The 46943-nt window shown below is 70.8% G+C and carries 42 protein-coding genes and 1 tRNA gene; 23 read left to right on the forward strand and 20 right to left on the reverse strand.

All coding sequences use genetic code 11. The features are described 5' to 3' along the window. The 5 genes from DI269_RS23750 to DI269_RS23770 all read left to right on the forward strand — a co-directional run. Nucleotides 1-577: histidine phosphatase family protein (locus DI269_RS23750; RefSeq protein ID WP_112140585.1), on the forward strand; the 577-nt coding region annotated here is incomplete at its 5' end. A gap of 3 nt (nucleotides 578-580) precedes the next feature. Then, nucleotides 581-2854 (forward strand): glycoside hydrolase domain-containing protein, encoded by a 2274-nt coding sequence (locus DI269_RS23755; protein WP_112140587.1) that lies wholly within the window; start codon nucleotides 581-583, stop codon nucleotides 2852-2854. Further along, nucleotides 2851-4137 (forward strand): glycosyltransferase, encoded by a 1287-nt coding sequence (locus DI269_RS23760; protein WP_112140589.1) that lies wholly within the window; start codon nucleotides 2851-2853, stop codon nucleotides 4135-4137. The genes DI269_RS23755 and DI269_RS23760 overlap by 4 nt, the downstream gene beginning before the upstream one ends. A 352-nt stretch (nucleotides 4138-4489) precedes the next feature. After that, on the forward strand, nucleotides 4490-5035 hold the full coding sequence (locus tag DI269_RS23765; protein ID WP_232822882.1) for a SigE family RNA polymerase sigma factor: 546 nt from the start codon (nucleotides 4490-4492) through the stop codon (nucleotides 5033-5035). Next, nucleotides 5032-5814 carry a hypothetical protein gene (locus tag DI269_RS23770; protein WP_112140593.1) on the forward strand — a complete coding sequence of 261 codons (783 nt, stop codon included), beginning with the start codon at nucleotides 5032-5034 and terminating at the stop codon, nucleotides 5812-5814. The genes DI269_RS23765 and DI269_RS23770 overlap by 4 nt, the downstream gene beginning before the upstream one ends. A gap of 74 nt (nucleotides 5815-5888) precedes the next feature. Here the strand turns inward: DI269_RS23770 and DI269_RS23775 are convergent, their stop codons facing one another. Further along, nucleotides 5889-6356 carry a rhodanese-like domain-containing protein gene (locus DI269_RS23775; RefSeq protein WP_112140595.1) on the reverse strand — a complete coding sequence of 156 codons (468 nt, stop codon included), beginning with the start codon at nucleotides 6354-6356 and terminating at the stop codon, nucleotides 5889-5891. Between the two features lie 117 nt (nucleotides 6357-6473). Between DI269_RS23775 and DI269_RS23780 the strand changes: the two genes are divergently transcribed. Then, entirely contained in the window at nucleotides 6474-7310 is an 837-nt protein-coding gene (locus DI269_RS23780; RefSeq protein WP_112140597.1) for an aldo/keto reductase, read from the forward strand. 69 nt (nucleotides 7311-7379) lie between these two features. Here DI269_RS23780 and DI269_RS23785 read toward each other — a convergent pair whose 3' ends face one another. The 5 genes from DI269_RS23785 to DI269_RS23805 form a co-directional block, all read right to left on the reverse strand. Further along, a complete protein-coding gene (locus DI269_RS23785) occupies nucleotides 7380-7589 on the reverse strand; it encodes a helix-turn-helix domain-containing protein (protein WP_112140599.1) in 210 nt (69 codons plus the stop codon). Next, on the reverse strand, nucleotides 7589-8077 hold the full coding sequence (locus tag DI269_RS23790) for a DUF2975 domain-containing protein (protein WP_112140601.1): 489 nt from the start codon (nucleotides 8075-8077) through the stop codon (nucleotides 7589-7591). Before DI269_RS23790 ends, DI269_RS23785 begins: the two co-directional genes overlap by 1 nt. A 90-nt stretch (nucleotides 8078-8167) precedes the next feature. Further along, nucleotides 8168-9049, reverse strand: a complete 882-nt coding sequence (locus tag DI269_RS23795; protein ID WP_112140603.1) for a sigma-70 family RNA polymerase sigma factor — start codon at nucleotides 9047-9049, stop codon at nucleotides 8168-8170. 714 nt (nucleotides 9050-9763) lie between these two features. Further along, the gene (locus DI269_RS23800; RefSeq protein ID WP_112140605.1) at nucleotides 9764-11005 is read right to left on the reverse strand and encodes an arginine deiminase; all 1242 of its coding nucleotides are present in this window, start codon (nucleotides 11003-11005) and stop codon (nucleotides 9764-9766) included. 20 nt (nucleotides 11006-11025) lie between these two features. Beyond that, nucleotides 11026-12465: a basic amino acid/polyamine antiporter gene (locus DI269_RS23805; protein ID WP_112140607.1), complete on the reverse strand. Its 1440-nt coding sequence runs from the start codon at nucleotides 12463-12465 to the stop codon at nucleotides 11026-11028. A gap of 227 nt (nucleotides 12466-12692) precedes the next feature. Here DI269_RS23805 and DI269_RS23810 point away from each other — a divergent pair, with 227 nt between their 5' ends. Beyond that, a complete protein-coding gene (locus DI269_RS23810; RefSeq protein WP_112140609.1) occupies nucleotides 12693-13148 on the forward strand; it encodes a universal stress protein in 456 nt (151 codons plus the stop codon). Between the two features lie 25 nt (nucleotides 13149-13173). On the opposite strand, the gene DI269_RS23815 is transcribed toward DI269_RS23810, so the two are convergent. Further along, the gene (locus DI269_RS23815; protein WP_198667697.1) at nucleotides 13174-14709 is read right to left on the reverse strand and encodes a glycoside hydrolase family 43 protein; all 1536 of its coding nucleotides are present in this window, start codon (nucleotides 14707-14709) and stop codon (nucleotides 13174-13176) included. Nucleotides 14710-14777: 68 nt separating this feature from the next. Next, nucleotides 14778-16532, reverse strand: a complete 1755-nt coding sequence (locus tag DI269_RS23820) for an ABC transporter ATP-binding protein (RefSeq protein WP_112140613.1) — start codon at nucleotides 16530-16532, stop codon at nucleotides 14778-14780. Between the two features lie 353 nt (nucleotides 16533-16885). On the opposite strand from DI269_RS23820, the gene DI269_RS23825 reads away from it, so the two are divergent. The 3 genes from DI269_RS23825 (at nucleotide 16886) to DI269_RS23835 (ending at nucleotide 21073) form a co-directional block, all read left to right on the forward strand. Next, the gene (locus DI269_RS23825) at nucleotides 16886-18850 is read left to right on the forward strand and encodes a potassium transporter Kup (protein WP_112140615.1); all 1965 of its coding nucleotides are present in this window, start codon (nucleotides 16886-16888) and stop codon (nucleotides 18848-18850) included. 103 nt (nucleotides 18851-18953) lie between these two features. Continuing rightward, entirely contained in the window at nucleotides 18954-19535 is a 582-nt protein-coding gene (locus DI269_RS23830; RefSeq protein ID WP_112140617.1) for a TetR-like C-terminal domain-containing protein, read from the forward strand. After that, nucleotides 19532-21073 (forward strand): MDR family MFS transporter, encoded by a 1542-nt coding sequence (locus DI269_RS23835; protein WP_112140620.1) that lies wholly within the window; start codon nucleotides 19532-19534, stop codon nucleotides 21071-21073. Before DI269_RS23830 ends, DI269_RS23835 begins: the two co-directional genes overlap by 4 nt. A 15-nt stretch (nucleotides 21074-21088) precedes the next feature. On the opposite strand, the gene DI269_RS23840 is transcribed toward DI269_RS23835, so the two are convergent. Then, complete coding sequence (locus DI269_RS23840; protein WP_112140663.1) at nucleotides 21089-22492, reverse strand: short-chain fatty acyl-CoA regulator family protein; 1404 nt, start codon at nucleotides 22490-22492, stop codon at nucleotides 21089-21091. A gap of 143 nt (nucleotides 22493-22635) precedes the next feature. Between DI269_RS23840 and DI269_RS23845 the strand changes: the two genes are divergently transcribed. The 3 genes from DI269_RS23845 to DI269_RS23855 are packed head-to-tail and all read left to right on the forward strand — an operon-like array spanning nucleotide 22636 to nucleotide 26149. Next, a complete protein-coding gene (locus DI269_RS23845; protein WP_112140622.1) occupies nucleotides 22636-24138 on the forward strand; it encodes an MmgE/PrpD family protein in 1503 nt (500 codons plus the stop codon). Continuing rightward, nucleotides 24138-25034, forward strand: coding sequence for a methylisocitrate lyase (gene prpB, locus DI269_RS23850; protein ID WP_112140624.1), 897 nt, complete (start codon nucleotides 24138-24140; stop codon nucleotides 25032-25034). The genes DI269_RS23845 and prpB overlap by 1 nt, the downstream gene beginning before the upstream one ends. Continuing rightward, a complete protein-coding gene (locus tag DI269_RS23855; RefSeq protein ID WP_112140626.1) occupies nucleotides 25031-26149 on the forward strand; it encodes a bifunctional 2-methylcitrate synthase/citrate synthase in 1119 nt (372 codons plus the stop codon). The genes prpB and DI269_RS23855 overlap by 4 nt, the downstream gene beginning before the upstream one ends. A gap of 121 nt (nucleotides 26150-26270) precedes the next feature. Here the strand turns inward: DI269_RS23855 and DI269_RS23860 are convergent, their stop codons facing one another. The 4 genes from DI269_RS23860 to DI269_RS23875 are packed head-to-tail and all read right to left on the reverse strand — an operon-like array spanning nucleotide 26271 to nucleotide 31361. Beyond that, on the reverse strand, nucleotides 26271-28178 hold the full coding sequence (locus DI269_RS23860) for a glycogen debranching N-terminal domain-containing protein (RefSeq protein ID WP_112140628.1): 1908 nt from the start codon (nucleotides 28176-28178) through the stop codon (nucleotides 26271-26273). Then, on the reverse strand, nucleotides 28175-29044 hold the full coding sequence (locus DI269_RS23865; protein ID WP_112140629.1) for a carbohydrate ABC transporter permease: 870 nt from the start codon (nucleotides 29042-29044) through the stop codon (nucleotides 28175-28177). The genes DI269_RS23860 and DI269_RS23865 overlap by 4 nt, the downstream gene beginning before the upstream one ends. Next, nucleotides 29041-30111 (reverse strand): carbohydrate ABC transporter permease, encoded by a 1071-nt coding sequence (locus DI269_RS23870; RefSeq protein ID WP_112140631.1) that lies wholly within the window; start codon nucleotides 30109-30111, stop codon nucleotides 29041-29043. The genes DI269_RS23865 and DI269_RS23870 overlap by 4 nt, the downstream gene beginning before the upstream one ends. Before the next feature lie 2 nt (nucleotides 30112-30113). After that, complete coding sequence (locus DI269_RS23875; RefSeq protein WP_198667699.1) at nucleotides 30114-31361, reverse strand: sugar ABC transporter substrate-binding protein; 1248 nt, start codon at nucleotides 31359-31361, stop codon at nucleotides 30114-30116. 143 nt (nucleotides 31362-31504) lie between these two features. On the opposite strand from DI269_RS23875, the gene DI269_RS23880 reads away from it, so the two are divergent. The 4 genes from DI269_RS23880 (at nucleotide 31505) to DI269_RS23895 (ending at nucleotide 35083) form a co-directional block, all read left to right on the forward strand. Beyond that, nucleotides 31505-32491 carry a LacI family DNA-binding transcriptional regulator gene (locus DI269_RS23880; RefSeq protein ID WP_112140635.1) on the forward strand — a complete coding sequence of 329 codons (987 nt, stop codon included), beginning with the start codon at nucleotides 31505-31507 and terminating at the stop codon, nucleotides 32489-32491. 51 nt (nucleotides 32492-32542) lie between these two features. Next, the gene (locus DI269_RS23885; RefSeq protein ID WP_112140637.1) at nucleotides 32543-32896 is read left to right on the forward strand and encodes an ArsR/SmtB family transcription factor; all 354 of its coding nucleotides are present in this window, start codon (nucleotides 32543-32545) and stop codon (nucleotides 32894-32896) included. After that, nucleotides 32893-33369, forward strand: a complete 477-nt coding sequence (locus DI269_RS23890) for an SRPBCC domain-containing protein (RefSeq protein WP_112140639.1) — start codon at nucleotides 32893-32895, stop codon at nucleotides 33367-33369. The genes DI269_RS23885 and DI269_RS23890 overlap by 4 nt, the downstream gene beginning before the upstream one ends. Before the next feature lie 166 nt (nucleotides 33370-33535). Next, nucleotides 33536-35083 (forward strand): pectate lyase family protein, encoded by a 1548-nt coding sequence (locus tag DI269_RS23895; RefSeq protein ID WP_112140641.1) that lies wholly within the window; start codon nucleotides 33536-33538, stop codon nucleotides 35081-35083. Between the two features lie 63 nt (nucleotides 35084-35146). Here the strand turns inward: DI269_RS23895 and DI269_RS23900 are convergent, their stop codons facing one another. Then, on the reverse strand, nucleotides 35147-36004 hold the full coding sequence (locus DI269_RS23900; RefSeq protein ID WP_112140643.1) for an alpha/beta hydrolase: 858 nt from the start codon (nucleotides 36002-36004) through the stop codon (nucleotides 35147-35149). Nucleotides 36005-36013: 9 nt separating this feature from the next. Beyond that, on the reverse strand, nucleotides 36014-36604 hold the full coding sequence (locus DI269_RS23905; RefSeq protein ID WP_112140645.1) for a GNAT family N-acetyltransferase: 591 nt from the start codon (nucleotides 36602-36604) through the stop codon (nucleotides 36014-36016). A 154-nt stretch (nucleotides 36605-36758) separates the two neighbouring features. Between DI269_RS23905 and DI269_RS23910 the strand changes: the two genes are divergently transcribed. Next, complete coding sequence (locus DI269_RS23910) at nucleotides 36759-37760, forward strand: TetR/AcrR family transcriptional regulator C-terminal domain-containing protein (protein WP_112140665.1); 1002 nt, start codon at nucleotides 36759-36761, stop codon at nucleotides 37758-37760. Between the two features lie 187 nt (nucleotides 37761-37947). On the opposite strand, the gene DI269_RS23915 is transcribed toward DI269_RS23910, so the two are convergent. Next, on the reverse strand, nucleotides 37948-39303 hold the full coding sequence (locus DI269_RS23915; protein WP_112140647.1) for a UDP-N-acetylmuramoyl-tripeptide--D-alanyl-D-alanine ligase: 1356 nt from the start codon (nucleotides 39301-39303) through the stop codon (nucleotides 37948-37950). Between the two features lie 174 nt (nucleotides 39304-39477). Here DI269_RS23915 and DI269_RS23920 point away from each other — a divergent pair, with 174 nt between their 5' ends. The 3 genes from DI269_RS23920 to vanX are packed head-to-tail and all read left to right on the forward strand — an operon-like array spanning nucleotide 39478 to nucleotide 42126. Further along, the gene (locus tag DI269_RS23920) at nucleotides 39478-40467 is read left to right on the forward strand and encodes a D-isomer specific 2-hydroxyacid dehydrogenase family protein (RefSeq protein WP_112140649.1); all 990 of its coding nucleotides are present in this window, start codon (nucleotides 39478-39480) and stop codon (nucleotides 40465-40467) included. Further along, on the forward strand, nucleotides 40460-41521 hold the full coding sequence (vanA, locus tag DI269_RS23925) for a D-alanine--(R)-lactate ligase (RefSeq protein ID WP_112140651.1): 1062 nt from the start codon (nucleotides 40460-40462) through the stop codon (nucleotides 41519-41521). Before DI269_RS23920 ends, vanA begins: the two co-directional genes overlap by 8 nt. Beyond that, nucleotides 41518-42126, forward strand: coding sequence for a D-Ala-D-Ala dipeptidase VanX (gene vanX / locus DI269_RS23930; RefSeq protein WP_112140652.1), 609 nt, complete (start codon nucleotides 41518-41520; stop codon nucleotides 42124-42126). The genes vanA and vanX overlap by 4 nt, the downstream gene beginning before the upstream one ends. A 37-nt stretch (nucleotides 42127-42163) precedes the next feature. On the opposite strand, the gene DI269_RS23935 is transcribed toward vanX, so the two are convergent. Beyond that, nucleotides 42164-43273, reverse strand: coding sequence for a sensor histidine kinase (locus tag DI269_RS23935; RefSeq protein ID WP_112140654.1), 1110 nt, complete (start codon nucleotides 43271-43273; stop codon nucleotides 42164-42166). Further along, nucleotides 43266-43943 carry a response regulator transcription factor gene (locus DI269_RS23940; protein WP_112140656.1) on the reverse strand — a complete coding sequence of 226 codons (678 nt, stop codon included), beginning with the start codon at nucleotides 43941-43943 and terminating at the stop codon, nucleotides 43266-43268. Before DI269_RS23940 ends, DI269_RS23935 begins: the two co-directional genes overlap by 8 nt. Before the next feature lie 87 nt (nucleotides 43944-44030). Here DI269_RS23940 and DI269_RS23945 point away from each other — a divergent pair, with 87 nt between their 5' ends. Continuing rightward, nucleotides 44031-44591 carry a D-alanyl-D-alanine carboxypeptidase family protein gene (locus DI269_RS23945; protein WP_112140657.1) on the forward strand — a complete coding sequence of 187 codons (561 nt, stop codon included), beginning with the start codon at nucleotides 44031-44033 and terminating at the stop codon, nucleotides 44589-44591. A gap of 91 nt (nucleotides 44592-44682) precedes the next feature. Then, complete coding sequence (locus DI269_RS23950; RefSeq protein WP_112140659.1) at nucleotides 44683-45318, forward strand: ADP-ribosyltransferase; 636 nt, start codon at nucleotides 44683-44685, stop codon at nucleotides 45316-45318. A 109-nt stretch (nucleotides 45319-45427) separates the two neighbouring features. Here the strand turns inward: DI269_RS23950 and DI269_RS23955 are convergent. Together DI269_RS23955 and DI269_RS23960 are read right to left on the reverse strand one after the other, a co-directional pair. Continuing rightward, nucleotides 45428-45503 (reverse strand) — tRNA-Ala (locus DI269_RS23955). 114 nt (nucleotides 45504-45617) lie between these two features. Next, nucleotides 45618-46943, reverse strand: a 1326-nt coding sequence (locus DI269_RS23960) for an aldehyde dehydrogenase family protein (RefSeq protein ID WP_112140661.1), incomplete at its 5' end; no start/stop codon positions are given.

Raw genomic sequence — 46943 nt, forward strand, 5'->3', positions numbered from 1 at the left:
GCGGCTGCGCGGGGAGGGCCTGCGGGCGGTGTTCGCGAGTCCGCTGCTGCGGGCGCGCCAGACCGCGGCGGCGGTCGCCGGGGCGGCCGGGCTCGCGGTGCGGGTCGATGCGCGGGTGACCGAGCGGATCAACTGGGACGGCCGGGTGCCGTTCGAGCGCTTCGCAGACGATTGGGCGCGCACGACCGGGGACCGGGACTTCGCGCCGGAGTCCGGGGATTCGTCGCGGGCGGCCGGGGCGCGGTTCCGGGCGTTCCTCGAAGAGAGAGGAGGAGAGGAGGGGCCGGTGGCGGTGGCGTGCCACGGCGGGGTCACGGTCGACCTGCTGCGGACCCTCCTCGGGGACGCGGCGGTCCCGGAGGCGTTGTTGCGCGACGGGGTCCCCTCGGGCGCGATCACGGTGATCGCGGGGCTGGAGGTCGTGTCGATCGCGATGGTCGACCACTTGGTCGGGTTACGGGGCGGACGGGCGTCGGGGAAGGCGTCTAAAGCTTGCATTTCGGGTGGCTCAGGGCGGGATTCTAGACGAAGTGCGCGTGAACGCTTGCGCGTTCATTCGCCCGTAACGAGGATGTGACGAATGAGCTCTAATCTCAGTCGCATCTTGGACAGCGTGGACCCGTTCATCGGTACGGCCGCTACCGATCTGCCCGCGGCGCAGGGGCTGGCCGCCGCTTGGTGGTGGCCGAAGGCCCAGGTGGGGAACACCCACCCCGGCGCGTGCTACCCGCTGGGCATGGTCTCGGCGTGCGCGTGCTCGGGCGCCTACCCGACCGGCTACGGCCTGTACGGGATGTCCACCGAGGGCGCCCCGCAGCAGATGTACGACGACTACATGGCCAGCGGCTTCACCCACTTCCAGCAGTCCGGCACCGGCGCGATCCGCAAGTACTACAACTACTTCCGCGTCACGCCCATGATCGAGCCCCTCGACTCCCTCGGCAACCGCTGGAAGCTGGAGGAAGAGGAGGCCTCGCCCGGCTACTACGCGGCGACCCTGGAGAACGGGATCCGCTGCGAGCTCACCGTCGGCGCGAAGACCGCCGTGCACCGGTACACGTTCCCCGAGTCGTCGTCCTCGCGCGTGGTCCTCGACTTCTCGTACGGCGGGCTCGCGATCGAGCACGGCACCACCGTCCCGCTGCGCGCCGGCATCGAGTCCCTCGGGCAGGGCAGCGCGCAGGGCACCGTCGTCATGGAGGGCATCCCGCTGTCGGTGTACATCGACACCGACGCGCCCGGGTGGCGCCAGCTCGTCTGGTACGACCGGCGGCGCGTCGACGGCGGCACCCGCCTGGACTTCGACTACATCCGGCGCACCACGCTGCGCCCGTTCGGCCTCATGTTCATGGGCCCGACCAGGGCCGGGCAGGTCGTGGAGATCCGCATGGGGTTCTCCATGCGCGGCACCGACCAGGCCCGCAAGAACCTGGAGCAGGTCCTGCCCGGCGGGGCCGGGTTCGACCAGGCCCTGGAGGACACGCGGGACGCGTGGTCGGACTACTTCTCCCAGGTCGAGGTCCAGGGCGGGACGCCCGAACGCCGCCAGGTGTTCGCCACGAGCCTGTACCACTCGCTGATCAAGCCGTGCTTCGCGCAGGACGAGAGCCCGTTCTGGCCGTCCAAGGGCCCGTTCGTGTTCGACATCGCGACCATGTGGGACATGTACAAGACCCAGTTCCCGCTGCTCACGGCCCTGAACCCGGCCAAGGGCGCCGACATGCTGGAGGCGATCGTCCGCATCGCCGAGGAGGAGGGGAACCTCCCGATCGGGTACCGGATGGCGCGCGGCTCCGACCGGTTCTTCCGGCAGGCGTCGGCGCTCGCGCACACCGTCCTCGCCGACGGGTTCCAGCTGGGCCTCGAAGGGCCCGAATGGGACTGGGCGCTCGTCCACATGCAGGACGACCTGCGGCGCGGCTACGGCGAGGACTACACCGAGCGCGGCGTCGTCCACCCCATCAGCCACACCCTCGACCTCGCCACCGGCTACTGGTGCACCGCGATCATCGCCCGCGGCCTCGGCGACCTGAAGCTCGCCGACGAGCTGGAGGCGAAGGCCCGCCACTGGATCAACGCGTTCGGCCCCGACGGGCTGCTGCGCGACTCCTCCTTCTACGAGGGCGGGCGCTGGAACTACTCGTTCCGGCTGCTCCACGACATGGCCTCGCGCATCGACCTCGCCGGCGGCGACAAGGAGTTCGCGTCGGTCCTCGACCGGTTCTTCGGGTACGGCGCCGACCCGGTCGTGCAGCTGGGCGTCCCGCCGTTCGGGCCCGAGTTCCCGATCGGCATGGACCTCAACCGGTTCGAGGGCCTCAACAACGAACCGGACATGGAGGCCCCCTGGGCCTACCACTACGCCGGGAGGCCCGACCGGACCGCCGAGATCGTGCACGCCGCGCTCGCCTACCAGTTCGGGACCGGCCGCGGCGGCCTCCCCGGCAACGACGACTCCGGGGCCCTGTCCTCGTGGTACGTGTGGGCGTCGCTGGGGCTGTTCCCCGTCGCCGGCCAGAACCTGTTCCTCGTCAACGCGCCCGCGTTCGCCGAAGCGCAGCTGCGCTTCGGCGGCAACGACTTCGAGGTGGTCACGACCGGCCACACCGAGCAGGGCATCGGCGAGGACGCCCGCGGGTCCGCCCCGCAGTACGTCCAGTCGGCCCGCTTCAACGGCAGGCCCCTGGACCAGAGCTTCATCACCGGCAACCAGCTGCACGGCGGCGGGAGGCTGGAGATCGAGCTCGGAGCCGAACCGTCCGACTGGGCGACGAAGACGCGCCCGCCGTCCGCCTCCGACCGCACCGACCTCGCTCGGGACGCCGGAGCCCGCTTCCAGGAGTTCCTACCGTGACCAAGCAGTCCCGCGACTCGCAGCGCCGTCTCGTGATCGTCGTCCGCGCCGACCCGGTCATCTGCGGCCACGCCACCGAGGCCCGGGGCCTCGCGGAGGTCGCGCTGACACGCGGCTTCGACGACGTGCGCATCGTGACCTGGCCGATCGACGCGCTGCAGGCCGCGGGGCTGCCGCTCAAACCGCTCGACGAGCTCCTCCCGTACTCCGAGGGGATCACCGTCGAGCGGCCCGGGCCGGTCGGGGACTACCGCGTCCCCGACGGCCGCCACCTCCTCGGCATGACCGGCCGGCTCTTCGAGCTGTTCACCGACGGGGTGCCGACGGTGTGCATGTCGATGTACCTGTCGCCGCACGCGAACGCCGTCGTCGACGCCCTGCGGTCCGTCCGGGCCGCCGGGCTCGGCGCCGACGTCACCACCATCGCCGAAGCGGTCGGCTCCGACATCACCAACGTCGTGCGCGGGTGCCTCGCCCGCGGCGAGCTCGGCGCCGCCGCCGCCCTCTTCACCACGTACCTCGCGAACGACCGGTGCGTCGCGGTCTCCCAGTACACGAAGGACCTCATCGCCGAGGAGGCCGAGCAGGTCGACCGCGCGTGCGGGACCCGCTTCGCCGCCGAGGTCGCCGACCGCGTCCAGGTCTCCTACCCGGCCGTCGACGCCGGCCTCTACACCGGCCTCGACCCCTCGGCCGTCGATGCAGCGCTGGCCGCGCGCGGCCTCGAACGCGACAAGTACGTCCTGTTCCTGTCGCGCGTCGCCGCCGCGAAGGGCGCCGACGACCTCATCGCCGCCCACCGCGACTCCCTCGCGTACAAGACCCACAAGCTCGTCATCGCCGGGACCGGCCCGGCCCTGGCCGAGACCAAGGTGTTCGCCGAGGGCGACGAGCGGGTCGTGTTCCTCTCCGACGTCTCCGACGAGGAGAAGCCGCTGCTCATGAACGGCTGCGCCGCCTATGCGCTGCCGTCCAAGCCGCGCCCGGAGTTCGTCGAGACGTTCGGGATCGCCCTGGTCGAGAAGATGCTCGCCGGCGGCGGCCCCGTCATCACCACCCGCACCGGCGGCATCCCCGAAGCCGTGGGCGACACCGCGATCGAGGTCCCGCCCGCCGACCGCGAAGCCCTCGCCGCCGCCCTCGACGAAGCCGTCGCCATGGAGCCCGCAGAGCGCGCCGAGCGGGCCGAGCGCGCCCGCGCGTACGCGATGCGCTTCGACCGCACCGCCGTCTTCGACAACCTCTTCGCGGGACTCTTCGACGTCCCCGCCGCCGTCGGCTAGACCCCTCCACCTGCGCGGACGCCGCCCCCGAAAAAACTTCTGAGAAATCTTCGGGGACGCGGCAACCTTCGGGGCGCCCGCGGCAACTGGATGACGGTGCGGCAACCCGGCTCCGCCGCACCGAACATCTACCGGAGGGAAGGACCGCGATGTCCTCACCGACTTCCACCGTCACCCCCGCCATGGCGCGCCCGTAACGACTCCGGTTGGTTCCATCGGATGGGCTTCCTGCCATGGGAGATCGACAGGCGCGGGCACCGGGGGTGCCTGCGCCTGTCGTGCAACGGAACGTGAGGGGGTCACGGTCATGCTGCTAGAATCGCCTCCCCGCAACGCGACCGGAAGGCCCCCGTTGGACGTCCCCGCCAAGCTGGAGGAAGACGCCTTCCGCGCCTTCTTCGAGCGGCACCACGCCGAGCTCGCGCGCTTCGCGTGGATGCTCATCGGCGAGCGGGCCGCGGCGGAGGACCTCGCCTCCGACGCCATGCTCGCGGTGTGGCGCCAGTGGGACCAGGCCCGGCGGGCCCGCTCCCAGATCGCGTACGCGCGCGGCATCGTCGCCAACCTCGCCAAGGCCCGCATCCGCGCCGCCGTGCGCGAAAGGCGCCGCAACATGCTGTTCTGGCAGCGGCCCACCGACGCCGCTGAAGGCCCCGACACGGCCGCCGTCGTCGACGTCCGCGCCGCCCTCGACCGGCTCCCCCTGCGCCGGCGCGCCTGCGTGGTCCTGCGCCACTCCCTCGAACTGTCCGAGCGCGAGACCGCCGACGCCCTCGGCATCTCCGTCGGCACCGTCAAGAGCCAGACCTCGAAGGGCCTCGCGGAGCTGCGGCGGCTCCTCGGACCGCCCAAGGACGGCCCCGCGCGGGCCTCGGTCAGGAACGGGGTGGGGCCGTGAACGACGAACTGCCCGACCGGCTCCGCGTCACCGCGGAGGAGTTCGAACCCGACCAGGGCCGCATGTGGACCCGGATCTCCGACGGCATGCGGGAACCGCGCGGCGCCGCCGCCCCCGCCGAGCGCCGCCGCCTCGTCCCCCACCTGGCCCTCGCCACCGGCGCGGCCGTCGTCCTCATCGGCGCCGTCGTCCTCTTCGGACAAGGCCTCGGCCTGGGGCCCTCCGCCGACCCCGACCCCGCGCCGCCCGCCGCCGGACCCGGCTCACAGACCGAGGAGCCCAGCGGCCGCGACGAGACCACCGGCGCCGAGTCCACCGACGGCGGACCCGACGAGACCGGCAGCGGCCCCGACGAAACGAGCGGCGAGACCGGCGGCGACGGGCCCGGGGCCCCCGACTGGCTGCACGCCACCGGCGGCATCAACGCCAACAACACCGAGTACTGGACCCAGTCGGAGCTCGCGTTCACCAGCGACCGCGACCTCACCGGGCTCGAAGTCGAACTGCGCCTCGACGAAGGCGACGGCCTCACGTTCGTCGACTCCTGGACCACCGACGACAACCTCTTCACCGAGGCGGTCGTGACCAGCGAGGACGGCTACACGGTCATGCGCTGGACCCTCAAGGACGGCGCGGTCGTCCCCGCCGGGGCCGAATACACGCTCGCGGGCCAGTTCGACCCCAACGGGGGTCCGCGCAGCGGCGACGGCGACTCGTTCACGGTCACCGCCACCGGAGAGGACGGGGAGACGGGGACCCTCGAAGGCGCATTCGCTTAGTGCCCGTCCACCCCGGAGCGGGTGCGGGGGCCGGCCGCACCGGCCGACCCCCGCACCCGTTTTCCAGCAGCTGATCAGCAGGCGCAGGAGACGCCGCTCGACGGGGCCGTCAGCGGGTCCGGCTTGGAACGCTCGACGCCGGCGTCGGTCGCGACCGGGAGGCCTTCGCGCACCCAGTACTCGAAACCGCCCATCATGTACTTGACCTGGTAGCCGAGCTTCGCGAACTCGACCGCGGCCCGGTAGGCGCCGTTGCAGCCCGGGCCCCAGCAGTAGACGACCACCGGCTTCGAGGGGTCGATTTCGCTTGCACGGGCGGCGATCTCGTCGGTCGGCAGGTGCACGGCGCCGGGGACGCGGCCCTGGAACCAGGCGGCCGCCCCGCGCGAGTCGACGAGCGTGAAGCCGGGATCGTTGCCATCGAGTGCGGCGTAGACGTCGGAGACGTCGGTGCTGTAGGTCATCAGGCCGGTGAAATAGGCGAGCGCGTCGGCGGGGGAGGCCGGGGGCACGCGCAGCACGGCGTTCTCGTTCGTTCCCATGCTTCCAAAGCTACATGCCAATACAAACAATATTTTGCATTGGTACAAACGATTCCACGGCTCGGGACCGGGGTAGCGTAGACGCCGAATCGCATCCGATGAGAGAGGGACTCACCGATGGCTCCCACCGCACCCACGGTCAAGCTCACCCACGGCGCCGACATGCCGCTCCTGGGCCTGGGCACCTGGCCCATGGACGACACCGAGGCCGAACGGGTGATCGCCGAGGCGATCGGCCTCGGCTACCGGCTCGTCGACACCGCCGAGAACTACCGCAACGAACGCGGCGTCGGCCTCGGCCTCAAGGCCTCCGGTGTCGCCCGCGAGGACCTGTTCGTCACCAGCAAGTTCAACAAGGAGTGGCACGGCGTCGACCTCGCCGCCGACGCTGCCGAGCGCCGCCTCGACCTCCTCGGCCTCGACTACCTCGACCTCCTGCTCATCCACTGGCCGAACCCGCAGCACGGCAAGTACACCGAGGCCTGGCAGGGCCTCGCCCGGCTGCTCGAATCCGGCCGCGTCAAGGCCATCGGCACCTCCAACTTCAAACCCGCGCACCTCGACCGCGTCATCGACGCCACCGGGGTCGTCCCCGACGTCAACCAGATCCAGCTCAGCCCGTACACGACCCGCGCCGAGGCGCGGGCCTACCACGCGGACAAGGGGATCGTGACCCAGTCGTGGTCCCCGATCGGCGGCGAGGGCGGCGAGGTCCGCAAGGACCCGGTCGTCACCGCGCTCGCCGAGAAGTACGGGAGGACGCCGGTGCAGATCGTGCTGCGCTGGCACCTGGAGCTGGGCCTGGCGGTCGCGGTGAAGTCGGCGAACACCGAGCGGCTGGAGCAGAACCTCGACGTGTTCGGCTTCGCGCTGGAGGCGGCCGACGTCGCCGCGCTCACGGCCCTGGACCGCGGCGAGGGCGCGGCCGCGGACTCCGACAAGTTCGGCCACTAGGAGCGACGAAAGCGGCGGCACCGGGACACCGGTGCCGCCGTTCGCTTCTCAGTCGCCTTTCTCAGTTGCCTATTTGTCCGGGACCCAGCGGAGCACGTCGCCGGGCTGGCAGTCGAGCACCCGGCAGATCGCTTCGAGGGTCGAGAACCGCACCGCCTTCGCGCGGCCGTTCTTGAGGACCGCCACGTTCGCGGGGCTGATCCCCACGGCCTCGGCGAACTCGCCCACCGACATGCCGCGCTCGGCCAGCAGCACGTCGATGTCGACCGCGATGGCCATCAGATGACCTCGGCCATCTCGGTCTGGAGTTCGGTGGCCTTGCGCAGCAGCCCGCGCATGATGACCATGAGCATCGCGAACGAGGCCCCGCCTCCGATGCACGAGGCCAGGCCGAGCATCGCGCCGATGAAGCCCATCTCGTCGCTCCCGGAGTCGAGGGCGAAGAAGCAGACGGTGACCGCGAGCGAGAGGAGCACCCCCGCGAGTGCGGCGCCGATGATGACGTCGATCCAGCGGAACGCCTTGGCACTGAAGATCGCGTCGCGGTCGACCATGCCGAGGAGCATCCAGCCCGCGACGAGCATGACCTGGACGCAGGCGACGCCGATGATCGAGGCGGCGCCGAGGACGGGGGCCAGATCGGGGCCGTAGTAGTGCTCGAACTCCGGCATCCCCGAGTTGGGCACGATCATGATCTGGCCGAAGAGCGAAGCGAGGAGAGCGGCGGCGACGGCCATCCGCAGGACGACGGTGAAGAAGAGGTTCATACATCGATTCTCGATCGGTATCTATCGAAAGTCAATAGCTATCGATCGAGAATCGATATGAGGCACGATCCCGGGAGTATGCGTCAGAGCTCAGTCGTCGAGGAGCGTCAGCTCCATGCCGCGGATCCGCGAGGCGTCGGTGATCCCCTCCATCGCGGTGATCCGCCCGTCCTCGACGGTGAACACCAGCACCCGCGTGGGCATCCCCGGGATCGACGACACCGCGCCGATCTTCCCCTCGGCGAGCACGAGCTGCGCCTGGGTCGCCATGGCCGCGAACGTCATCGCCCCGCCCGCGATCGTGGCCGCGCCGCGCAGGATCGTCCCGACCTCGGCCGCGTCGGTCCGCAGCGTCACGTCCGGGTCGAGGACCGACACCAGCGCGTCGAAGTCCCCTTCGCGCGCCGCCGACATGAACGCCTCCACCACGGCCCGCTGCCGCGCGGTGTCCCGGCGCTCCGGCTCCCCGGTCCCGCGCACCCGCGCGCGGGCCCGGCTCGCGAGCTTCCTCGCGGCCGTCGGGGTCCGGTCGACCACCTGGGCGATCTCGTCGAAGGGCACCCCGAACATGTCGTGCAGGACGAACGCGAGCCGCTCGGCCGGCTCCAGCGTCTCCAGGACCACCAGGAGCGCGAGCCCCACCGAGTCGGCCATGACCGCCGACGACTCCGGGTCGGCCGGCGCGTTCGTGAAGCCCGGCAGCGCGGCTGGCTCGGGCCCGGCCTCGGGCATGGGCTGCTCGGCCCGCGACTTGCGCCGCCGCAACTGGTCCAGGCACACCCGGCCGACCACGGTGGTGAGCCATCCGGACAGGTTCTCGATGCGGTCGGCGTCGCTGGCGGCCAGGCGGAACCAGGCCTCCTGGACGGCGTCCTCGGCTTCCCCCGAGGAGCCGAGCATCCGGAAGGCCACCGCCTCCAAGCGCGGCCGGTCCTCGTCGAAGCGTCGCGCGAGCCACTGGTCGTCGGTCATATCCGGTCCCCTCCTCATGTGCGGTCACCGGTATGACGCAATCCTCGCTGCGAATGTGACCGCTGGGCGAGGCCGGGTGGCTGCGGTCACCGCCCGCGCTGTTTGAGCGCCGGAGACAGGGGCGGGGTCACCACTTGGGCGGTTCGAGACCCGGAGGCGGGGGCTACGGTCACCGCCCGTGGGGGTCGGGTCCCCGCAGGCGGGGTGCGGTCACCGCCTGCGCGGTTCAGGTGGTGCGGGTCCGGCGATGGGGTTGAGGGTTGTTGCGGGTGGACATGTCGCGCCATGTCCACCCGCTATCCCCGCGGGGGATTCGGGGCGGTGCCGACGGCCTCCGTCGGCACCGCCCCGGTGGTTCTCGCAGGTGCCGCGGGCGGGTGCACCCGCCCGCGGACTTGGTGCGGCTCGATCGATCCCACTGTGCCGCCTACCTGCGAGAACCAGAGTAAGACTCTGGTATGAGGAGGCTTTTTTACTACTAACTACAACACCCTGGCCTGCAAAGCGGCAAGGATTGTTTTCGCGCCTGTGGATAACTCGGCGCAGGGGCGCGGGCACCTCGATGTTCCGGCTGTGCGGGCCGGTGGTGCGAGTGTCGGTGCTGTTCAGGCGCATGGTCCAACCCTGGCACGGGTGGCCCGGGGGTGCCAGGAAAATCTTTCCGCCTGTGGATAACCCGGGGTCCGCCCGCGGAGCGGGCGGACCGGGCGGGCATCAGAACTCGACCGGGTCGCGGCTGATGGGGCAGGTCATGCAGTGGCCGCCGCCGCGGCCGCGGCCCAGTTCGGCGCCGACGATCGTGATGACCTCGATGCCGGCCTTGCGGAGCAGCGTGTTGGTCTGGGTGTTGCGGTCGTACGTCATGACCACGCCCGGTTCGAGGGCGACCGCGTTGTTGCCCGAGTCCCATTGCTGGCGTTCGGAGGCGTAGACGTCTCCTCCGGTTTCGATGACGCGGAGGCCCGGCAGGCCCAGCGCTTTGGCGACTACTTCGGTGAACGGCGTCGTGCCGTGGTCGACCAGGTCGAGGCCCGGCTCGCGGTCGGCCGGGAGAAGCGTGAAGGTGTGGACCGCGTCCATGATCTGCGGGTACAGGGTCACCACGTCGCGGTCGGCGAACGTGAAGACCGTGTCCAGGTGCATCGCGGAACGGAGCTTCGGCATCCCTGCGACGATGACCTGCTCGGCCGCGCCCCGCTCGAAGAGCGCCCGCGCGACCTGGGTGATCGCCTGGCGGGAGGTCCGCTCGCTCATGCCCATGAGCACCACGCCGTTCCCCACCGGCATGATGTCGCCGCCCTCGAACGTCGCCTGCCCCCAGCTCTGGTCCGGGTCGCCCCACCAGACCGTGGCGCCCGTGAAGTCCGGATGGAACGTGTAGACCGCCTTCATCAGCAGCGTCTCGTCGTGACGGGCGGGCCAGTACAGCGGGTTGAGCGTGAGCCCGCCGTAGAGCCAGCAGGTCGTGTCCCTCGTGTAGAGCGTGTTCGGCAGCGGCGGCATCAGGTACTCGCGGGCGCCCGTCGACTCGCGGGCCAGCGCGATGTAGCCCGGGCGCAGGTCCTCCGGAAGGTCCGCTGTGGACAGTCCGCCGATGAGGTACTCGGCGAGGTCGGCGGGGGCGAGCGATTCGAGGTACGCGCGGGTCGGCTCGATCAGGCCGAGGCCGACCTCGTTCGCCGTGATCTTGCGGTCCAGCAGCCACGACCGGGCCGCCGGGTCGGCGACCGTGGCCGCGAGGAGGTCGTGGAGCTCGACGACCTCGACGCCCCTGGCCCGCATCTTGTTCACGAAGTCGAGGTGGTCGCGCTGCGCGTTCTCCACCCACATGACGTCGTCGAACAGCAGCCCGTCGGCGTTCGTCGGCGTCAGCCGCCGGTGGGCCAGGCCCGGGCGGCACACCAGGACCTTCCGCAGCCTGCCCACCTCGGAGTGGACTCCGTATGCATCCGTCATTGGTTTCCCCCAAGGGTTTTCTAGATGATGATCCAGCCCAGAGACAGTGCGACGATGCCGAGCACGGCGCCCGCGACCGACACCGCCAGCAGCACCGCCTCGCCCGGACTGAACAGGCGCCGGCCCTGCTCGCGGCGGGTCATGACGAACAGGATCGTGGCCGGCGCGTACACGATGAACGACACCAGCACGAACTTCAGGCCCGCCGCGAACAGCAGGAACGCCGTGTACACGACGGCGAGGAGCGCGATCGGCATCGCCCCGCCGGTGCGTTCGCCGACCGCGCCGCGGTCCCATCCCGCGGCGACCTTGACCGCGAACAGGGCCGCGAGCAGGAACGGGATGAGCGTGAGTGCGCTGGTGAGGTCGAGCGCGAAGTTGAAGGCGTCCTCGGAGAAGTAGGTGACGACCAGGACCACCTGGCTGAGCGCCGTCGACAGCGCGAGGGCCGGGACCGGGACGTCCTCCTTCGTGGACCGGGCCAGGAACCGCGGCATGTCCTTGTCCTTGGCGGCCACGAACAGGACCTCGGCGGCCATGAGCGTCCACGCCAGGTACGCGCCGAGGACCGACACGATGAGGCCGACCGAGACGAAGACCATGCCCCAGGTGCCGACCGCGTGCTCCAGGACCCCGGCCATGGACGGCTGGCGCAGCTCGGCGATCTCGTCCATCGGCATGATCCCGTAGGACACGATCGTGACCGACGCGAACACCGCGAACACCGACAGGAACCCGGTGATCGTGGCTCGGCCGACGTCTTCGCGGCGCTTGGCGTGCCGGGAGTACACGGAGGCGCCCTCGACGCCGAGGAACACGAACACGGTCGCGAGCATCGTGCCCTTGACCTGGCTGAACAGGGAGCCGGCGTAGTCGGCGCCGCCCCAGTTCTCGGCGAACGCGTGCGGGTCGAGGAAGAACAGCGCCAGGATCACGAACACGATGATGGGGACGAGTTTGGCGACCGTGACGATCCGGTTGATCGCCGCGGCCTCCTTGACGCCGCGCTTGATGAGGAGGAAGAACCCCCACAGGCCCGCCGAGGAGATGGCGATCGCCAGGACCGTGTCGCCCTCCCCGAGCGCCGGGACGATCGCGCCCACGGTCGACATGATGAGGACCCAGTAGGTCACGTTGCCGACGCACGCCGAGGCCCAGTACCCGAACGCGGAGAAGAAGCCGGGGTATTCGCCGAACCCGGCCTTGGCGTACGCGTACACGCCGGCGTCGAGGTCGGGGCGGCGCATGGCGAGCTGCTGGAACACGAAGGCGAGCATGAGCATGCCGGTGCCGGCGATGGCCCAGGCGACGAGGGCGCCGGCGACGCCGGTCTGCTGGGCGAAGCGGGCGGGGAGGGAGAAGACGCCGGCGCCGACCATTGAGCCGACCACCATGGACGTGAGCGTCCAGAACGCGAGTTTCGCCGCGGGACGGGCCTCGGTCGCGGTCTCGTGCGCCATGGGATCCTCGCAGGTCCTGCCCGCGGTCCCCGGTGGCCGATGGGCATCGGGCCTGAATATAACTCCCGTCCGGGCGGCGGGGCCGCGATTCGCGCCGATCGACCGGTTTGCGGGGGCGGCGGGCGTGTGCACGGAGACGACCGGCGTGAACTGGGCTCGGATTCGGCGGGGGCCGCGGCGGGTACCCGTTCGGCTCCCCCAGATGGGGTCGGACGGAAGGAGCGGACATGGACGTCTCGGAGAGCAAGCCCGACCGGATCGTGGTCGGCGTCGACGGCTCGGCCGCGTCGCTGCGGGCGCTCGAATGGGCCCTGCGAGAGGCGGCGCTCACCGGCGCCGTGATCGAGGCCGTTCACGCGTGGGAGGTGCCCGCCCAGTACGGGACGGGGATGATGGTGCTGCCCAGCGGCGAGGAGTTCGAGACCGCCGCGAAGGAGTCCCTGGCGAGGTCGATCGAGCAGGCGGCCGGAAGCGACCCCGGGGTAGAGATCGAGCAGAACGCGGTCGCCGGTCATGCGGCCAAGGTCCTCATCGACGCCGCCGACGGCGCCGCACTGCTGGTCGTGGGGTCGCGCGGGCACGGCGGGTTCGTGGGGACGCTCGTCGGCTCGGTCAGCCAGTACTGCGTCTCGCACGCGCCGTGCCCGGTCGTGGTCGTCCGCGACCTGTCGCAGAAGGACTAGGTGCCGCTGCGTCGGGGCCGCGGCGTTAGGCGGGCCGGTACGTGAACCGGTGGAGCACCGAGCCGGTGCCGCCGGCTGCGGCCGCACTCGTCTCGACTGCACTGGTTTCGACTGCACCGACGCCGAGCATCCGGCCGGTGAACCCGGCCGCGACCTCGGTGGACAGGTAGCGGCCGTCCAGGCGCGCCAGGACGGTGCCGCCGACGGACAGGACGAGGTCGTCGGGGCCGTAGGCCGTCATGGTCTCGGCCTCGCACTCGACCGCTTCGATCCGCAGGACCGCTCGACGCCGATCGGCGTCGAGCGATTCGCCTTGTCCGGCGCTGGGTGCCTCGCCTCCGATCTCGACCGATCCGAGTTCGGCCCGGATGCCGCCGATGCGGGCTTCGGCGCGGACCGTGCCGTCGGCGAAGACCAGGCCGTAGCGGTGGCGGTCGTCGATGCGGACTTCGAGGCGGCCCGAGCCGGTGAAGACCGCTTCGGCCTCCCAGCGGAGATCGGTGACGCGGGTGCACAGCAGGCCCGGCGAGCGGTCGCCCGGGTCGCGCAGGTCGAGGCCGCCGCCGTCGCGGATCACGGCGATCTTGGCGGGTTCGCTTGCGGGCGCGACCCAGCGGTGGTCGAGCTTCGCGGCGGTGAAGTCGTCGTCGAAGGGGGTCGGGTCGGGTGCGAACTCGTAGCGGGACTCGTCGAAGACGGGCCAGCCGTCGACCCAGTCCACGCCGGCGAGGAACGTCTCGCGGCCGAGCACGTGGAACGAGGGCGTGAACCCGCCGGGGCGGACCGCGAGGTACACCGCGGCCCATTCGCCGGTCGCGGTCTCGACGAGGTCGGCGTGGCCGGTGTTCTGCACCGGGTGCGGGGTGGAGCGGTGGCTGAAGACGGGGTTGTGCGGGCAGGACTTGTAAGGGCCCTCGGGGCGGTCGGCGCGCGCGATGGTGACGGAGTGGCCGCGTTCGGTGCCGCCTTCGGCGAGGAGCAGGTACCAGTGGGCGCCGATGCGGTACAGGTGCGGCGCTTCGGGATAGGCGAGGCCGGAGCCCTGCCACACGAGATACGGGGGTGCCTCGAACTCGCCGGTCTTCATGTCGAGGCGGCCCTGCCAGATGCCGTTGCCGCCGTCGCCGGAGGCGACGGCGCCGGCCCAGGTGAGGTAGCAGGTACCGTCCTCGTCCCAGGCGAGGTCGGGGTCGATGCCGACCGCGTCGGGGACGAACACGGGGTCGCTCCAGGTCCCGGCGGGGTCCTCGGCGGAGACGATGGTCTGGCCGGAGTCGGCGTCGCCGACGTTCGTGGTCGCGAAATAGAACCGGCCGCCGTGGTGGCGCAGGGTCGAGCCGTAGATGCCGCCGGAGGGGCGGCCGTCGGCGCGCAGGAACTGGCCGCGCCGGTCGAGGATGTTCCCGATCCGCCGCCACGACACGAGGTCCCGGCTGTGGAAGATCGGCGCCCCGGGGAAGTACTCGAAGCTCGAATGGGCCAGGTAGTAGTCCTCGCCGACCCGGCACACGGTCGGGTCGGGGTGGAAGCCCGGGACGATCGGGTGCACGGCTGCGGACACTCGGGAAGGGTGCATCAGGGTCCTCTCTCGCGACGGCCGGACTAAGTTTAGTCGATAAACTTTTTCGTTCAGGCCGCGGCGTGTTGGACTCCCCATTGGGCGGCGTACCTTCCCGATTTCGCCAGCAGCTCCGCGTGGGTGCCCTGTTCGGTGATGCGGCCGTCCTCCAGGACCACGATCAGGTCGGCCGAGCGGATCGTGCTCAGGCGGTGGGCGACCACGAGCGTCGTGCGGTCGCGCATCAGTGTCTCCAAGGCGCCCTGGATGTGCCGCTCCGACTCGGAGTCGAGCGCACTGGTCGCCTCGTCGAGGAACAGGATCCGCGGGTCGCGGATCAGGGCCCGCGCGATCGACAGGCGCTGGCGCTGGCCGCCCGACAGCCGCGCGCCCCGCTCGCCGACGACCGTGTCCCAGCCGTCCGGCAGCGCCTCCACGAACGCCAAAGCGTTCGCGTCGCGCAGAGCCCGCCGCACCCGCTCGTCGTCGATCGGCCCGAGCCCGTACGTGATGTTCGCGCGCACCGAGCCCTCGAACAGGACCGAGTCCTGCGGGACGACCGACACGTGGCGGCGCACCGACCGCATGTCGAGGCCCTCCATGTCCTCGCCGTCGACGAGTACCTGCCCGGCCTCGGGCCGGATCAGGCCGAGGACCGTGTTCATGAGCGTCGACTTGCCCGACCCGGAGGGCCCCACGAAAGCGACCGTGCGGCCCGGCTCGATGACCAGGTCCACGCCGTCCAGAGCCGGCCGGCCCCCGTCCGGGTAGCGGACCGCGACGCCGCGCAGCTCCACCCGCCCGGTCAGCGAGCCGACCACGGGCTTGCCCTCGTTGCGTTCGATGTCGGGGTCCTGGAGGACCTCGGCGATCGACCGCACCGACTCGGTGCCCCGCGCGGTCACCGGCAGCAGGTTGAGGACGGTGCCGACCGCGCCGGTGAGCATCGAGAAGTAGGTGCCGAGGACGACGACCTGCCCGGCGGTGATCGGCGCCCACTCCATGAGCGCGACCGCGGCCGCGAGGAGCAGGCATCCGACCGACAAGAGCTGCATGGTGACCCAGCTGGCGGCGCCGAAGCGGCCGTTGACGACGTCGAGGCGCAGGCCGCGGTGGCGGACCTCGTCGGCGACCTGGGAGACGCGTTCGGCGGCGACGTGTTCGAGGCCGTGCGCGCGGGTGATCGGCATGAGCGCGGCCATCTCGCCGACGCGCGCCGAGAACACCTCCATCTCCTTGCGGAACTCCTGGTTCCGTTCCTGGGTGCGGCGGCGGGTGAACCACCAGACGCCGAAGCCGCACGGCAGGGACAGGGCGAACACGGGGAGGAACTGCGGGACGGTCAGCGCGGTCATGGTGATGGCGCCGGCGAACACGAAGACCGCGGACAGGAACGGCCCGCCCGACTGGGCGAGCATGAGCTCGACGTTCTCGACGTCGCGGACGACCTTGCTCTGGATGATCGAGGCGTTCGACCGGGAGTGGAACCCGATCGACAGGAGCTGGAGGCGCGCGGCGAGGGCGTTGCGCAGGTCGGCGCCGAGGGCGCGGACGGTGCCCATGTACAGGCGGGTGAACCACACGTGGGTGAAGGCGTTCTGGAAGACGAGGACGGCGGCGCCGAGGGCGAGCCAGCCGAGGGTCGAGAGCGGGCCGGAGTCGACGACGGCGTCGACGGCGGCGCCGGTGATGACCGGGAGCAGCCAGACGGGGCTGTCCTTGAGGATGAAGACGGCGACGGCCGCGCCGAGGCGCCCGCGCCGGGGCCTGAGCGTCCGCGCGAGCGAGGTGATCGGGTGCTTTCCGTCGAGGGTGATGGAGTCCATCGCAGCTGTGCCCCAGTATTCGGTTCGAGGAGCGGGTGAAGGTCGGGTTTCGCCGGTTCGGTTGCGCCGCAGCGGGGCTCGGGGAACGGGACGGGGTCGGGGGCCGCGGACGCCCCCGCGGCCCGTCGGCCCCGGGGGATCACCGCGGACCATCGTAGCCCCGCGGGCGCCCCGCCCGCCCTGGCTTTTCGGCGCGGATGGGACGACAATGCGGGTGTGATCTGCGGCAACGGTGCCCGGTGTCCGGGCGTGCAGGGTTCTCGGCTCCAGGTCGGCGGGGCCGGTCCGCGAGGTATCGTGCATCGGTTGGACAGGACCGCGGGTGCCCGCCCGCCTGACGAGGAGTATCAGCAGTGACCGCCGCCGGCAGTGCGAGTCAGCCCGGACTCGCGACCGGCGCCGAGCCCCCCGAGGGGCACGGCGTCCGCAACGCCACACGCCTCGCACTCGTCGTCGGCGCCCTCGGCGTCGTCTTCGGCGACATCGGCACCAGCCCCATCTACGCCCTCCAGACGGTGTTCAACCCGCTCGACCCGCACCCGGTGCCGGTCGAGGAGGCGAGCATCTACGGGGTCATCTCGCTGATGTTCTGGTCGATGACGATCATCGTCACCGTCACGTACGTGCTGCTGGCGATGCGCATCGACAACGACGGCGAGGGCGGCATCATGGCCCTCATCACCCTGCTGCACCGGTGGAAGCAGGGCCGCGGCCGCAAGGCCGCGCTCACGCTCGCCGGGCTCGGGATCTTCGGCGCGTCCCTGTTCCTCGGCGACTCGATGATCACGCCGGCGATCTCGGTGCTGTCGGCCGTCGAGGGCCTCGGCGTGGTCGAGCCGCACCTGGAGGGCCTGGTCATCCCCATCACCGCGGTCATCATCGTGGTGCTGTTCCTCGTGCAGCGCAAGGGGACCGCCGCGGTCGGGCGCGCCTTCGGGCCGGTCATGATCGTCTGGTTCTGCGTCCTCGCGCTCCTGGGGCTGCGCGGCATCGGCGAGCACCCGGAGATCCTCAAGGCCCTCAGCCCCGTGTACGCGGCCGACTTCCTGGTCAACCACTTCCACATCGCGTTCTTCGCGCTCGCCGCGATCGTCCTGTGCGTGACCGGCGCCGAAGCGCTGTACGCCGACATGGGCCACTTCGGGCGGCCCGCGATCACGAAGGCGTGGCTGATCCTCGTCTTCCCCGCGTGCCTGCTCAACTACATGGGGCAGGGCGCGATGGTCCTGGAGGACGGCTCGGCCGTCTCCGGCCCGTTCTTCCTCCTCGCCCCCGGCTGGGCGCGCCTCCCCCTGCTCATCCTCGCCACCGCCGCCACCGTGATCGCCGCGCAGGCCGTCATCACCGGCGCCTACTCGGTGGCCGCGCAGGCGTCGCGCCTGGGCTACCTGCCGCGCATGCGCATCGACCACACCTCCGCGGAGCAGTACGGGCAGATCTACGTGCCCTGGATCAACTGGCTGCTCATGGTCTCGGTGCTCACCCTCGTGTTCGCGTTCCGGTCCTCGCACGCGCTCGCGTACGCGTACGGCATGGCCGTCATGGGGACGATCGCGATCATGACGCTCCTGTTCCTGTACATCGCCAAGTCGCGGTGGCGCCTGCCGCTGTGGGTGGTGCTCACCGGCGGCGCGCTCCTGCTCGGCTTCGACCTGCTGTTCCTGGCCGCGAACTTCACGAAGCTCGTCCACGGCGCGTGGCTGCCGCTGCTCATCGGCGTCGCCGCGTTCACCGTCATGGTCACCTGGCAGAAGGGCCGCGGCGTCGTCACCGCCGAGCGCGAACGCCGCGAAGGCCCCTTGCGCGCCTGCGTCAAGCAGCTGCGCGCCGAGCTCCCGAAGACCAAGTGCGTGCCCGGGACGGCCGTGTTCCTCAACCGCGGGAAGCTCACCACGCCGCTGGCGCTGCGCGCGAACATGGAGCACAACCACGTGCGGCACAAGCAGATCGTCATCGCCTCGATCGAGACGAAGCCCGTCCCGCGCGTCGCCGACGAGAACCGGGTCAGGGAGGACTTCCTCGGGTTCGCCGACGACGGCATCGTGTACGTGCAGATCCGCTTCGGGTACATGGAGGTCCAGGACGTACCGCGCGCGCTCGCCCAGCTCGACCGGACCCGGCACGCCGGGCGCCTGCACGTCGAGGACGCCTCGTACTTCCTGTCGACGATCCAGCTGCGCGCCGGGGAGCAGCCGACGATGGCGATGTGGCGCAAGCACCTGTTCATCGCGACCTCGCGCATCACCGCCGACGCCGCCGACCACTTCCGGCTCCCCCGCGAGCGGACCATCATCATGGGCTCCCAGGTCGAGGTCTAGCACCGGGCGGGTGACCGCCGTCTCCCGAAGCCGGGTGGCAGGGGCGGGAGAACCCCGAGCTACGATCGAAACGAAAACACTTCGTTTCGATAGGAGGCGGCACATGGAAGGCCGCTCACGGCTCTCGCCCGAACGCGAGGCCGAGATCTACTCCACCGTCATGCGCCTGGTCAGGGAGCACGGCTACGAGAAGATCACCATGCAGCAGATCGCCACCGCGGCCCGCACCAGCACCGCGACCCTCTACCGGCACTGGAACGGCAAGCCGCGCCTCGTCGTCGAGTCGCTGCGCCACCACAAGCCGCACCCGCTCGAAACCGTCGACACCGGGACGCTCCGCGGCGACCTCCTCGCCGGAGTCGAGCCGATGACCCAGACCGCGCCCGGCGACCACGAGCTCATGGCCGGCATCCACAACGCCGCCCGCTCCGACGACGAACTCGCCGACGCCGTCCGCGAAGTCATCGGCACGCCCGTCAACCGCGCCGTCGAGACCCTCATCGACCGCGCCGTCGCGCGCGGCGAGATCGACCCCGACCCGCCCGGGCGCCGCTTCATCCACGAACTGCTCCTCGCGCCCATCGCCGTGCGCCCCATGATGACCGGGAAGCACCCGGACACCGAGTACCTCACCGCCTACATCGACGCCGTCGTCCTTCCCTCGCTAGGAGTCCGAGACCGATGACCGACACGCTCACCGAACCCGCCGGGCCCGCCGCCGAACAGCGGCGGCTCCCGTCCCACTTCGGGTGGATCTACGCCGCCCTCATGGTCACGATGCTCCTGTCGGCGCTCGACCAGACCATCGTCTCCACCGCGCTCCCGACCATCGTCGGCGAACTCGACGGCCTCTCCCACATGGCCTGGGTGACCACCGCGTACATCCTCGCCGCCACCATCGGCATGCCCGTCTACGGCAAACTCGGCGACCTCGTCGGCCGCCGCCAGCTCTTCCTCGCCGCCCTCGCCGTCTTCGTCCTCGGCTCCGGCCTCGCCGGCTTCGCCCAGGACATGCCGCAGCTCATCGCCTTCCGCGCCCTCCAGGGCCTCGGCGGCGGCGGACTCATGATCATGTCCCAGGCGATCATCGCCGACCTCGTCCCCGTCCGCCAGCGGGCGAAGTTCATGGGCCCCATGGGCGCCGTGTTCGGCCTCGCCGCCGTCGCCGGGCCGCTGCTCGGCGGCTGGATCACCGACAACGCCGACTGGCGCTGGGCGTTCTGGATCAACCTGCCGCTCGGCGTCGCCGCGCTCGCGATCTCCGCGGCCGCGATCAAGCTGCCGCGCAAGCGGGTCAAGGTCAGGTTCGACTACCTCGGGACCGCGCTCATGGCCGTGGCCGTCACGTCGCTGATCCTCGTCTGCACCTGGGGCGGGACGGAGTACGACTGGACGTCGCCCCAAATCCTTTGGCTCGGCGCGGTGACCATCGTGTCCGCGGTGCTGTTCTGCGTCGTGGAGCAGCGGGTCGCCGAGCCGCTCATCCCGCTGCGGATGCTCCGCAACCCGGTCTTCTCCATCGCGACCCTCATCGGCATGATCGCGATCGGCCTGGGCATGTTCGCCGTCATCTCCTACATGCCGACGTACCTCCAGATGGTGTACGGGTACTCGGCGACCGAGTCGGGCCTGCTGCTCATCCCGATGGTCGCCGGCATGATGCTCACGGCGACGACCTCGGGTGCGCTCGTGTCGAAGCTGGGGCGCTACAAGGGGTTCGTGATCGCGGGCATGCTCGTGATGCCCGTCGGCATCTGGCTCATGTCCACACTCGACCCGTCGTCGCCGGTGGCGCTCCTGTGCGCGTACATCGGGATCCTGGGCGCCGGCATGGGCCTGGTCATGCAGAACCTGGTCCTCGCGGTCCAGAACGCGTTCCCGCAGAGCGAGGTCGGCACCGCGACGTCGTCGAACAACTTCTTCCGCGAGATCGGCGCCACGGTGGGCGTCGCGGTGGTTGGGGCGATCTTCACGAACCGGCTCACCGACGCCCTCGCCGGGATCGGCACGGACTTCGGCGGCGCCGGGGCCGAGTCGATCACGCCCGCGATCGTCCGGTCGCTCCCGGAGGCCCTGCGCGACCAGGTGGTCAACGCGTACTCCGATGCGCTGCTGCCGATCTTCCTCGGGCTCGTCCCGGTGATCCTGGTCGGCACCGTGTTCGCGTTCTTCCTGCCGAACCGCAAGCTCCGCGACGACGTGGAGCACGCGCCCTCGCATTAGGTCACTCTTTGCCTTTTAGGGCGCAGAAGGGTAGGGGGTGAACCGGCTCTGGCGGTCGGTCACCTCCAGGGGCGCGCCGATCGCCGGGAACGCCCGCTGCGGGCAGCCCTTCCGGTCGCACACCTTGCAGCCGGGGCCGATCGGGGTGAGCATCGCCGGGTTCGCGAGGTCGAGGCCGTCGGCGTACACGAGCCGGTGCGCATGGTGCAGGTCGCAGCCGAGGCCGATCGCGAACGTCTTCGCGGGCGTCCCGAAGCCGCCGTACCTGCGGGTCACCGTCCTGGCGACCCACAGGTACGAGCGGCCGTCGGGCATCTGCGCGAGCTGGGTGCGGATCTCGCCGGGGTTCGCGAACGCCTCGTACACGTCCCACAGCGGGCAGGTCCCGCCGACGCGCGAGAAGTGGAAGTCCGTGGCGGACTGGCGCTTCGAGATGTTCCCGGCTCGGTCGACGCGCACGAAGAAGAACGGCACGCCGCGCGCGCCGGGCCGCTGGAGCGTCGAGAGCCGGTGCGCGACGGTCTCGAAGCCGACGCGGAAGCGCCGCCCCAGCAGGTCGATGTCGTACCGCAGTTCCTCTGCGGCCCTAAGAAATTGGCCGTACGGGAGGATGAGCGCGCCCGCGAAGTAGTTCGCAAGGCCGATCCGGGCCAGGCCGCGCGCCTCGTCCCCCGACAGGTCGGCGGCGTCGACCTCGGCGCGGATGAGGTCGTCGCATGCGACGAGCGCGAGGTGCGTGGCGAGCTGGAACGCCCGCTGCCCGGGGCTCAGCAGGGTTGAGAGCCGCAGGACGCGGGCCTCGGCGTCGAATCGGCGCTTGACGCTGTTCTCCTCGCCCGCTTCGAGGTCGGCGACGACCGTGTCGTACTGCTCGCGCAGGAGCCTGGCGAGTCCGCCTGCGAGGTCGCCAGGGTCCAGGGACGCCTCCTGGTAGATCCTTTCGGCCGCCTCGTCGAGCGAGGCCACGTGGTTCCGCTTGGCGTAGAACAGGTCCCGCACCTCCTCGTGAGCGGTCGGCGAGGCCCCCGCGTCGAGTTCGGCGCTCATCGCGGCGTTGCGTTCCAGCATGTGCTGGTATCGCCGGTGCAGGTCCACCACGTACTGCGCGAGCTCCGGCATCGACTCGGCCAGCTCCCGCGACTCCCCGGCCGAGACGCGGTCGGCGTGCGCGGTGTCGGCGAGCGCGTCGCGCAGCTGTGCGGTGAGGCGGTCGCTCTCGGAGGCCGAGAACCGCTGCACGTCCACGTCGTAGACCTCGGCCAGGCGCAGCAGGACCGGCCCGGTGATGGGCCGCTGGTTCGACTCCATCTGGTTGACGTAGCTCGTGGAGATCCCCAGCGCCGTCGCCAGCGCGGCCTGCGTGAGGCCCTGCTCCTCGCGGAACCGGCGCAGCCGCAGCCCCACCTTCGCCTTCTTCAACGCCATGACCACGACCTTTCACAAGTTCCACAAAGAGGGCCGGAAAATTCCACAAGAAACCACATTTACAGGTGTTTCAACGTGGTTCCGGCGTGTACATACTGTGAAATGTACCCTCCCGCCTACCGACCTGGAGATGCCGAGTGATCACCCACCGCGTCCGCTCACACGCCTCGCGCGAGGACCTGCCCCGTGAGGCGCAGCTCGCCTGGAAGCTCGCGGAGGCCGCCGCGGACCCGGTCCCGGTGGAGCGCGACGTCGCGGAGATGATCGGCAACCGGGTCATCGACAACGCCGCGGTCGCCGCCGCTTCGCTGAACCGCGGCCCGGTCGCGTCGGCGCGGGCGCAGGCGCTCGCGCATCCGTATTCGCCCGGTGCGGCCGTATTCGGGACGGCCGCGCCGGTGCGCACGTCGCCGGAGTGGGCGGCGTGGGCGAACGGGGTCGCGGTGCGGGAGTTGGACTTCCACGACACGTTCCTGGCGGCCGACTACTCGCACCCGGGCGACAACATCCCGCCGGTGCTCGCGGTCGCCCAGCACCGCGGCCTCGACGGGCGCGCTTTGGTGCGGGGGATCGCCGCGGGGTACGAGGTCCAGGTGGACCTGGTGCGCGGGATCTGCCTGCACGAGCACCGGATCGACCACATCGCGCATCTCGGCCCGTCCGCTGCGGCGGGGATCGGCGCGCTCATGGACCTGCCGGTTGACGTGGTGTACCAGGCGATCGGGCAGGCGCTGCACACGACGACGGCGACCCGGCAGTCCCGCAAGGGGGCGATCTCGTCGTGGAAGGCGTACGCGCCGGCGTTCGCGGGCAAGGCCGCGATCGAGGCCGTCGACCGGGCGATGCGCGGCGAGGGCGCGCCGTCGCCGATCTACGAGGGCGAGGACGGCGTGATCGCGCGGCTCCTGTCGGGTCCCGGTGCGGTGTACGAGGTGCCGCTGCCCGGGCGCGGCGAGCCGAAGCGCGCCATCCTCGACACGTATACGAAGGAGCATTCGGCGGAGTACCAGAGCCAGGCGCTCATCGACCTGGCGCGCCGCATGGCCCCCCAAGTCGGGGACCTCACGAAGATCCGCGAGGTCGTGATCCACACGAGCCATCACACGCACTACGTGATCGGCACGGGCGCGGAGGACCCGCAGAAGTCCGACCCGGACGCGAGCCGCGAGACCCTCGACCACTCGATCATGTACATCTTCGCCGTCGCGCTCGAAGACCGCGCGTGGCACCACGAGCGGTCCTACACTTCCGAACGCGCCCACCGGGCTTCGACGGTGGACCTGTGGCGGAAGGTCCGCACCGTCGAGGACCCGGAGTGGACCGCGCGGTATCACGACCCGGACCCGGTGAAGCGGGCGTTCGGCGGGCGCGTCGACATCGTCCTGGACGACGGCACCGTCATCACTGACGAGCTGGCCGTCGCCGACGCGCACCCCGCCGGCGCCCGCCCGTTCGGGCGCGAGCAGTACATCGCGAAGTTCCGGGCCCTCGCCGACGGCGTCATCGCCGAGGCCGAGCAGGACCGGTTCCTCGACCTGGCGTGCCGCATCGACGCCCTCGACGCGAACGGCGTCCGGGCCCTCAACCTGGCCGCGCCGGCCGGGTACCTGACCGAACCGACCGCGAAGGGGCTCTTCTGATGACGACGCCGACTGAGAAGCGCAGGCGCCTGCGCGAGGGGCTCGCCTCGGGGCGGCTCCAGCGGCTGCCGGGCGCGTTCTCGCCGCTCGCGGCGAAGGCCGTCGCCGACCACGGGTTCGACGGCGTGTACGTCTCGGGCGCGGCGCTCGCCGCGGACCTGGCGCTGCCCGATATCGGGCTGACCACGCTCACCGAGGTCGCCGGGCGCGGCGGCCAGATCGCCCGCGCCACGGACCTGCCCACTTTGATCGACGCGGACACCGGCTTCGGGGAAGTGTCCAATGTGGCTCGAACGATCCGGTCGTTCGAGGACGCCGGGCTCGCGGGCTGCCACCTGGAGGACCAGGTGAACCCGAAGCGCTGCGGGCACCTGGACGGCAAGCAGGTCGTGCCCGTCAGGGAGATGGTCCGCCGCGTCGCCGCGGCCGTGAAGGCCCGCACCGACCCCGATTTCGTGGTGTGCGCGCGCACCGACGCCCGCGCCGTCGAGGGTCTCGACGCCGCCATCGACCGTGCGAAGGCCTATGTGGACGCCGGGGCGGACATGGTGTTCCCCGAGGCGATGCGCGACGAGGCCGAGTTCGAAGCGTTCCGCAAAGCCGTCGACGTCCCGTTGCTGGCCAACATGACCGAGTTCGGGGCCTCCCCGAACCTCACGGCCCGGCAGCTCGAAGACCTCGGCTACAACCTGGTCATCTGGCCCGTCTCCAGCCTCCGCGCCGCGATGGGCGCCGTCGACGAGCTGTTCTCCACGCTCAAGTCCGAAGGGACGCAAGCCTCACTGGTCGACCGCATGCAGACCCGCGCCCGCCTCTACGACCTGGTCGACTACGCCTCCTACCACGAGTTCGACCAGGAGCTGTTCAACTTCGAGGTCCCCGGGAGGGAGTCATGACCGTCGACATCCGCAAGGGCCTGGCCGGAGTCGTCGCGGACACCACCGCGATCTCCGAGGTCGTCCCCGAGACCCTCTCCCTCACCTACCGCGGCTACCCCGTGCAGCAGCTCGCCGCCTCCCGCTCGTTCGAGGAGGTCGCCTACCTGATCTGGTACGGCGAGCTGCCCGACGCCGCCGCGCTCGCCGCGTTCACCGAACGCGAACGCTCCCGACGGGAGGTCACGCGTTCCACGATCGGCGTCGCCGACCGCGTCCCCGACGGCTCGCACCCGATGGACCTGCTGCGCACCGCCGTCTCCTGCCTCGGCGCCGAGGACCCCGGCGAGGACGACAACCGCCGCGCCTCCAACCAGGCCAAGGCCGAAGCGCTGTTCGCGAAGCTCCCCACCGTGATCGCCCACGCCCACCGGCGACGCCGCGGCCTCGACCGCATCGCCCCCGACCCTTCCCTGGGCTGGTCTCAGAACTTCTTCCACATGTGCTTCGGCACCGTCCCCGCCCCGGAGGTGCTGCGCTGCTTCGAGGTCTCGATGATCCTCTACGCCGAGCACTCCTTCAACGCCTCGACGTTCACCGCCCGCGTTGTCGCCTCCACCCTCTCCGACATGTACTCCGCCGTCACCGCCGCGATCGGCGCCCTCAAGGGCCCGCTCCACGGCGGCGCCAACGAGGCCGTCATGAAGATGATGCTCCAGATCGGCGACCCCTCCCTGGCCGGCGACTGGCTCCGGGAACGCCTGGCCGCCAAGGAGAAGGTCATGGGCTTCGGGCACCGCGTCTACAAGGACGCCGACTCGCGCGTCCCCACCATGAAGGCCGCGCTCGTCGACATGGCCGCCCTCACCGGCGGCGACAAGTGGGTCCGCATGTACGAGGAACTCGAAAAGGCCATGCTCGACGCCAAGGGCATCCACCCGAACCTCGACTTCCCCGCCGGGCCCGCCTACTACCTCATGGGCTTCGACATCCCCATGTTCACGCCGCTGTTCGTCATGGCCCGCATCACCGGCTGGACCGCGCACATCATCGAACAGCTCGACGCGAACTCCCTGATCAGGCCCTTGTCGGCCTACACCGGTCCAGGCGAGCGGGCCGTCCCTGCCGCCGCCTGAACCGGAACAACCCGGACGGCCGCCGAGGCGGCCGTCCGGGTCCCCGTCTTCAGGGCCCGCCCCCCTTGCGGGGGAGGGGGGCGGGCCGGGCCCGCGCGATCACATGCCCTCGCGGGGGTGTTCAGCTTTCCGTGCGCGCGATCTGGAGGCACGTGATCGCCGCGGTCGCCGACCACGCCTGCGGCCGGCACGCCGCCGGGTAGGGGACCGGCCGGTCCCGTTCGGCGCGTGAGAAACCGGCGTGCAGCTCCGGCATCCGGAACCCGAAGCCCTCCGCCGCCTCCAGCAGCCCGTCGACCACGATGGACGCCTGCTCGTGGAGTCCGGCGCGGGCCATGCCGTGCGCGACGATCGCCGAGTCGTGGGCCCACACCGCGCCCCCGTGGTAGCTCAGCGGCCAGAACCCGGCCGCCCCGTCCGACATCGTCCGCACCCCGTACCCCGAGCTCATCGACGGCCCGACCAGCAGCGCCGCGATCGCGGACTCCGCCGCCGCGTCGACGATCCCGGTCCCGAGCAGGTGCCCGATGTTCGAGGTCAGCGTGTCGACGGCGTTCCCGTCGCGGTCGAGCGCGATCGCCGGGTACCGGCCCTCGGGCGTCTCGACCCAGAACCGCTGGTTGAACCGCTCGCGCAGCCGCGCCGCCCAGTCCCGCCACAGCGCCGCCTCGGAGCGCAGCCTTGGCGACCCGTCCTCGCCGAACGCCTCCAGGAGGTCCGCGGCGCCCGCCGCCGCCTCGTGCGCGTACCCCTGCGCCTCGCACAACGCGATGGGGCCCTTGGCCAGCCGCCCGTCCCTCCACTGGATCGAGTCCCCGGAGTCCTTCCAGCCCTGGTTCGACAGGCCCTTGCCGGTGCGGTCGAAGTACGACAGGAACCCGTCCTTCGCCGCGGCCGCCGCGATCCACCCGAGCGCCGCCCGCAGCGCGGGCACCAGGGCCGCGACCTCCTCGCGGGGCATCCCGGCCCGCCACGCGTCCACCAGCAGGCACACCCACAGCGGCGTCGCGTCCACCGTCCCGTAGTACAGCGGCGGCAGCGTGATGTCCTCGCCCGGCATCCGGAACACGGTGGCGCGCAGCTCATGCGGGACCTTCCCCGGCTCCTCCTCGGTCGCCGCGTCGTCGGCCTTCCCTTGCAGCCGTGCGAGGACGCGCAGAGTCGACGCCGCGATCCCCACGTCGACCGGGAGCATCATCCGTGCCGCCCACAGCGAGTCGCGCCCGAAGAGCGTGAAGAACCACGGCGCCCCGGCCGCGAGGAAGGCGTCCCCGGGGTGCTCGGGAAACGTCAGCCGCAACGCGTCCAGGTCGTCGAGCGCGGTCCCGACCCAGCGCGCGAGCCGGGCGTCCACCCCGGCCGTGTCCGCAGACCAGAGGGCCGAACCCGGCGCGGCCTGCACGACCAGGCCCGGGTCGGACACCCGCACCGACCAGCGCAGCACCGTCTTCTCCCCGGCCCTGACCGTGAACGGCCATTCGAGGACCAGCGCGCCGCCCTCCACGCTCCACTCGCCCGCGTTGGCGACCAAAGCGAACGAGGCGTCCCCGGAGGTCACCACCGCCGAGACGCGGCCCGACTGCGTCTCGCACACCGCCGCCCACGGCGCGGCCTTCCCGTGCCCGGACTTGACCTCTTGCAGCGGCGCGAAGTCCGGTTCCACGACCAGCCTGAGCACCGCCGACACCTCCCGGTCCACGACCGAGGCGACGGTGACGACCTCGTCGAGCGTCCCGTCGCCCACGGTCCGCTCGCGGCCGAGGCGGATGTGCGGGTCCGGGGACGCGTCGTCCACGCCCCGCAGGACCGCGTCGAAGCCGACCGCGCGGGCGCCGCGCCCGGACGCCGCGATCGCTTCGGGCGCTTCGCCTCCGACCTCGATCCGGAGTCCGCGTATAAAGCGGCGGTCGCCGTGGAACAGGCCGTCGATCGGCGCGGTCATCGCCCCGTCGGGGCGCGACCACGCCTGGGTCGGCGCGTGCAGCGCGATGACGGCGTCGTGCAGGAAAGGCTGGCGGCCGGGGATCATCCCTTGACGGCTCCTTCGCTCGTGTTCATGATGTGCTTCTGGAAGACGAAGAACAGCACCGCGACCGGGATCGTCATGATCGCGGCGGCCGCGAGCTTGACCGGGTACTGCGTGCCCTGGCTCAGCTGCCCGGACGCGAGCGAGGCCACGCCCTTCGTCAGCGTCGTCAGCTCGGGCGACTGGGTGGCGACGATGAAGTGGCTCAACTCGTTCCACGAGCCCTGGAACGAGAGGATCACGATCGTGACCAGCGCCGGGCGGGCCATCGGGAGCACCACCGACCAGAAGACCCGGAACGTCCCGGCCCCGTCGATGCGCGCCTGCTCCTCGACCGAGTCGGGGATCGACTCGAAGAAGCCCTTCATGATGAAGACCCCGGCCGCGTCCACCAGCAGCGGCAGGATCATGCCCGCGTAGGAGTCGTAGATCCCGAGCTGGTTGAGCACCAGGAATTTCGGGATCAGCAGCACCACCGACGGGACGGCCATGACCGCGACGATGAGCGCGAACACCAGGCCGCGCCCGCGGAACTTCAGCCGCGCGAGCGCGTAGCCCGCGAGCGACGCGAAGAACACCCGCCCGACCGTGACCGCGACGGTCACGATCGCGGAGTTCGCGAACCACAGCGGGAAGTCCGAGCGCGTCAGCAGCCGGTCGTACGCGGCGAACGTCCACGTCTGCGGCCACAGCGAGACCGCGTTCGCGGCCGCCTCCGCGTCGGGTTTGAACGAGGTCGCGACCTGCACCAGGAACGGGAAGACGTAGACGACCGCGAGCGAGACGAGCACGGCGTACAGGACGGCCTGCCCGACCGCGCCCTTTCGAACAGCGGGCTTCTGCCTGCGGCGCACAGCGGTGGTCGTCATGCCTTCGCCCCCTTCGCAATGCGCTTCTCGACGCGCTTGGAGGCGTCCCGCTCGCGCAGGACCCACCGCTGGAACAGCGTGAACACCACGATGACCGCGAACAGGACGAACGAGATCGCCGCGCCCTGGCCCCACGCCTGGTCGGTGAACGCCGCCTCGTACGAGAGGTACGCGGGCGTCACCGTGGTCTTGCCGGGCCCGCCCTGCGTGCCCGTGTAGATCTGGTCGAACACCTGCCAGCATCCGATGAGCCCCAACGTGAGCACCGTGAACAGGGCCGGCCGCAGCTGCGGCAGCGTGATCCTCCAGAACCGCTGCCACGCGGACGCGCCGTCCATGCGCCCCGCCTCGTCGAGCTCGGGCCCGATGTTCTGGAGCGCCGCCAGGAACAGCAGCATGAACGTCCCGCTGGTGGTGAACACCGCCATGAGGATGAGCGCGCTCATCGCCACCGACGGCCCCGACAGCCAGTCCCACCAGGAGACGCCGAGGAAGTCCGAGCCGGTGAGGAACGCCGGCCCCTCGGGGTTCCCGAGGGCGACGTGCACGATCCCGGCCGGCTCGTTGAACCAGTTGGGGCCGTTGACCCCGATCCACGACAGGACCTGGTTGACCGCGCCCGAGGTCGAGAACAGGAACAGCCACAGCACCGTGATCGCCACCGAGCTGGTCACCGACGGGAAGTAGAACGCGGTCCGGAAGAACCCGCGGCCCCGCAGGACCGCGCGGTTCACCAGGAGCGCCAGGCCGAGCGACAGGCCGGTCTGGAGCGGGACGACCAGCAGCGCGTACCAGGCGTTGTTGCGCATGGCGATGCCGAAGTTCCGCTCCGCGAGCCCGCCGCCCGAGGTGATCGCCGCGTAGTTCTCGAAGCCGACGAACCCGGTGCCGGGCGCGAGCGGGGACCCGCGCCCGGTCCAGTCGGAGAAGCTCACCCACAGGGCCATGAGCACCGGCACGAGCATGAACAGCCCGAGCACGACGATCACCGGAAGCGTGAACAGCCACCCAGCAGGTCCGTCCCCGCGCCGGGCGCCAAGCCCGGCGCGGTTCACGGTGAGGCTCATTGCTAACCGACCACGGCTTCGAGGTTGCCCTGCACGGAGGCGAGGATCGCGGCCGGATCGCCGGTCGCGAGGGATTCGAGCTGCGCGTTCATGTCCGAGACGACCTCCGCCGAACCGGCGGCCGTGGGGACGCCCGTCGCGTAGTCGGCGCCCGCGAGGAACGCGGCCAGGTCCGGGTTGTCGGCGCTCCACCGGTCCGCCGCGGACAGCGCCGACGGCATGGGGCCGAACGCGGCCGAGAACGCGAGCTGCTGGTCGGCGCTCGTCAGGTACTCCACGAGGTCGAGCGCGGCCTCCTGGTTCGGGCTGTCGGCGGCCATGCCCCAGCAGTTCGTGAACTGGAGGGTGCCCTGCCCGGCCGGGCCCGCCGGCAGCTCCACGACCCGGTAGTTCACGTCGGGGAAGTCCGCGGACAGGCCGCCGGTGATCCAGTTGCCCTCGATGGTCATCGCCGCAAGCCCCTTGCCGAACGCCTCGCCGCCCCAGCCGGCGCCGAGGTCCGCAGCATAGGCGAACGTGCCGTCCTCCAAGTGGCCCTTCACGTATTCGAGCGCTTCGAGGTTCTCCGGCGAGTCGGCGACCGCGGTGGTGCCGTCCTCGGAGACGAGGCGCCCGCCCGCCCCGGCCATGAACGCCCCGACCCGCTGGTACTCCGCGCCGAACGCGAGCCCGGCCCGGTCCCCGGAGGTGAGGGCCGCCGCGACCGTGTCGAGCTGGTCCCAGGTGGTGGGGATGTCGGCGTCGGTCAGCCCGGCCTCGGCCCACATGTCGGTGTTGATCACGAGCGCGAGCGTCGAGGAGTCCTTGGGCGCGCAGTAGAACTCGCTGTCGAGCGTGAAGTTCTGCACGAGCGAGGGGTAGAAGTCGTCCTTGTTCGACAGGAGGTCGCCGTACGGCTCCAGGGAGCCGTTCTCGGCGTACCCGGCGAGCTTCTCGGGCGCGAGGTAGAACAGGTCGGGCGGGGACCCGGCCGCGAAGCCCTGCGAGAGCTCCTGGTCCATGTTGGTGGCGGCGACCGCGGTCGCCTCGACGCCGGACTCCTCGGACCAGGCCGCGAGCGCGGCCTCGATCGCCCGGGTCTCGGCCTCGCCGCTGGCGCCGTAGAGGATCGTCAGCGCGTCGTCGGAGGAGGTGAGCCCCTCGCTGTCGTCTTCGGCGTCGTCGAAGCCCTGGCCGCACCCGGTCAGGGCCAGTGCGGCGGCGACCGCCGCGCCCCCCGCCGCGAGGGCGGTGCGTCTGCTGCTTCCCACGATGAATCTCCTTTGACCCCGTGCGACCGATCCGGCGAGCAGTTTTTGGATCGATCAATTTTTATTGGAACGATCATACGATAGGCTCGTGCCGACGGATGCGTCAAGTGCGACCGTGCTCTGGAACGACAGAAAGGCCCAGCATGTCGGAACGGAAGGCCGCGACGATCGGGGACGTCGCGCGCGAAGCGGGCGTCTCCCGCCAGACCGTGAGCAACGTCGTCAACTCCCCCCACGTCGTCAAGGAGTCGACCCGCCTCAAGGTCCAGGCCGCCATCGCGGCCCTCGGCTACTCCCCGAACGCCCTCGCCCGGCGCCTGCGCACCCAGCGCACCTCCACCATCGCGGTCAAACTCGACCCCTACTCCGGCGGGATCTCCGGCGTCGTCCTCGACCGCTTCGTCCACGCCCTCACCGAGAGCGCCGCCGCCCGCGGCCTGCGCGTCCTCCTCTACGCCGCCAGGACCTTGGACGAGGAACTGCGGGACCTCGACCAGCTCGCCGACGCCGGCGAAGTCGACGCCATCGTCCTCACCGGCACCTCCCGCGGCGACCGCCGCGCCGAGCGGCTCCTCGAACGCGGCGTCCCCTTCGCCGCCTTCGGCCGCCCCTGGGGGACCGACGCCGCCGCCCACCCGTGGGTCGACATCGACGGCGCCGCCGGGACCCGCGCCGCCACCGCGCACCTCCTCGACCGCGCCGGGGACCGCATCGCGTTCCTCGGCTGGCCCGCCGACTCCGAGAGCGGCAACGACCGCGAGCGCGGCTGGCGCGAGGCCATGGGGGAGCGCACCGCGCCCCGCCTCACCGCCGAAGACGGTGTGGCCCAAGGACAGGAGGCCGTCAAGGCGCTGCTTCCGGACCTCGATGGCCTCGTCTGCGCCAGCGACGCCCTCGCCATCGGCGCCCACCTCGCCGCCGTCCAGGCCGGGCGGCCCGAACTCCCGGTCGTCGGCTTCGACAACACCGCCGCCGCCGAGGCCCTCGGGATCTCCAGCGTCGAGCAGCTCCCCGAACGCGTCGCCGCCGGCATCCTCGAAATGCTCATGGGCCCCGAGGGGAACAAGGTCGCGGACCCCGCGCCGCAGCCGACCGGCCTGCTGGTCGAACCGCGCCTGATCATCCGATAGAAAAACACTTAGCCCTTGCGCTAAGTGTTTTTCCGCGCAATACTTAGCCTCATGGCACAGTATTCGGAGGCGCTCGACGGCACTGCTCTTGACGGTGTCTTCGCCGCGCTCGCCGACCCCACCCGCCGCGAGGTGGTCCGCCGCCTCGGGCGCGGCCCGATGAGCGTCGGCGACCTCGCCCGCGGATTCCCGATGACCCTCCCCTCCTTCATGAAGCACGTGCGGACCCTGGAGGCGAACGGCCTCATCCGCACCGCCAAGTCCGGCCGGGTGCGCACCTGCGCGCTCCGGCGCGACCGGCTCGCGCTCGTCGACGACTGGCTCGCCGAGCAGCGGCGCGCCTGGGAGTCGCGCACCGACCGGTTGGAGCAGTTCGTCACCGATCCCGAGGAGCACCAGTCATGAACTCCGAACTCGACCTCACCATCGAACGCGTCATCCGCGCGCCCCGCGCCGCCGTCTGGCGCGCCTGGACCGACCCGGCCCGCTTCGAGCAGTGGTGGCTCCCGGCCCCGTACGCCTGCCGCGTCGAGCGCTTCGAGGCCGTGCCCGGCGGCCCGATGGTCACCAGCATGAGCGAGGACGGCGAGAAGTACGTCCCGCACATGGACGCCGCGTTCCTCCTCGTCGAGGACCAGACGCGCATCGTCTTCACCAACGCCATCGACTCCGCCTGGCGCCCAGCCGATCCCGAACCGGTCTCCATGACCGCCGAGATCACCTTCGCCGACGCGCCCGAAGGAACCGAGTACCGGGCGCTGGTCCGCCACGGCAGCCCGGCGTCCCGCGACCGCCACGAGGAGCTCGGCTTCTACGAGGGCTGGGGCGCCGTCGCGGCGCAGCTCGCCGCCCTCGCCGAGCGCGAAGCGGCTCTCTAGCACCGGAATTGCGGCCGTCCACCCGCGACTTCCGGTCGCAGGTGAACGGCCGCTGCGGCTTTTCCGGAGAACTTGTGCAATCGGTTGCCCAAAACCCTTGACCCTAGGAAAGGGCTTTCCCTAGACTCATTGAAACATGTCTATCCCTACCCCTAGGAGCTCAGCGATGAGACGATCGCTAGCACTCAAAGCCGGGACGGTGGTCGCCGCGATGGCCGTCGCCGTCGCCGGGATCTCGTTCTCGATGAACACCGCCACCGCCCAGACCAACGCCGCGAACGGCTACGCCTCCCAGAACGGCGGCACCACCGGCGGCGCCGGCGGCGCGGTCGTCAGGGCCACCACCGGCACCCAGATCAACCAGGCCCTGTGCAACCGCGCCAGCGCCAGCACGCCGATCATCATCCAGGTCGAGGGCACCATCAACCACGGCAACACGGCCGACGTCTCCGGCGACAGCTGCGACGTCGGGGCGACGCTGATCGACCTGAAGACCGTCAGCAACGTGACGATCCTCGGCGTCGGCTCGGGCGCGGTGTTCGACCAGATCGGCATCCACATCCGCGAGTCGAGCAACATCATCATCCAGAACGTCACGGTGAAGAACGTCAAGAAGTCGGGCTCCCCGACCTCCAACGGCGGCGACGCCATCGGCATGGAGAACGGCGTCCGCAACGTCTGGGTCGACCACGTCACGCTCGAAGCGTCGGGCGGCGAGGCCGAGGGCTACGACGGCCTGTTCGACCTCAAGGACGACAGCAAGTACGTGACGCTGTCGTACTCGATCCTGCGCAACTCCGAGCGCGGCGGCCTGGTCGGCTCCGGCGACAGCGACCTGGACTCCAGCTTCATCACGTACCACCACAACCTGTACCAGAACCTGAACTCCCGCATGCCGCTGCTGCGCGGCGGGACCGCCCACAGCTACAACAACCACTTCACGGGCATCGTCGAGTCGGGCATCAACCCCCGCGTCGGCGCGAAGATCAAGGTGGACAACAACTACTTCGAGGACTCGAAGGACCCGCTCGGGACCTTCTACACCGACCTCATGGGCTACTGGCAGGTCGCCGGCAACGTCTTCGACAACGTGACCTGGTCGTCCCCCGGCACCGACTACCACCCGGCCGGCCCGAACCCGACGTCCACCACCACGGTCTCGATCCCCTACTCGTACGCGCCCGACAACGCGAGCTGCGTCCCGTCGGTCGTCTCCGCGACCGCGGGCGCGAACAAGGGCCTGAAGACCTCCGACGGCACGTGCTCGGTGCAGTCGCCGACCGCGAGCCCGACCACCTCGCCCACGACGAGCCCCACGGTCTCCCCGACCACGACCCCGCCGCCGACCACCGGCACGAACCTGAGCCTGGGCGCGGGCGCCGACGGCACGTCGAAGGCCAGCGGCACCAGCTACGGCAACGTGATCGACGGCAGCACCTCGACCTACTGGTCGCCGAGCGGGACCACGGGCCGCGTCTCGGTGAAGTGGAGCTCCGCCAAGACGATCGACACGGTCGTCATCCGCGAGGCCTCCGACGCGGTCGGCAACATCGACAACTGGCAGCTCGTCAACAACGACACCGGGGCGGTCCTCGCCTCGGGCACGGGCGCGGGCACGATCTCCTTCACCGCGACGTCCTTGACCAAGGTCAACTTCGTGATCACCTCGGCCTCCGGCACGCCGAAGATCATCGAGTTCGAGACGTACGCCTAACCCCGGCAACGGGATTCGAAACAGGGGACGCCCGGGTGCTTTCGCCCGGGCGTCCCCGCCTGTTCAGGCCTTCGATGCGATCGCGCTCAGGATCTCCACGACCTCGGCCCGGTGGAACGGCCCGACGTGCGGCGCCGCAACGGAATGCACCTCGGTCGGGTTGTGCGGGGTCAGCCGGTCGGCCTCGGCGATGAACCGGTCCTGGAGCGCCGGCGGGATGAGCCGGTCCTCGGTGAACCGCACGTAGGTCCGCGGGATGCGACCCCACCGGTCGGCCTGGACCCGGGTCTCGGCGACGGGGATCGCGACCGGCTCGTCGGGCTGGAACAGGTTGAGGACCCGCAGGAACTCCTCGTCGGAGAACCCGCCCGCCAGGCACTCCCTGATCCCGTCCAGCAGTTGCGGATCGGCGGTCCGCCAGTTCACGCGCGCGACCCCGAGCACGGCCGGATCGCCGACGACCGCGGCGGTGACCTTCGCGATGAGGCTGCCGGCGTTCTCGGGCTCGTTGAGGTAGGCGGCCATGCTCGGCAGCTCGACCGGGCAGTACGCCGCCATGTAGACGAGGTGGTCGACCAGCTCAGGGACGGCGTTCCCGACCCGGCTCAGTGTCACCCCGCCCTGGCTGGACCCGACGAGGACGACCGGCCCGTGCTCGCGGGCGCGCCTGACGACCTCGATGGTTCGCTTCTCGTAGTCCTCCAAGGTGAGTGCGGCGAGCGGCGAAGGCTCGGTCGCGAGTGCTTGCGGGTCCTGCGGGGCCTGGTAGGACCGCGGATAGAACCCGTCGATCCCGTGCCCGGGCAGATCGACCGCGACCGTGCGGAACCCGCGCAGGGCGAGCTCGGTGGTCAGGCCGACCCAGCCGAACGACGAGACGTGCGTGCCGTGCACGAGCACGACGGTGGGGACGGGGGACATGGCGACTCCTCAGTTGTCGGTGGTCTTGGCATTGGCCATGGGCTTGCGCCACATGGGAAAGAGCGGGGGAGCGTCATCGACGCGAACCGGCCCGCCGAGATCGGCGAACCCGTACCGGAGGTAGAGCGCGCGGCTGCCCGGCGAACTGGCCTCCAGGTAGACGGCCTCGCCGTCGCGGTCGGCGGTGTCGAGTCTTTGCCGGAGCATGGAAGACCCGATCCCGCGGCCCTGGGACCCGGCGGCGACGCCCATGACGGCCAGGTAGAGGTGCGGCTGGCCGATCGGATGCCTTTCGGCAAGGGCCGCACTGACGGCGAACAGGCGGGCGAGCGGACCTGCGGTGGGGCCGTCCTGATGCAGGGACTCGTCGGCATTGAGCCGCAGCCAGATCGCAGCACCGGTGCCGTGCCCGGCGAGGTAGGTCTCGGCCCCGGGGTGGTCGAGGAAGGAGCGGTAGAAGCCCTCCTGGTACGCGGCCCGCCGGGCGGGATCGGGGAAGAGCCATGCGGCGAGCGGATCGGTCTCGAAGGCGGAGGCGAGCACCGAGGTGACCGCCTCCAGTCGGCCGAGTCCCGATGCGTACGTTGTATCAACGTTCATGCGTACAAAGGTTCCACAGAGAAACCCATGTAATCAAGGTGAAAGGAATCAAAGTGTACTAGCTCAAAGCAAAGTGACCTAGAACGATCGGATGCTAATCTTCGACGTGAACGCGGTCCGAAAACCCGAGCACCGACCGGTCCAGGAGACCGACATGACGATTGCGCCAGTCCCCGCCGAGCCCCCGTACCGCCAGATCGCCGCCGAGCTGCGAGCGGGCATCATCGCGGGCGACCTGCGCCCGGGAGACCGGGTCCCGTCCGTCCGGCAGATCGCGCAGCGTTGGGGCGTCGCGATCGCCACCGCGAACCGCGTCATGGCGGTTCTCCGCGACGAGGGCCTGGTCGTGACCCGAGTCGGCTCCGGCACGGTCGTCAACGACAGGTCCACCACCGACACCGCCCCAGCCACCACCTCGCCCCTGCCCGCCGGTCCCGCCCCGCGGCCTATCCGCCGCGGTCTCCTCCCACCAGCCCTCAACCTCGCGGCGATCCGCCGCACCGCAGTCGGCATCGCGGACCGCGAAGGGCTGCAATCGGTCACGATGCGCCGGGTCGCGGCCGAGTTGAACGTGGGCCCGATGTCCCTCTACCGCCACGTCGCCACCAAGGAGGACCTCCTCCTCCAGATGATCGAGTCGATCACCGAACCAGCCGACCTCCCCGCCCACATCTCGGGCGACTGGCGAGCCGATCTCGAACTGGTCGCCCGCCGTCAATGGGACCTCTACCGCCGCCACCTGTGGGCCGCCCGCGCGATCTCGTTCACCCGCCCGCTCCTGGCCCCCGGCCTCGCCGCCTACACCGAGTGGACCCTCCGAGCCCTCGACGGCCTCGGCCTCCCCCCACGAACCCGCGCCCGCGAGGCCCTGACCCTCCACACCCTGGTCAACACGGCCGCCCTCGCGGTCGCCGCCGAGTCAGAGGCCGAACAGGAGACCGGCGTATCCCTCGACCACTGGCACCGCGCCCAACGCCACCAGACCGCCGACCTCCTGACCACCAACGACTTCCCCCACCTCGCCGCCGTCCCCGAAGACGCCTTCACCGATCTAGAGGCATTGTTCGAATACAGCCTCGCCCGCCACCTCGACGGCTTCGCAGCCCTCCTAGCCGGACCAACACCCCCGGCAGAATTCCCCCAACCGACCCGATAACCGCCCGCCCCAACGAACCCGTCCTCGGTCCCGCAACCGCATCGGCGACCCCGAGCCGCCCTCTCCTCGCGCCGACCCACCCGTCCACAGCCGTTAGCCCGGCACCGTCTGGCCGCCGCTCCGCAACCGCGCGCCCGCAGCCTCACTGCCCGGCCGACCGGCACCCGTCCCGGCACCCGTCGCGGTCTCAGCCGTCCTGCTGCCCAAGCGCATCGGCGACTTCGTCGAGCCGTGCGGCTCGTGATGCCTTGATGAGCACCACATCCCCCGCAAGGACCCGGCCGCGAAGCCAATCAACCGCGGCGTTGTTGTCGGCCAGGGCGATTCCACGCGTGCCCGCGCCCTCCGCGACCACCGCCGCCTCCTCCCCAACCGCGATCACGACATCAGCCTTCGCCGCCGCGTACGCTCCAATCGCCCGGTGCTCAGCTTCGCTTTCCTCGCCGAGTTCCAGCATTCCGCCGAGCACCGCGATGCGGCGCCCGCCCTCGACCGCCGCCAGTGCGTCCAGTGCCGCCCGTGCCGAGTCGGGGTTCGAGTTGTAGGAGTCGTTCAGGAGCGTCACCCCGCCCGGCAGTTCGCACAACTCCATGCGCCACTTCGACAACGAAGCGCCCGCAAGCGCCGCCGCGCTCGCCTCCAGTGGAATCCCCACGGCCAGCCCGGCCGCGGCCGCCGCCGAGGCGTTGTGGGCCTGGTGCGCTCCGATCAGCGGCAGTGCGACCCGCACCTCCGCATCCGCGGTCCGCAGCCCGAACGTCGGCCGGCCGAGCCGGTCCAGTTCCAGGTCGACCACCCGCACATCCGCGTGCTCGGCCGTCCCGAACGTGATCACCGGGCCGTCTGTGAGTGCGCGCATCGCGACCACCGCGGGGTCGTCGGCGTTGAGGACCGCCGTCCCGCCGGGTGCCAGGCCTTCGACCAGTTCGCCTTTGGCTTTGGCGATGCCCCAACGGGACCCGAAGAAGGTGATGTGGGCGAGCCCCACGTTGAGCACCACCCCGACATCAGGCGCGCAGAGCCGCGCCAGCGCGGCGATGTCGCCGATCCGGCGGGCGCCCATCTCCAAGGCCAGGAACCGCGTGTCGGCGTCGGCCCGGAGCATCGTCATCGGCACGCCGAGCTCGTTGTTGGCCGAGCCGATCGCCGCGACGGTGGGCCCGGCGCCCGCGAGCACGGCCCCGATCAGGTCCTTGGTGCTCGTCTTCCCTTGGGAGCCGGTCACTCCGACGACCGTGAGCTGCCCGCGCAACCGGCCCGCGACCTCGGCCGCGAGTGCCTGCAACGCGGCCCGGGCGTCCTCGGCCACGATCGTGGGCAGCGCGGTCGGCCGGGACCCGAGCACGGCGACCGCGCCCGCGTGCCCGGCCTGTTCGGCGTAGTCGTGGCCGTCGGCCCGGTCGCCCGCGAAGGCGACGAAGAGCCCGCCCGGTTCCGATTCCCGGCCGTTGATCACGGCCGGGGCGGTCACCCGCACCGTGCCGTCGCCCTTGACCGTCCCGCCCGTGACGGCGGCGATCTCGTTGAGGCTCATCGGGATCATGCGCGGGTCCCGGAGCGTTCGGTGGATGTCATGCCGCCCAGTGAAGCCCCGGCCGCGTTGCGGCAGTGTATGCGCTTCCCGATACGCCGGCGATAAGTTCGGGGCCGGAGCTTATCGCCGGCATATCGAAAACCGCATACGCCCGGACAACAGCACTCCGCCTTCACTCGACCCATGACCGAGAACGAACCGGCCCGCCCGCCTATGGGCATCACGGTGTACGGATGCGGGCGCGACGAGGCCCTCCTCTTCCAGGAGCTGGGCCCGCGCTTCGGCGTGGAGCCGACGATCGCGACGGCGCCGGTGTCCGAGGGGAACATCGAACTGGCCCTGGGCAACCGGTGCATCAGCGTGAGCCACCGGACCCGCGTCTCCAGCGCCGTGCTGCTCGCGCTGAGCCGCGCCGGCGTCGCGTACGTGTCGACGCGCAGCATCGGCTTCAACCACGTCAACGTGAAATACGCCGAGAGCGTCGGCATCACGGTCGGCAACACGGCCTACTCGCCCGACAGCGTCGCCGACTACACGGTCATGTTGATGCTCATGGCGATCCGCAACGCGAAGTCGATCGTCCTGCGCGCCGACGTCCACGACTACCGCCTCCACGAGACCCGCGGCCGCGAGCTGCGCGACCTCACCGTGGGGGTCGTCGGCACCGGCCGCATCGGCGCGGCGGTCGTCGAGCGGCTGCGCGGCTTCGGCTGCCGGATCCTCGCGCACGACAACCGGAACGAGACCGCGGCCGAGCACGTTGCGCTCGACGACCTGTTGCGGCGCAGCGACATCGTCACCCTCCACACGCCGCTGAACGCCGGCACGCACCACCTCCTCAACCGCCACCGCATCGAGCGGATGAAGCCCGGCGCGGTCGTCGTCAACACCGGCCGCGGCCCGCTCCTCGACACCGAGGCGCTCATCCCGGCCCTGGAGAGCGGCCGGCTCGGCGGCGCGGCGCTCGACGTCGTCGAGGGCGAGGAGGGGATCTTCTACACCGACCACCGGCACGAGAGCGTCGAGAGCAAGCCGCTGCTGCGGCTCCAGGAGCTCCCGAACGTGATCATCAGCCCCCACACCGCCTACTACACCGACCACGCCCTGCGCGACACGGTCGAGAACTCGATCGTCAACTGCCTCGACTTCGAAAGCGGGAACCACCATGTCTGAGCCGCGAGCAAAACTCCACGTCGGCGTCCTCTTCGGCGGCATGTGCGAAGAGCACCCCGTCTCCGTCAAGTCCGCGCAGGAGGTCGCGCGGCACCTCGACACGGATCGCTTCCGGCCCTTCTACATCGGCATCACCGAGGGCGGCGAGTGGCGGCTCTGCGACGGGCCCGCGGCCGATTGGGAGGACGGCGACCACCGGCCGGTCGTCCTCTCGCCCGACCGGAGCGAGCCCGGCCTGCTCGTGCTCGATCCTGTCCTCGATGGTGGCAAGTACGAGGCGATCCGCCTGGACGCGGTGCTGCCCGTCCTCCACGGCAGGCTCGGCGAGGACGGCGCGGTGCAGGGCCTCCTGGAGCTTTCCGGGATCCCGTACGCGGGCTGCGACGTCCAGAGTTCGGCGATCTGCATGGACAAGTCCCTCGCCTACGTCGTCGCGAGGGACGCGGGGATCGCGGTGCCGAACTTCTGGACCGTCGTCGCCGACTCCGACGTCGACCCCGCCGTCCTCCCCTACCCGGTCTTCGTCAAACCGGCCCGGTCCGGTTCCTCCTTCGGCGTCACCAAGGTGACGCGCCCCGAGGACCTCCCGGAGGCTCTCGCGACCGCGAGGGAGTACGACACGAAGGTGCTCGTCGAGGAGGCCGTCGCCGGCAGCGAGATCGGCTGCGCCATCCTGGGGAACGGCGCGGATCTGTTCGCAGGGGAGGTGGACCGGATCGCACTCTCCCACGGCTTCTTCAGGATCCACCAGGAGGACGAGCCCGAGACCGGGTCGGAGAACTCGGCGTTCATCGTCCCCGCCGACGTCCCGGCCGCCTCCCGCGCGCTCATCCAGGACGCCGCCAAGGCGGTCTACCGGGCGCTCGGCTGCGGCGGGCTCGCGCGCGTGGACATGTTCCTCACCGACGACGGGCGCGCGGTCCTCAACGAGGTCAACACGATGCCCGGCATGACCTCGTACAGTCGCTACCCGAGAATGATGGCGGCCGCGGGAGTCCCGCTCGCCGAAGTGATCGACCGGATGATCTCGCTGGCACTGGAGAAGCACCGTTGAAGGACGACTTCGTCTTCATAGACGACCACGTACCCGGAATCCGCTGGGACGCCAAGTACGCCGCGGGCGACAACTTCACCGGCGCCGGGGTCGACGGCTACCTGGCGGACCGGATCGTCGGCACGAAGGCGCTGTGCGCGGCCCTCGGCGACGCCCAGGAGAAGGCCGCGGCCCTCGGTTTCGGCCTGCACCTGTGGGACGCGTACCGGCCGCAGCGCGCCGTCGACCGCTTCCTGCGCTGGACCGCGGAACCGGAGGACGGCCGGACCAAGGACCGCCACTACCCGAACATCGACCGGTCCGAGATGGTCGAGCGCGGCTACATCGCCGCCGCTTCCGGCCACAGCCGCGGCGGCACCGTCGACCTGACGCTCTTCCACCTCGACACCGGCGACCTGGCGGCAATGGGCGGCGGCTACGACCTGATGGACCCGGTCTCCCACCACGGAGCGGAGGGCCTCGCGCCCGCGGAGGCGCGCAACCGCGGTCACCTGCGGTCCCTCATGGAGGACTGCGGTTTCAAGGCGTACCAGTGCGAGTGGTGGCACTACACGCTGCGGGACGAGCCGTACCCGGACACCTACTTCGACTTCCCCGTCGAATAGCGAGGAGCGGCATGCGGATCCGACCGGCGCGAGCGGCCTAGGGGCTCGGCAGCTCCACGGTGACGCGGAGCCCGCCGTCGTCGCGGGGTTCGAGCAGGAGGGTCCCGTCGTGGGCCTGGACGATGCTCTTGACGATCGCCAGGCCGAGCCCGACGCCCGCGTGGTCGGTGCGGATGCGGCGGGTGCCGCGCTGGAACGGCTCGGTGAGGGTCGAGACCAGCTGCGGCGTGAGCTTCGCGCCGGTGTTCTCGACGGTGAGTACGGCGGACCGGGGCCCGGCGGCGGTGGCGACGTCGACGGTGCCACCGTCGGGGAGGTTGTGGACGACGGCGTTGTGCACGAGGTTCACGATCATCTGCTGCAGCAGCGCTTGGGATCCGACCGCGGGGGCGACGTCCCCGGTCGTCCGGATCGCGACGCCGCGCTGCTCGGCTAGGGGGAGGAGCGTCTCGGCGGCCTCCTCGGCGAGCAGCGACAGGTCGACCTCGTCCTTAGTGAAGGACCGCTGGTCGGCGCGGCTGAGGAGCAGCAGCGCCTCGGTCAGGTCGATCGCCCGCGAGTTGACGAGGAAGAGCCGCTCGACGAGCTCGCCGACCTCCTGCCCGGGGTCGCTGCGGGCGACTTCCAGCATGGTCTGCGTGATCGCAAGGGGGGTCCGCAGTTCGTGGGAGGCGTTGGCGGCGAAGCGCTGCTGCTCGGCGACGTGCGCTTCGAGCCGCCCGAGCATCGCGTCGAACGCGTCGGCCAGCTCCCGGTACTCGTCGGCCCGTCCCGGCAGCCGGATCCGGTGTGAGAGCGATCCGCCCGCCGCCATGCGCGTGGCCTCGGTGAGGCGCGCGACCGGGGCGAGCATCCGCCCGGCGAGGAACCAACCGCCGACCAGGCCGAGCACCAGCAGGAGCACGGCGGCCGCGGCCGCCTTCGGCGCGAACGCGCGCCACAGGTCGTACCGGCCCGGGATGAAGAACCCGGGACCGCGCATCCCGTTCTCGTCGACTTCGCCGCGCAGGCTGATCGCCTCGGCGGGCACGTACCGCAGCAGGAAGACCCACACGACCACGAGCAGCAGCACGCCGGCGACCAGCAGGAATCCCGTGTAGCTGAGCGTGAGCTTCATCCGCACGCTCAGACCCGGGGCCCTACGCAAGACCGTCCTCCGGGGCCTCGATGCGGTACCCGACGCCCGCGACCGTGGCGATCACCCACGGCTCGCCGAGGCGCTTGCGCAGCGCCGAGACGGTGATGCGGACGGCGTTGGTGAACGGGTCGGCGTTCTCGTCCCACGCCCGCTCCAGCAGCTCCTCGGCGCTGACGACCCCGCCCTCGGCCGCGACGAGCACCTCCAGCACGGCGAACTGCTTCCTGGTCAGTGCCACGTACCGGCCGTCCCGGAACACCTCCCGCCGGAACGGGTCCAGCCGCAGCCCCGCGATCTCCCGCACCGGCGGCCGGCTGTGCGCCCGCCTGCGGTCGAGCGCCCGCAGCCGGAGCACGAGCTCCCGCAGCTCGAACGGCTTCGTCAGGTAGTCGTCGGCGCCGAGCCCGAACCCGCTCTCCTTGTCGTCCAAGCGGTCGGCGGCGGTCAGCATGAGGATCGGGACGCCGCTCCCGGACGCGACGATGCTCCGTGCAACCTCATCACCGGAAGGCCCGGGAATGTCCCGATCAAGAATCGCAATGTCATAGGAATTGAAGCTCAGCAGCTCCAGAGCCGCATGGCCGTCCTGGGCCACGTCCGCCGCGATCGCCTCCAGGCGCAACCCGTCCCGGATGGCCTCGGCCATGAAGGGCTCGTCCTCGACGACCAGTACACGCATGGCCCCAATGCTACGAGTCCGGGCATATCGCCCGCATATCGAAAACCGCATACGGGCCCACAACAGCGGACGCCCTTCCCTGGAGGCATGACCAGAACCGAAGCAGCGATCCGAAGGACCGTGGTGGGCACCCTCCTCCCCGTGCTGGAGGTGATCGCCCGCTCCCTCGGCTACCGCCTCCTCCGCATCCGCCGCGACCGCGCCGGCCTCGGAATCGCGGACGGTGCGATCCCCTACCGCACCACCGTGTTCGACGACGACGTCCCCGGCGTGGCCAACCTCGACCCGCCCTTCCTCGCCGCCCTCCGCCGCGCCGCGGCCGACGCCGCCTCCGAAGGCGTCGTCTTCACCGTCAACAGCGGCTGGCGCACCCCCGCCTACCAGCGCCGGCTCCGCCGCGAAGCGGTGATCGAGCACGGCTCCGAGGAGGCGGCCGCCCGCTGGGTCTCCACCCCCGAGACGTCCCCGCACGTCGCCGGCGACGCCGTCGACCTCGGCCCCGCCGCCGCCCAGGCATGGCTCACCGCCCACGGCTCGGCCTACGGCCTCTACCAGGTCTACCGCAACGAGCCCTGGCACTACGAACTCCGCCCCGACGGCCGCCCGCCCATGCACGACACCCCGGCGGACGACCCGAGACACCGGTGATCCGCTGCGGCAGTGGAACTCCTGGACCGTGCGCGACGAGGATTTCCGGTAAGGTCCCACCGTTCCTCCGAACCAGACCGACGGGAAGCCCATGCCGCCAAAGAGCCGAAGCGCGTCACCCGACGGAGCCGCGAAGCTCCTCACCAAGCCCCTCGACGACCTCAGCTCCTTCCGGTCCCCGGACCCGAAGGACCGCAGCGGCAAGGGCAAGGACCGCGACGACTCCCCGCCCGAGGAGAACAAGAAGAACCCCATCACCACCTACTCCGACGACAGCGACGAGCTCAACCGCTACCTGCGCACGACGAACAAGAACTCGTACAGCGAAGCGGACCGCAAACGCCTCAACAAGCAGGCCGAAGACCTCTCCGACGCCCTGAAGGACCTCCCCGAGAAACCGGGCCGAACCTACCGCGGCGCCCCCGGCGGCGACTGGCTCGACAAGGTCCAGAAGGACGGCCTCTACTCCGACTCCGCGTTCCTCAGCTCCTCCACCAGCAAAGCCGCCGCAGAACGCTTCAAACTCATCTCCACCGGCGGCTTCGGCGGCGAACGCAAAGACGGCGTCATGTTCACCATCGACGGCAAGAACGGCCGAGACATCACCGACCAGTCCAGCCTCTCCCACCAGAAAGAAGTCCTCTTCGACCGCGGCTCCCTCTTCCAGGTCAAGGACAAGTACAAAGACGGAGACACCACCTACCTCCACCTACAAGAACTCACCTGACCCCCGCCGCCGGACCCCTGCCCCGGCGGCACCCACGCACAACAAAACGGCACCCGCCCGGAGGCTGGTGCCGTTCTTCGTATGAGCCAGGGTTCAAGTACAAACCTGCTGGTGGAGCTTAGGGGATTCGAACCCCTGACCTTTTCCATGCCATGGAAACGCGCTACCAACTGCGCCAAAGCCCCTTGATTGGCGTTCCAGAGGTTTGTAGACCTTGGAACCGGGACTAGTTTACACAGTGTTGGCGGGCGGGGCCCGGGTGGGGCGCGAGACTGGGGTCACGTTGGTGAGCTGGGGGTTTACCAGGGGTATGGGCCCGGTTGGGACTGCATGGTGATCCAGCGGGTCTCGGTGAAGGCCTCGATGTTGGCGGGGCGTCCGCCGAAGCGGGTGCCGGTGCCTGAGGCGCGGACGCCGCCGAAGGGGGCGTGGGCTTCGTCGCTGACCGTTTGGTCGTTGATGTGGACTATGCCCGTCGGGATCTGCTCCGCCAGGTTCCAGGCCCTCATGACGTCCTTCGTGATGATTCCCAGCGAGAGGCCGTATTCGGAGTTTGCGGCGAGCTGCGTGGCTTCTTCTTCGGTTCGGAAGGTGCGGATCGGGGCCACCGGGCCGAAGATCTCCTCGCGCCAGGCGGGGGTTCGGTCTTCGAGGTCGGTCAGGACCGTCGGGCGGTAGAAGAGGTCCTCGTAGGTGCCGCCGGTGGTGATGGTGCCGCCGGCGCGGACCAGGGCGTGGATCTTTTCGCGTTGGGACTGGTCGATGACGGGGCCGAGGTCGACCTTGTCGGTGAACGGGTTGCCCACGATCATCGCCTCGGCTTTGGCGGTCAGCGCGTCGACGAAGTCCGAGTGGAGCGATTCGTGGACGAGGTGGCGGCCGGCGGTCATGCAGATCTGGCCCTGGTGGAAGAAGGAGCCGAAGGCGGCGGCGCCGGCGGCCTGGTCGATGTCGGCGTCGTCGAGGACGAGGAGGGCGGAGTTGCCGCCGAGTTCGAGGTGGACGCGTTTGAGGAGGCGGCCGCCGGCTTCGGCGACGGCGCGGCCGGCCTTGGTGGAGCCGGTGAAGGAGATGACGCGGATGTTCGGGTCGGCGACGATCGCCTCGCCGACGTCGGGGCCGCCGGGGACCAGGTGGAGGAGGCCGGGCGGGAGGCCGGCCTCTTCGAAGACGCGGGCCATGACGACGCCGCCGGAGACGGCGGTGCGCGGGTCGGGTTTGAGGACGACGGCGTTGCCGAGGGCCAGGGCCGCCGCGACGGAGCGGATGCCGAGGATCAGGGGGGCGTTGAAGGGTGCGATGACGCCGACGACGCCGGCGGGGACGCGGCGGACCACCGAGAGGCGGGGGGACTCGGAGGGGATGAGCTCGCCGATCGGGGAGGAGGCGAGGGCGGCGGCCTCGTGGCATTCCGCGGCGGCGACGTGGGTTTCGAAGCCGGCCTTCATCGGGACGGCGCCCGATTCGCGGGTGAGCCACTCGTGGATCTCGACGGCGTGCGCTTCGAAGAGGGTGCCGGCGCGGCGGAGGACCGCGGCGCGGACGTGGAAGGGCGTTGCGGCCCAAGCGGGCTGGGCCGCGGCGGCGGCGCGGGCGGCGGCCGCGATGTCGCCGGGGAGGGCGAC

It is taken from the genome of Glycomyces dulcitolivorans, assembly GCF_003265355.1.
Taxonomy (GTDB): domain Bacteria; phylum Actinomycetota; class Actinomycetes; order Mycobacteriales; family Micromonosporaceae; genus Glycomyces; species Glycomyces dulcitolivorans.

Coding starts and splice junctions, on each gene's coding strand:
- DI269_RS23755 (WP_112140587.1), top strand. CDS start 581: ATGAGCTCTAATCTCAGTCGCATCTTGGACAGCGTGGACCCGTTCATC.
- DI269_RS23775 (WP_112140595.1), bottom strand. CDS start 6,356: ATGGGAACGAACGAGAACGCCGTGCTGCGCGTGCCCCCGGCCTCCCCC.
- DI269_RS23780 (WP_112140597.1), top strand. CDS start 6,474: ATGGCTCCCACCGCACCCACGGTCAAGCTCACCCACGGCGCCGACATG.
- DI269_RS23785 (WP_112140599.1), bottom strand. CDS start 7,589: ATGGCCATCGCGGTCGACATCGACGTGCTGCTGGCCGAGCGCGGCATG.
- DI269_RS23790 (WP_112140601.1), bottom strand. CDS start 8,077: ATGAACCTCTTCTTCACCGTCGTCCTGCGGATGGCCGTCGCCGCCGCT.
- DI269_RS23795 (WP_112140603.1), bottom strand. CDS start 9,049: ATGACCGACGACCAGTGGCTCGCGCGACGCTTCGACGAGGACCGGCCG.
- DI269_RS23800 (WP_112140605.1), bottom strand. CDS start 11,005: ATGACGGATGCATACGGAGTCCACTCCGAGGTGGGCAGGCTGCGGAAG.
- DI269_RS23805 (WP_112140607.1), bottom strand. CDS start 12,465: ATGGCGCACGAGACCGCGACCGAGGCCCGTCCCGCGGCGAAACTCGCG.
- DI269_RS23810 (WP_112140609.1), top strand. CDS start 12,693: ATGGACGTCTCGGAGAGCAAGCCCGACCGGATCGTGGTCGGCGTCGAC.
- DI269_RS23820 (WP_112140613.1), bottom strand. CDS start 16,532: ATGGACTCCATCACCCTCGACGGAAAGCACCCGATCACCTCGCTCGCG.
- DI269_RS23830 (WP_112140617.1), top strand. CDS start 18,954: ATGGAAGGCCGCTCACGGCTCTCGCCCGAACGCGAGGCCGAGATCTAC.
- DI269_RS23835 (WP_112140620.1), top strand. CDS start 19,532: ATGACCGACACGCTCACCGAACCCGCCGGGCCCGCCGCCGAACAGCGG.
- prpB (WP_112140624.1), top strand. CDS start 24,138: ATGACGACGCCGACTGAGAAGCGCAGGCGCCTGCGCGAGGGGCTCGCC.
- DI269_RS23855 (WP_112140626.1), top strand. CDS start 25,031: ATGACCGTCGACATCCGCAAGGGCCTGGCCGGAGTCGTCGCGGACACC.
- DI269_RS23860 (WP_112140628.1), bottom strand. CDS start 28,178: ATGATCCCCGGCCGCCAGCCTTTCCTGCACGACGCCGTCATCGCGCTG.
- DI269_RS23865 (WP_112140629.1), bottom strand. CDS start 29,044: ATGACGACCACCGCTGTGCGCCGCAGGCAGAAGCCCGCTGTTCGAAAG.
- DI269_RS23870 (WP_112140631.1), bottom strand. CDS start 30,111: ATGAGCCTCACCGTGAACCGCGCCGGGCTTGGCGCCCGGCGCGGGGAC.
- DI269_RS23880 (WP_112140635.1), top strand. CDS start 31,505: ATGTCGGAACGGAAGGCCGCGACGATCGGGGACGTCGCGCGCGAAGCG.
- DI269_RS23885 (WP_112140637.1), top strand. CDS start 32,543: ATGGCACAGTATTCGGAGGCGCTCGACGGCACTGCTCTTGACGGTGTC.
- DI269_RS23890 (WP_112140639.1), top strand. CDS start 32,893: ATGAACTCCGAACTCGACCTCACCATCGAACGCGTCATCCGCGCGCCC.
- DI269_RS23895 (WP_112140641.1), top strand. CDS start 33,536: ATGAGACGATCGCTAGCACTCAAAGCCGGGACGGTGGTCGCCGCGATG.
- DI269_RS23900 (WP_112140643.1), bottom strand. CDS start 36,004: ATGTCCCCCGTCCCCACCGTCGTGCTCGTGCACGGCACGCACGTCTCG.
- DI269_RS23905 (WP_112140645.1), bottom strand. CDS start 36,604: ATGAACGTTGATACAACGTACGCATCGGGACTCGGCCGACTGGAGGCG.
- DI269_RS23910 (WP_112140665.1), top strand. CDS start 36,759: ATGACGATTGCGCCAGTCCCCGCCGAGCCCCCGTACCGCCAGATCGCC.
- DI269_RS23915 (WP_112140647.1), bottom strand. CDS start 39,303: ATGATCCCGATGAGCCTCAACGAGATCGCCGCCGTCACGGGCGGGACG.
- DI269_RS23920 (WP_112140649.1), top strand. CDS start 39,478: ATGACCGAGAACGAACCGGCCCGCCCGCCTATGGGCATCACGGTGTAC.
- vanA (WP_112140651.1), top strand. CDS start 40,460: ATGTCTGAGCCGCGAGCAAAACTCCACGTCGGCGTCCTCTTCGGCGGC.
- DI269_RS23940 (WP_112140656.1), bottom strand. CDS start 43,943: ATGCGTGTACTGGTCGTCGAGGACGAGCCCTTCATGGCCGAGGCCATC.
- DI269_RS23945 (WP_112140657.1), top strand. CDS start 44,031: ATGACCAGAACCGAAGCAGCGATCCGAAGGACCGTGGTGGGCACCCTC.
- DI269_RS23950 (WP_112140659.1), top strand. CDS start 44,683: ATGCCGCCAAAGAGCCGAAGCGCGTCACCCGACGGAGCCGCGAAGCTC.